General features: G+C 70.4%; 50 protein-coding genes and 3 tRNA genes (2 of these 53 running past the window's edge). 33 read left to right on the top strand and 20 right to left on the bottom strand.

Features of this window, described 5'->3' with window-relative positions:
• Together AB0M18_RS22245 and AB0M18_RS22240 are read left to right on the top strand one after the other, a co-directional pair.
• Nucleotides 1-951, top strand: partial view of an inositol-3-phosphate synthase gene (locus AB0M18_RS22245; protein WP_265861391.1) — the 3' portion only. It extends 132 nt beyond the left edge of the window; 951 of the gene's 1,083 nt are visible here — the last part of the coding sequence; its start codon lies beyond the left edge, outside the window; the stop codon is at nt 949-951.
• Nucleotides 952-1,062: 111 nt separating this feature from the next.
• Nucleotides 1,063-2,322: an MFS transporter gene (locus tag AB0M18_RS22240; RefSeq protein WP_365760563.1), complete on the top strand. Its 1,260-nt coding sequence runs from the start codon at nt 1,063-1,065 to the stop codon at nt 2,320-2,322.
• Nucleotides 2,323-2,408: 86 nt separating this feature from the next.
• On the opposite strand, the gene AB0M18_RS22235 is transcribed toward AB0M18_RS22240, so the two are convergent.
• Complete coding sequence (locus AB0M18_RS22235; protein ID WP_365760561.1) at nt 2,409-3,854, bottom strand: CCA tRNA nucleotidyltransferase; 1,446 nt, start codon at nt 3,852-3,854, stop codon at nt 2,409-2,411.
• 217 nt (nt 3,855-4,071) lie between these two features.
• On the opposite strand from AB0M18_RS22235, the gene AB0M18_RS22230 reads away from it, so the two are divergent.
• From AB0M18_RS22230 to trxA, 7 genes are all read left to right on the top strand, one after another.
• A complete protein-coding gene (locus AB0M18_RS22230) occupies nt 4,072-6,408 on the top strand; it encodes a DUF6049 family protein (RefSeq protein WP_365760559.1) in 2,337 nt (778 codons plus the stop codon).
• A gap of 45 nt (nt 6,409-6,453) precedes the next feature.
• Nucleotides 6,454-8,658, top strand: coding sequence for a murein biosynthesis integral membrane protein MurJ (gene murJ, locus AB0M18_RS22225; protein WP_365760557.1), 2,205 nt, complete (start codon nt 6,454-6,456; stop codon nt 8,656-8,658).
• A gap of 128 nt (nt 8,659-8,786) precedes the next feature.
• Nucleotides 8,787-10,499, top strand: coding sequence for a serine/threonine protein kinase (locus AB0M18_RS22220; RefSeq protein ID WP_365760555.1), 1,713 nt, complete (start codon nt 8,787-8,789; stop codon nt 10,497-10,499).
• Between the two features lie 26 nt (nt 10,500-10,525).
• Complete coding sequence (gene sigM, locus AB0M18_RS22215) at nt 10,526-11,230, top strand: RNA polymerase sigma factor SigM (RefSeq protein ID WP_365760553.1); 705 nt, start codon at nt 10,526-10,528, stop codon at nt 11,228-11,230.
• The gene (locus AB0M18_RS22210; protein ID WP_365760551.1) at nt 11,227-12,105 is read left to right on the top strand and encodes a hypothetical protein; all 879 of its coding nucleotides are present in this window, start codon (nt 11,227-11,229) and stop codon (nt 12,103-12,105) included. Before sigM ends, AB0M18_RS22210 begins: the two co-directional genes overlap by 4 nt.
• 128 nt (nt 12,106-12,233) lie before the next feature.
• Nucleotides 12,234-13,199, top strand: coding sequence for a thioredoxin-disulfide reductase (trxB, locus tag AB0M18_RS22205; RefSeq protein ID WP_365760549.1), 966 nt, complete (start codon nt 12,234-12,236; stop codon nt 13,197-13,199).
• Nucleotides 13,200-13,246: 47 nt separating this feature from the next.
• On the top strand, nt 13,247-13,582 hold the full coding sequence (gene trxA, locus AB0M18_RS22200; protein ID WP_365760612.1) for a thioredoxin: 336 nt from the start codon (nt 13,247-13,249) through the stop codon (nt 13,580-13,582).
• A gap of 108 nt (nt 13,583-13,690) precedes the next feature.
• Here the strand turns inward: trxA and AB0M18_RS22195 are convergent, their stop codons facing one another.
• The 9 genes from AB0M18_RS22195 to rpmH all read right to left on the bottom strand — a co-directional run bounded on the left by AB0M18_RS22195 (nt 13,691) and on the right by rpmH (nt 20,502).
• Nucleotides 13,691-14,308, bottom strand: a complete 618-nt coding sequence (locus tag AB0M18_RS22195; RefSeq protein ID WP_265861403.1) for a GNAT family N-acetyltransferase — start codon at nt 14,306-14,308, stop codon at nt 13,691-13,693.
• 157 nt (nt 14,309-14,465) lie between these two features.
• Nucleotides 14,466-15,581: a ParB/RepB/Spo0J family partition protein gene (locus AB0M18_RS22190; RefSeq protein WP_365760546.1), complete on the bottom strand. Its 1,116-nt coding sequence runs from the start codon at nt 15,579-15,581 to the stop codon at nt 14,466-14,468.
• Entirely contained in the window at nt 15,578-16,666 is a 1,089-nt protein-coding gene (locus AB0M18_RS22185; protein WP_365760544.1) for a ParA family protein, read from the bottom strand. Before AB0M18_RS22185 ends, AB0M18_RS22190 begins: the two co-directional genes overlap by 4 nt.
• Before the next feature lie 268 nt (nt 16,667-16,934).
• Nucleotides 16,935-17,651: a 16S rRNA (guanine(527)-N(7))-methyltransferase RsmG gene (rsmG, locus tag AB0M18_RS22180; RefSeq protein ID WP_365760542.1), complete on the bottom strand. Its 717-nt coding sequence runs from the start codon at nt 17,649-17,651 to the stop codon at nt 16,935-16,937.
• 117 nt (nt 17,652-17,768) lie between these two features.
• Nucleotides 17,769-18,278 carry a R3H domain-containing nucleic acid-binding protein gene (locus AB0M18_RS22175; RefSeq protein ID WP_365760540.1) on the bottom strand — a complete coding sequence of 170 codons (510 nt, stop codon included), beginning with the start codon at nt 18,276-18,278 and terminating at the stop codon, nt 17,769-17,771.
• 29 nt (nt 18,279-18,307) lie between these two features.
• Nucleotides 18,308-19,645, bottom strand: a complete 1,338-nt coding sequence (gene yidC, locus AB0M18_RS22170; protein WP_365760538.1) for a membrane protein insertase YidC — start codon at nt 19,643-19,645, stop codon at nt 18,308-18,310.
• A gap of 3 nt (nt 19,646-19,648) precedes the next feature.
• The gene (gene yidD / locus AB0M18_RS22165; protein WP_265861412.1) at nt 19,649-19,975 is read right to left on the bottom strand and encodes a membrane protein insertion efficiency factor YidD; all 327 of its coding nucleotides are present in this window, start codon (nt 19,973-19,975) and stop codon (nt 19,649-19,651) included.
• On the bottom strand, nt 19,972-20,343 hold the full coding sequence (gene rnpA, locus AB0M18_RS22160) for a ribonuclease P protein component (RefSeq protein ID WP_365760535.1): 372 nt from the start codon (nt 20,341-20,343) through the stop codon (nt 19,972-19,974). The genes yidD and rnpA overlap by 4 nt, the downstream gene beginning before the upstream one ends.
• Before the next feature lie 21 nt (nt 20,344-20,364).
• Nucleotides 20,365-20,502, bottom strand: coding sequence for a 50S ribosomal protein L34 (gene rpmH, locus AB0M18_RS22155; protein ID WP_015659252.1), 138 nt, complete (start codon nt 20,500-20,502; stop codon nt 20,365-20,367).
• A gap of 382 nt (nt 20,503-20,884) precedes the next feature.
• Between rpmH and dnaA the strand changes: the two genes are divergently transcribed.
• The 11 genes from dnaA (at nt 20,885) to AB0M18_RS22100 (ending at nt 35,312) form a co-directional block, all read left to right on the top strand.
• Nucleotides 20,885-22,693: a chromosomal replication initiator protein DnaA gene (gene dnaA / locus AB0M18_RS22150; RefSeq protein WP_365760533.1), complete on the top strand. Its 1,809-nt coding sequence runs from the start codon at nt 20,885-20,887 to the stop codon at nt 22,691-22,693.
• Nucleotides 22,694-23,542: 849 nt separating this feature from the next.
• Nucleotides 23,543-24,673 carry a DNA polymerase III subunit beta gene (gene dnaN / locus AB0M18_RS22145; RefSeq protein ID WP_015034855.1) on the top strand — a complete coding sequence of 377 codons (1,131 nt, stop codon included), beginning with the start codon at nt 23,543-23,545 and terminating at the stop codon, nt 24,671-24,673.
• A gap of 212 nt (nt 24,674-24,885) precedes the next feature.
• Nucleotides 24,886-25,764, top strand: coding sequence for a phosphogluconate dehydrogenase (NAD(+)-dependent, decarboxylating) (gene gnd, locus AB0M18_RS22140; RefSeq protein ID WP_365760530.1), 879 nt, complete (start codon nt 24,886-24,888; stop codon nt 25,762-25,764).
• 56 nt (nt 25,765-25,820) lie between these two features.
• Nucleotides 25,821-26,951 carry a DNA replication/repair protein RecF gene (gene recF, locus AB0M18_RS22135; protein WP_365760528.1) on the top strand — a complete coding sequence of 377 codons (1,131 nt, stop codon included), beginning with the start codon at nt 25,821-25,823 and terminating at the stop codon, nt 26,949-26,951.
• Nucleotides 26,948-27,505, top strand: a complete 558-nt coding sequence (locus AB0M18_RS22130) for a DciA family protein (RefSeq protein ID WP_365760526.1) — start codon at nt 26,948-26,950, stop codon at nt 27,503-27,505. The genes recF and AB0M18_RS22130 overlap by 4 nt, the downstream gene beginning before the upstream one ends.
• 385 nt (nt 27,506-27,890) lie before the next feature.
• Nucleotides 27,891-29,921 (top strand): DNA topoisomerase (ATP-hydrolyzing) subunit B, encoded by a 2,031-nt coding sequence (gene gyrB, locus AB0M18_RS22125; RefSeq protein WP_365760524.1) that lies wholly within the window; start codon nt 27,891-27,893, stop codon nt 29,919-29,921.
• Between the two features lie 41 nt (nt 29,922-29,962).
• A complete protein-coding gene (gene gyrA / locus AB0M18_RS22120; protein WP_365760522.1) occupies nt 29,963-32,572 on the top strand; it encodes a DNA gyrase subunit A in 2,610 nt (869 codons plus the stop codon).
• Nucleotides 32,573-32,695: 123 nt separating this feature from the next.
• Complete coding sequence (locus tag AB0M18_RS22115; protein ID WP_365760520.1) at nt 32,696-33,283, top strand: DUF3566 domain-containing protein; 588 nt, start codon at nt 32,696-32,698, stop codon at nt 33,281-33,283.
• A 110-nt stretch (nt 33,284-33,393) separates the two neighbouring features.
• A tRNA-Ile gene (locus tag AB0M18_RS22110) sits at nt 33,394-33,470 on the top strand.
• A gap of 212 nt (nt 33,471-33,682) precedes the next feature.
• Nucleotides 33,683-33,817: a DLW-39 family protein gene (locus AB0M18_RS22105; protein ID WP_003958712.1), complete on the top strand. Its 135-nt coding sequence runs from the start codon at nt 33,683-33,685 to the stop codon at nt 33,815-33,817.
• Nucleotides 33,818-34,031: 214 nt separating this feature from the next.
• Nucleotides 34,032-35,312, top strand: a complete 1,281-nt coding sequence (locus AB0M18_RS22100) for a hypothetical protein (protein WP_365760518.1) — start codon at nt 34,032-34,034, stop codon at nt 35,310-35,312.
• Here AB0M18_RS22100 and AB0M18_RS22095 read toward each other — a convergent pair.
• Complete coding sequence (locus AB0M18_RS22095) at nt 35,309-36,586, bottom strand: protein kinase (RefSeq protein WP_365760516.1); 1,278 nt, start codon at nt 36,584-36,586, stop codon at nt 35,309-35,311. The two genes, AB0M18_RS22100 and AB0M18_RS22095, sit on opposite strands and share 4 nt — an antisense overlap.
• Nucleotides 36,587-36,635: 49 nt before the next feature.
• A complete protein-coding gene (locus AB0M18_RS22090; RefSeq protein ID WP_365760514.1) occupies nt 36,636-37,184 on the bottom strand; it encodes a DNA-binding protein in 549 nt (182 codons plus the stop codon).
• Between the two features lie 132 nt (nt 37,185-37,316).
• On the opposite strand from AB0M18_RS22090, the gene AB0M18_RS22085 reads away from it, so the two are divergent.
• The 3 genes from AB0M18_RS22085 to AB0M18_RS22075 all read left to right on the top strand — a co-directional run bounded on the left by AB0M18_RS22085 (nt 37,317) and on the right by AB0M18_RS22075 (nt 39,407).
• A tRNA-Ala gene (locus AB0M18_RS22085) sits at nt 37,317-37,389 on the top strand.
• A 140-nt stretch (nt 37,390-37,529) separates the two neighbouring features.
• Nucleotides 37,530-38,774 (top strand): MFS transporter, encoded by a 1,245-nt coding sequence (locus AB0M18_RS22080; RefSeq protein ID WP_365760512.1) that lies wholly within the window; start codon nt 37,530-37,532, stop codon nt 38,772-38,774.
• A gap of 216 nt (nt 38,775-38,990) precedes the next feature.
• Nucleotides 38,991-39,407: a DUF6344 domain-containing protein gene (locus AB0M18_RS22075; RefSeq protein WP_365760510.1), complete on the top strand. Its 417-nt coding sequence runs from the start codon at nt 38,991-38,993 to the stop codon at nt 39,405-39,407.
• A 157-nt stretch (nt 39,408-39,564) separates the two neighbouring features.
• Here the strand turns inward: AB0M18_RS22075 and AB0M18_RS22070 are convergent, their stop codons facing one another.
• Nucleotides 39,565-40,257, bottom strand: a complete 693-nt coding sequence (locus AB0M18_RS22070) for a DUF5324 family protein (RefSeq protein ID WP_365760508.1) — start codon at nt 40,255-40,257, stop codon at nt 39,565-39,567.
• A gap of 176 nt (nt 40,258-40,433) precedes the next feature.
• Here AB0M18_RS22070 and AB0M18_RS22065 point away from each other — a divergent pair, with 176 nt between their 5' ends.
• Both AB0M18_RS22065 and AB0M18_RS22060 read left to right on the top strand, forming a co-directional pair.
• A complete protein-coding gene (locus AB0M18_RS22065; protein WP_365760506.1) occupies nt 40,434-40,961 on the top strand; it encodes a peptidylprolyl isomerase in 528 nt (175 codons plus the stop codon).
• Between the two features lie 97 nt (nt 40,962-41,058).
• On the top strand, nt 41,059-41,904 hold the full coding sequence (locus AB0M18_RS22060; RefSeq protein WP_365760504.1) for a rhomboid family intramembrane serine protease: 846 nt from the start codon (nt 41,059-41,061) through the stop codon (nt 41,902-41,904).
• A 314-nt stretch (nt 41,905-42,218) separates the two neighbouring features.
• Here the strand turns inward: AB0M18_RS22060 and crgA are convergent, their stop codons facing one another.
• Nucleotides 42,219-42,476 (bottom strand): cell division protein CrgA, encoded by a 258-nt coding sequence (gene crgA / locus AB0M18_RS22055; protein ID WP_265861455.1) that lies wholly within the window; start codon nt 42,474-42,476, stop codon nt 42,219-42,221.
• Nucleotides 42,477-42,648: 172 nt separating this feature from the next.
• Between crgA and AB0M18_RS22050 the strand changes: the two genes are divergently transcribed.
• The 6 genes from AB0M18_RS22050 to AB0M18_RS22025 all read left to right on the top strand — a co-directional run bounded on the left by AB0M18_RS22050 (nt 42,649) and on the right by AB0M18_RS22025 (nt 47,085).
• Nucleotides 42,649-43,416 carry a DUF881 domain-containing protein gene (locus AB0M18_RS22050; RefSeq protein ID WP_365760502.1) on the top strand — a complete coding sequence of 256 codons (768 nt, stop codon included), beginning with the start codon at nt 42,649-42,651 and terminating at the stop codon, nt 43,414-43,416.
• A gap of 41 nt (nt 43,417-43,457) precedes the next feature.
• A complete protein-coding gene (locus tag AB0M18_RS22045; RefSeq protein ID WP_365760500.1) occupies nt 43,458-44,168 on the top strand; it encodes a class E sortase in 711 nt (236 codons plus the stop codon).
• 64 nt (nt 44,169-44,232) lie between these two features.
• Entirely contained in the window at nt 44,233-44,394 is a 162-nt protein-coding gene (locus AB0M18_RS22040; RefSeq protein ID WP_169092881.1) for a hypothetical protein, read from the top strand.
• Nucleotides 44,391-45,029 carry an aminodeoxychorismate/anthranilate synthase component II gene (locus tag AB0M18_RS22035; protein ID WP_365760498.1) on the top strand — a complete coding sequence of 213 codons (639 nt, stop codon included), beginning with the start codon at nt 44,391-44,393 and terminating at the stop codon, nt 45,027-45,029. Before AB0M18_RS22040 ends, AB0M18_RS22035 begins: the two co-directional genes overlap by 4 nt.
• Nucleotides 45,026-46,363: a class E sortase gene (locus tag AB0M18_RS22030; RefSeq protein ID WP_365760496.1), complete on the top strand. Its 1,338-nt coding sequence runs from the start codon at nt 45,026-45,028 to the stop codon at nt 46,361-46,363. Before AB0M18_RS22035 ends, AB0M18_RS22030 begins: the two co-directional genes overlap by 4 nt.
• 41 nt (nt 46,364-46,404) lie before the next feature.
• Nucleotides 46,405-47,085, top strand: coding sequence for a class E sortase (locus tag AB0M18_RS22025; protein WP_365760494.1), 681 nt, complete (start codon nt 46,405-46,407; stop codon nt 47,083-47,085).
• A gap of 121 nt (nt 47,086-47,206) precedes the next feature.
• On the opposite strand, the gene pknB is transcribed toward AB0M18_RS22025, so the two are convergent.
• The 6 genes from pknB to AB0M18_RS21995 form a co-directional block, all read right to left on the bottom strand.
• Complete coding sequence (pknB, locus tag AB0M18_RS22020) at nt 47,207-49,186, bottom strand: Stk1 family PASTA domain-containing Ser/Thr kinase (protein WP_365760492.1); 1,980 nt, start codon at nt 49,184-49,186, stop codon at nt 47,207-47,209.
• Nucleotides 49,187-49,377: 191 nt separating this feature from the next.
• Nucleotides 49,378-50,844, bottom strand: a complete 1,467-nt coding sequence (locus AB0M18_RS22015) for a penicillin-binding transpeptidase domain-containing protein (RefSeq protein ID WP_365760490.1) — start codon at nt 50,842-50,844, stop codon at nt 49,378-49,380.
• Nucleotides 50,841-52,283: an FtsW/RodA/SpoVE family cell cycle protein gene (locus AB0M18_RS22010; RefSeq protein WP_265861467.1), complete on the bottom strand. Its 1,443-nt coding sequence runs from the start codon at nt 52,281-52,283 to the stop codon at nt 50,841-50,843. Before AB0M18_RS22010 ends, AB0M18_RS22015 begins: the two co-directional genes overlap by 4 nt.
• Before the next feature lie 28 nt (nt 52,284-52,311).
• Nucleotides 52,312-53,799: a Stp1/IreP family PP2C-type Ser/Thr phosphatase gene (locus AB0M18_RS22005; protein ID WP_365760488.1), complete on the bottom strand. Its 1,488-nt coding sequence runs from the start codon at nt 53,797-53,799 to the stop codon at nt 52,312-52,314.
• A gap of 185 nt (nt 53,800-53,984) precedes the next feature.
• Nucleotides 53,985-54,509, bottom strand: a complete 525-nt coding sequence (locus tag AB0M18_RS22000) for an FHA domain-containing protein (RefSeq protein ID WP_365760486.1) — start codon at nt 54,507-54,509, stop codon at nt 53,985-53,987.
• 10 nt (nt 54,510-54,519) lie between these two features.
• The gene (locus AB0M18_RS21995) at nt 54,520-55,416 is read right to left on the bottom strand and encodes a DUF3662 and FHA domain-containing protein (RefSeq protein WP_365760484.1); all 897 of its coding nucleotides are present in this window, start codon (nt 55,414-55,416) and stop codon (nt 54,520-54,522) included.
• Nucleotides 55,417-55,875: 459 nt separating this feature from the next.
• On the opposite strand from AB0M18_RS21995, the gene AB0M18_RS21990 reads away from it, so the two are divergent.
• Nucleotides 55,876-55,962, top strand: a tRNA-Leu gene (locus AB0M18_RS21990).
• A gap of 388 nt (nt 55,963-56,350) precedes the next feature.
• Nucleotides 56,351-57,671, top strand: partial view of a histidine kinase gene (locus AB0M18_RS21985; RefSeq protein WP_365760610.1) — the 5' portion only. 392 nt of this gene lie beyond the right edge of the window; 1,321 of the gene's 1,713 nt are visible here — the first part of the coding sequence; the start codon lies at nt 56,351-56,353; its stop codon lies beyond the right edge, outside the window.

Genomic DNA, 57,671 nt, shown 5'->3' with positions numbered 1-57,671 from the left:
TACCACGTCGGCGACGTGGAGTTCGTGGCCGCGTTCGACGTCGACGCGAAGAAGGTCGGCCTCGACCTGTCCGACGCCATCGGCGCCAGCGAGAACAACACCATCAAGATCTGCGACGTCCCGAACAAGGGCGTCACGGTCCAGCGCGGCCACACCCTCGACGGTCTCGGCAAGTACTACCGCCTGACCATCGAGGAGTCCGCCGAGGCCCCGGTCGACGTCGTCCAGGTCCTCAAGGACAAGCAGGTCGACGTGCTCGTCTGCTACCTGCCCGTGGGCTCCGAGGACGCGGCGAAGTTCTACGCGCAGTGCGCCATCGACGCCAAGGTCGCCTTCGTCAACGCCCTCCCGGTCTTCATCGCCGGCACCAAGGAGTGGGCCGACAAGTTCACCGAGGCCGGTGTCCCGATCGTCGGTGACGACATCAAGTCCCAGGTCGGCGCCACCATCACGCACCGCGTGATGGCGAAGCTGTTCGAGGACCGCGGTGTCCGTCTTGAGCGCACCATGCAGCTCAACGTCGGCGGCAACATGGACTTCAAGAACATGCTCGAGCGCGAGCGCCTGGAGTCCAAGAAGATCTCCAAGACGCAGGCCGTCACCTCCCAGATCCCCGACCGGGACCTCGGCGAGAAGAACGTCCACATCGGCCCCTCGGACTACGTGGCCTGGCTGGACGACCGCAAGTGGGCGTACGTGCGCCTTGAGGGCCGCGCCTTCGGCGACGTCCCGCTGAACCTGGAGTACAAGCTCGAGGTCTGGGACTCCCCGAACTCCGCGGGTGTCATCATCGACGCCCTGCGCGCCGCGAAGATCGCCAAGGACCGCGGCATCGGCGGCCCGATCCTCTCCGCGTCGAGCTACTTCATGAAGTCCCCGCCGGTCCAGTACTTCGACGACGAGGCCTTCGCCAACGTCGAGAAGTTCATCAAGGGCGAGGTCGAGCGCTGACCTGACGGTCTTCCGACGGCCCGCCGGCCGTCGAGGTCCTGAGAAAGGCTCACCGACGAGGGTCCCCGTGGCACTGCCCGGGGGCCCTCGTCGTATGTGAGTCTTGCTGCCATGTCCGTCGTGCGTGATCTGCGCGTCCTCCTGCGGCTGCGCAACTTCCGCCGCCTGCTGGCCGTCCGCCTGCTCTCCCAGTGCGCCGACGGCGTCTACCAAGTCGCCCTGGCCACGTACGTCGTCTTCTCCCCGGAGAAGGAGACCAGCGCCACCGCCATCGCCTCCGCCATGGCGGTGCTCCTGCTCCCCTACTCCCTCGTCGGCCCCTTCGCCGGTGTCCTGCTCGACCGCTGGCAGCGGCGCCAGGTCTTCCTCTACGGAAACCTGCTGCGGGCCCTGCTGGCCGGCGGCACCGCGGTGCTCATGCTGGCCTCCGTGCCGGACTGGCTGTTCTACGCCTCCGCCCTCTCCGTCACGGCCGTCAACCGCTTCGTCCTGGCCGGCCTCTCCGCCGCGCTCCCGCGCGTGGTCGACGCCGAGCGGCTGGTCGTCGCCAACTCGCTCTCACCGACCGCCGGCACCCTTGCCGCGACTCTGGGCGGCGGGCTGGCCTTCGGCGTACGACTCGTGGCGGACGACTCCGACGCCGCCGTGGTCCTCCTGGGCGCCGTCCTCTATCTCGGCTCCGCGCTCTCCTCGCTGCGGATGTCCCGCGAGCTCCTCGGCCCGGACCCGGAGCTGCTCCAGCCCCGGCTCTCCGCCGCGCTGGCCTCCACCGCCCGGGGACTGGCGAGCGGGCTACGCCATCTGTCCGAGCGACGCGCCGCCGCCCGGGCGCTCTCCGCCGTGACCGTGATGCGCTTCTGCTACGGCGCCCTGTTCGTGACCGTGCTCATGCTCTCCCGGTACACCTGGAGCACCACGGAGTCCCAGGGGCTGGCCATCCTCGGGCTGGCCGTCGCAGCCTCCGGAGCCGGATTCTTCACGGCGGCCGTGCTCTCGCCCTGGGCGGTGGGGCGCTTCGGCGCCTTCGGCTGGATGACCCTGTGCACGGGAGCCGCCGCCCTGCTCACTCCCGCACTGGGGCTCACCTTCGCCCGGACGCCGTTCCTCGTGGCCGCCTTCGTCCTCGGCCTCGTCACCCAGGGCGCGAAGATCGCCACCGACACCGTCGTACAGACCTCCGTGGACGACGCCTATCGCGGCCGGGTCTTCTCCCTCTACGACGTGCTCTTCAACGTCGCCTTCGTCGGCGCCGCCGGGGTCGCGGCCGCGATGCTGCCGCCGGACGGGCGGTCCCCCGCGATCGTGCTGCTCGTGACCCTGCTCTACGCGCTGCTCACGCTCGCCCTGGCCCGCGCCGACAGAAAGGGGTGATGTTTCACGTGAAACATCACCCCTGCCCGAGACCGCCGCGTCGATGTTTCACGTGAAACATCGACCGTGAAACGGCGGCATCCGCATCAGCCCTCCTGGCTCGCCCACCACTCCTTGAGGGCGGCGACGGCGGCCTCCTGCCCCATCGGGCCGTTCTCCAGCCGCAGCTCAAGCAGGAACTTGTAGGCCTGGCCCACCGCGGGCCCGGGGCGGATGCCCAGGATCTCCTGGATCTGGTTGCCGTCCAGGTCCGGACGGATCGAGTCCAGCTCCTCCTGCTCCTGGAGCTGCGCGATGCGCTCCTCCAGGCCGTCGTACGTACGGGAGAGCGCGGCGGCCTTGCGCTTGTTCCGGGTGGTGCAGTCGGAGCGCGTCAGCTTGTGCAGCCGGGAGAGCAGCGGGCCCGCGTCCCGGACGTAACGGCGGACGGCGGAGTCGGTCCACTCGCCCGAGCCGTAGCCGTGGAAGCGCAGATGCAGCTCCACCAGACGAGAGACGTCCTTGATCATCTCGTTGGAGTACTTCAGCGCCGTCATGCGCTTCTTGGTCATCTTCGCGCCGACCACCTCGTGGTGGTGGAAGGAGACCCGGCCGTCCTTCTCGAAGCGGCGAGTGCGCGGCTTGCCGATGTCGTGGAGCAGAGCGGAGAGGCGCAGCACCAGGTCGGGGCCGTCCTCCTCCAGGTCGATGGCCTGCTCGAGCACGGTCAGCGAGTGCTCGTAGACGTCCTTGTGCCGGTGGTGTTCATCGCTCTCCAGACGAAGGGCCGGCAGCTCGGGGATCACATGGGCGGCCAGGCCCGTGTCCACGAGGAGGCCGAGGCCCTTGCGGGGGTGGGAGGAGAGCAGGAGTTTGTTGAACTCCTCACGGACGCGCTCGGCGGAGACGATCTCCAGTCGCTCGGCCATCTCCGTCATCGCGGTGACGACCTCGGGGGCCACCTCGAAGTCCAGCTGCGCGGCGAAGCGGGCCGCCCGCATCATGCGCAGCGGGTCGTCGGAGAAGGACTCCTCGGGGGTGCCCGGGGTGCGCAGCACCTGCTCGGCGAGGTCCTCCAGACCGCCGTGCGGGTCGATGAACTCCTTCTCGGGGAGTGCCACGGCCATGGCGTTGACGGTGAAGTCGCGCCGGACCAGGTCCTCCTCGATGGAGTCGCCGTAGGAGACCTCGGGCTTGCGCGAGGTGCGGTCGTACGCCTCGGAGCGGTAGGTGGTGATCTCCACCAGGTAGCCGTCCTTCTGGCAGCCGACGGTGCCGAAGGCGATTCCGACCTCCCAGACGGCGTCGGCCCAGGGGCGCACGATCTTCAGCACGGCCTCGGGGCGGGCGTCGGTGGTGAAGTCCAGGTCGTTGCCGAGACGGCCGAGGAGGGCGTCGCGCACCGAGCCGCCGACCAGCGCGAGGCTGAACCCGGCATCCTTGAAGCGGCGGGCGAGGTCGTCGGCGACAGGGGACACACGCAGTAGTTCACTGACCGCGCGGCGTTGCACCTGGCTCAGGGCAGTCGGGGTGTCTTCGTTGGCGTTCGGCACAACAGAAAAGGGTACGTGCACCGGCCTGCCGCGACGTCCCCGTTTTCTCCCGCCGTCCGCCCCGGTCCCGGCCCGGCCCCGGCCCGCTCCGGGACATCGGCCGGAGCAGTCCCCGGCACTTGGCCCCCGCGTGCATCGTTACCATGCCTGGACACAGCAACCGGGAACCACCAGCGACACCACTGACACCACAGACAACGACGAGGACGGGCGACGCGTGGCCGAGGCGGCAGCTATCCAGGGGACCCTTCCCTCACCTGCCCGCCGCTGGCTGCGGCGCACGGCCTCACTCGCCGTCGCCGCTCCGCTACTGGCCGGGTTCCTCCCGGGCACTCCCGCTCCCGAGGCGACGGCCGCCGAGAGCACGAAGGGCTCCGGGACCGTCGATGTGTCCCTCGACACGCTGAGCCCGAGCGCCCCGGTGGAGGGCGACACGGTCACGATCACGGGCACGGTCACCAACGAGGGCAAGCAGGCCGTGACGGACGCCACGGTCGACCTGCGCGTCGGTCCCCGGTTGAGCAGTCGCAGCGAGATCGACGAGGTCTCGGGCCGCCGGGCGTACCGGGAGGGCCGTGACCCGGCTCCGCTGGGCGGCCCCTACACGGTGCGGATCCCCAGGCTGGGTGCCGGGCTGAGCAAGGAGTTCACCCTCTCCGTGCCGGTCTCCAAGCTCGACCTGGACGAGGCCGGGGTCTATCAGCTCGGGGTCTCCCTGACCGGTCAGACGGCGAGCCAGTCCTACGGGCGGGTGCTCGGCATCGAGCGGACGCTGCTGCCCTTCCAGCCCGAGGCCACCGAGAAGAAGACCCAGCTCAGCTATCTCTGGCCGCTGATCTCCACCGCCCATGTCTCCGCGGAGACGGGCGCCGACCAGCAGCAGACCCCGGTCTTCGAGAACGACGACCTGGCGGCCGAGCTGTCGCCCGGCGGCCGGCTCCACGAGATGGTCTCGCTCGGCAAGGACCTCCCGGTCACCTGGGTGATCGACCCGGACCTGCTGGCCAGCGTCACGGCCATGACCGAGCCGTACATGATCAAGAACGGCACGACGGAGGTCCAGGGCAGGAACCAGGCGGTCGCCGAGCGCTGGCTGAACGACCTGGAGAAGGCCGTCAAGGGCCGCAAGGTCGTGGCGCTGCCCTTCGCCGACCCGGACCTGGCCTCCCTCGCCCACCACGGCAAGGACGTGCCGGGTTCGCTCAGCCACCTCCAGCAGGCGACGGCGCTGGCCTCCACCACGGTGGAGACCATCCTGCACGTGAAGCCGTCCACCGACTTCGCCTGGCCCGTCGACGGCGCCGTGGACCCGTCGATCATGGCGGTCGCCACCTCCGCCGGCGCACGGAACGTGATCGCCCGCAGCGACAGCTTCCGCGACGACCTCTCGTACACGCCGACCTCGGCCCGCCCCATCGGCGGCGGCACCACCGCGATCGTCAGCGACGCGGACCTGTCCACCGCCTTCCAGGGCGAGATGATCAGGGCGGAGAACTCGACGCTGGCCGTGCAGGAGTTCCTCGCCCAGTCGCTCGCGATCACCCTGGAGCTGCCCGAGGACCAGCGCAGCATCGTGGTAGCGCCGCAGCGCATGCCCAGCACCGCACAGGCACAGGCCATGGCAAAGGGGCTGCAGAGCCTCGCCGCCAAGCGCTGGACGGAGCCGGTCGACCTGCAGGCCGCCGCCACGCAGTCCGATCCCGACGCGTCGAAGCGGGTCCCCGGCGGCTCCGCCTACCCGAAGAAGCTGCGGGCCCAGGAGCTGAACTCCGCCGCCTTCCGCGAGATGAAGGCGACCCGCGACCAGCTGGACGACTTCCAGGTGATCCTGACCTTCCCCGACCGCGTGGTGCCGCCCTTCACCAACGCGATCAGCCGCGAGATGTCGACATCGTGGCGCGGAGAGGCGCCCTCGGCGGCCCTCTACCGCAAGGAGGTCCAGGACTACCTGCACAGCCTCACGCAGGAAGTGCAGCTGATCGAGAAGTCCGACCTCACGCTGTCCGGCCGCAGCGCCACCATCCCGGTGACCGTGCAGAACCGGCTGCTCCAGGGCGTGGACCACCTGGTCCTCAAGCTGAAGTCCAGCAACAAGACCCGTCTGAAGCTGGACGACGACTCCGGCGAGGCGGCTCGGCCGGTGAAGATCGACGGCGGGCACAGCCAGTCGGTGAAGTTCGACGCCTCGGCCAACGCCAACGGCCCGGTCACGATGACGGCCCAGCTCTACACCGAGGACGGCACGCCCTACGGCGAACCGATGACCTTCACCGTGAAGGTCTCCGAGATCACCCCCACGGTGATGCTCGTCATCGCCGGCGGTGTACTGCTGCTCGTCCTCGCCGGTGTCCGGATGTACAGCGCGCGCAAGCGCGCCGCCGCCCGGAACGCCGAGGCGGAGGCCACCGAGGAGGATGCGGAGGCCGAGGGCGAGGAGCCCGGGGCCGCCGCCCCGTCGGAGGACACGGATCCCGAGCAGCCGAGTGACCCGACACCGGACACCGGGTCCGAAAGCGGCGACCCGTCGGGCCCGGGTGAGAAAGTGGACCGTTGAGCGATGTCGTGGCCGGTCGGCCGGAGACGATGAGGTGGGGTAACCATGAACGCGCCGTACGACGGTGACCGCGGTCAGGGCGCGGGTGGCACCACGCCGTCCGGTGGCACGCCCGCGGCACCCGGCCCTGCGCCGGTGCCTCCGCCGCAGCAGGCCGCCCCTGCCCCGCAGGCACCGGAGCAGCAGCCCTACGCCCAGGACCCGTACGTCCAGGACGCCTACGCCCACGACCCCTACCAGGCGCGGGACCTGGCCGCCCAGGACCCGGTGACCGAGGCGCTCTACGACCGCGCGGCGCACCCGCCGCCCCCGCCCGGCACCTACGCGGAGCCGCAGCCGCTCTACCAGCAGCCCGCCGTGCCCCAGCACGCCCCGGACCCCCGGGTGTGGGCCCAGACGCCCGCGCCCGAACCGGACGGTCCCTCGCGCCATCTGCCGTACGGCGACGACGCCCGCACGGTGCAGTTCACCGGCGTCGACGACCTGGTCACCCACGCGGGGGAGGAGCAGCCGGAGCCCGACGCGTTCGCCCACCTGTACCGGGACCAGCAGGCCCCCGGGCAGGTGCCGCCGCCCGCCCCGGAGCCGAACCCCATGCCCGCGCCCGCCCCGAAGAAGGCCGGCCGTGCCTCCGGGCTGCTCAAGTCGAGCGCCGTGATGGCCGCCGGCACCCTCGTCTCCCGGCTCACCGGCTTCGTCCGCAGCCTGGTCATCACCGGCGCCCTCGGCGCCGCGCTCCTCGGTGACACCTTCACCGTCGCGTACACCCTGCCGACGATGATCTACATCCTCACCGTCGGCGGCGGCCTCAACTCGGTCTTCGTGCCGCAGCTGGTCCGCTCCATGAAGAACGACGAGGACGGCGGCGAGGCCTACGCCAACCGCCTCCTCACCCTCGTCATGGTCGCGCTCGGCGCGATCGTGGCCATCGCCGTGTTCGCCGCGCCGCTGCTCATCCGGCTGATGTCCAACACCATCGCGGACGACGCGGCGGCCAACAGCGTCGCCGTCACCTTCGCCCGCTACTGCCTGCCCACCATCTTCTTCATGGGTGTGCACGTGGTGATGGGTCAGATCCTCAACGCCCGCGGCAAGTTCGGCGCGATGATGTGGACCCCGGTCCTCAACAACATCGTGATGATCGTGACGTTCGGCCTGTTCATCTGGGTGTACGGCACCTCCGCCGAGTCCCACATGGGCGTCCAGACGATCCCCGACGAGGGCATCCGGCTGCTCGGCATCGGCACCATGCTCGGCCTGGCCGTCCAGGCCCTGGCGATGATGCCGTACCTGCGCGAGACCGGCTTCCGCTTCCGCCCCCGCTTCGACTGGAAGGGCCACGGCCTCGGCAAGACGGTCAAACTGGCCAAGTGGACCGTGCTGTTCGTCCTCGCCAACCAGGCCGGTGTCCTGGTCGTCACCCAGCTCGCCACCGCCGCCGGCGAGGAGTCCGGCAAGAACGGCGCCGGCTTCCTCGCCTACTCCAACGCCCAGCTGATCTGGGGCATGCCGCAGGCCATCATCACCGTCTCGGTCATGGCCGCGCTGCTGCCGCGGATCTCCCGCGCCGCCTCCGACAACGACCCGGGCGCCGTCCGTGACGACATCTCACAGGGCCTGCGCAACTCGGCCGTCGCGATCGTCCCGGTCTCCTTCGCGTTCCTCGCGCTCGGCGTCCCGATGTGCACCCTGCTCTACGCCTCCAGCGGCGTCGAGGCCGCCCAGGGCATGGGCTTCATCCTGATGGCCTTCGGCCTCGGCCTGATCCCCTACTCGGTGCAGTACGTCGTGCTCCGCGGCTTCTACGCCTACGAGGACACCCGGACGCCCTTCTACAACACCGTCATCGTGGCCGCCGTCAACGCGGCCGCCTCGGCCGTCTGTTACGTCCTGCTGCCCGCCCAGTGGGCGGTCGTCGGCATGGCCGCCTCCTACGGCCTGGCCTACGCGGTCGGCGTCGGCGTCGCCTGGCGCCGGCTGCGCAACCGGCTCGGCGGCGACCTGGACGGCGCGCACGTCCTGCGCACCTACGCCCGCCTCTGCCTGGCCTCGCTGCCCGCCGCGGTCGTCGCCGGCGCGGTCGGCTTCGGCCTGTTGAAGGTGCTCGGCGAGGGCGCGTTCGGCTCGCTCGTCGCGCTTCTCGTCGGTGGCGCGGTGCTGCTCGGAGTGTTCTTCGTGGCCGCCAAGCGCATGCGGATCGCGGAGCTCAACTCCATGGTCGGTATGGTCCGCGGACGTCTCGGACGCTGACCGGAGGCGGGCGCGCGGGGTTCGCGCAACCATCGACCGCCGACGCGTGTCGTGCATAGCGCCGGACTGTGGGCACAATTGGCATGGCTGTTGGATGTGGCGCAACGGATGGGGAGGCAGGAACGACGGTGGCGGAACGTAGCACGGCTGCCGTCGACGTGGCCGACAACAGCGGTGACGACCCGCTGACCGCCAAGGCGGACAAGGCCGCGACCGACGGGGTGGCGAAAGCGCAGAAGAAGGCGGATACGACCGCCGAGGCCACGGAGAGCAAGGCGGGCGAACGAAAGAACGGCGAACAGCCTTCCATCACGGCACCGGAGCTGCACAGCGGCCACAAACTGGCGAGGCGGTACCGGCTGGAGGAGTGCGTCACCCGTCTGGACGGATTCAGCAGCTGGCGGGCCGTCGACGAGAAACTGCGCCGCGCCGTCGGCGTGCACATCCTGCCCGCCGACCACTCCCGGGCCCGCTCCGTGCTCGCCGCCGCGCGCTCCGCCGCGCTCCTCGGCGACCCGCGCTTCGTGCAGGTCCTCGACGCCGTCGAGGAGAACGACCTCGTCTACGTCGTACACGAGTGGCTGCCCGACTCCACCGAGCTGACCGCGCTGCTCGCGGCCGGCCCCATGGAGCCGCACGACGCCTACCAGCTCGTCAGCCAGGTCTCCCAGGCGATGGCCGCCGCCCACCGCGAGGGCCTCTCCCATCTCCGGCTCACCCCGAGCGCCGTCCTGCGCAGCTCGACCGGCCAGTACCGCATCCGCGGCCTCGCCGTGAACGCCGCGCTGCGCGGCATCAGCGCCGAGCGCCCCCAGCGCACGGACACCGAGGCGATCGGCGCCCTGCTGTACGCCGCGCTCACCCAGCGCTGGCCGTACGAGAACGACGCCTACGGCCTCTCCGGGCTGCCCAAGGGCGTCGGGCTGCTCCCGCCGGACCAGGTCCGCGCGGGCGTCCACCGCGGCCTCTCCGAGATCGCCATGCGCGCCCTCGCGAACGACGGGGCCACCGCCTCGCGCCAGGAGCCGCCCTGCACCACCCCGGACGAGCTCGCCAAGGCCGTCGCGGCGATGCCCCGCATCCGCCCTCCGGAGCCCGAGTTCCCGCTTCCGGCCCCGCCGGAGTACCAGCGGACCACCTACCAGCAGGGCACCTACGGACGCCCCCAGCCGCGTCCCGTGGCCGCCCAGCCGGTCGTGATCCCGCCGCCCCCGCTGCAGAGCCGCACGGGCCGGGCCCTCAAGTGGGCCGTCTCGGCCCTCCTGATCGCCGCCCTGGGCCTCGGCAGCTGGCAGATCGCGGACCGGCTCCTGGACCAGGACAAGGGCACGGAGACTCCGCAGACCAACCAGCCGCAGTCAGGCCAGGACGAGAAGGAACCGGCCGCGGACGGGAAGCCGGTCACGATCGTCGACGCACGGGACTTCGACCCCGAGAGCGACGACGGCCGGGAGAACCCGGAGAAGATAAAGAACACCTACGACGGTGACCCGAGTACCGCGTGGACGACCATGCGGTACGAGCGGAACTCGAAGTTCGGCAACCTGAAGACCGGGGTCGGCATCATCCTCGACCTCGGCAAGGTCCAGCAGGTCGCCAAGGTCGAGGTGGCGTTCCACGGCGTCACGTCCGTCGAGCTCCGGACGACGCCCGAGGACTTCTCCTCGCAGCCCGACCGGATCGGAGACTTCGCCAAGCAGGCCTCCCAGTCGGGCACCCAGGTGAATCTCACTCCGGCCAAGCCGGTGAAGACGCGCTATGTGCTCGTCTGGCTGACCGACCTGCCGAGCGCCGACGGCGGTTTCCGGGGCGAGATCTCGGACATCAAGATCACCAGCTGACACACACCGGGGGGAGGGGCTCACCGTTGGACGACGCCACACGCGACGAGCGCAGCGACCAGGAACTGCTGGCCTGCCACGTGGCCGGCGATCCCGAGGCCTTCGGTGAGCTCGTACGGCGACACCGGGACCGTCTGTGGGCGGTGGCCCTGCGCACGCTCGGCGACCGCGAGGAGGCCGCTGACGCCGTCCAGGACGCCCTGGTGTCGGCGTTCCGGGCCGCCCATACCTTCCGGGGCCAGTCGGCCGTCACGACCTGGCTGCACCGGATCACCGTGAACGCCTGTCTCGACCGGGCCCGCAAGGCGGCCTCGCGGCGCACCTCGCCCGTGGACGACACGGACCGGTTCGAGCAGCTCCTCGAACCGGTCGAATCGGCCGAGGCGCCCGCCGAGCGCCAGGACCTCCACCGCCAGCTCCTGGCCGCGCTGGCCACCCTGCCCGCGGAGCAGCGCGCCGTGCTCGTCCTCGTCGACATGCAGGGATACCCGGTGGCCGAGGCCGCTCGTATCCTCGATGTCCCCACCGGGACCGTGAAGAGCCGCTGTGCACGCGGACGGGCCAGACTCCTGCCGATGCTCACTCATCTGCGCGAGGACACGGTGGGTAACGAGGGCTCGGACCGGGGAAGGAACCGGACGCCGGGGGCATCCGTCCCACCGGTGCCGGGACCGACGGATACCGGACCGAGCAATCCAGCGGCTGTGAAGGGCGGAGGTGGACGCGCGTGACTTCCGCGGCCGACACGACTCAGCACCCGGACGTCTCGGAGATCTCCGACCTGACCGAGGGGCTGCTCCCGCCCTCCCGCAGCGCCGCCGTACGACAGCACCTCGGCGCCTGTCCCCTCTGCGCGGACGTACGGGACTCCCTGGAGGAGATCCGTGGGCTTCTGGGCACCCTCCCCGGGCCGCCCCGGATGCCGGCCGAGATCGCCGGACGGATCGACGCCGCCCTCGCGGCCGAAGCCCTTCTGAACGCGACCGCGCCCGACGCCGACACGCATGTTTCACGTGAAACATCGCCCGTCCGCACCACGCCCTCCGGTCCCGCCGTCGGCCGGCCCGCCGGGCGCCCCTCCGCCGCCACCGGTCCCGGCCGTCCCCGTACGGGCCGGCGTCGCCGGGTCGCGGTCCTCGGAGCCGTCTTCGGCGTCGCGGCCCTGGGCCTGGGTGTGTTCTTCGTCCAGTCGAGCCCCGACAGCGCCTCGGACGGGGCCGTCAGCGCGGCGAGCGCCCAGCAGTTCGACGGTCAGCCGGTGGCGACGACCGTACGGACGCTCCTCACCCCGGACGGCACCTTCAAGGCCCCCCAGGACCAGAACGCCGCCCCCAAGTCAATGTCGGCCGAGAGCGGCGGCGACACGCAGAAGCGAGCGCTGCCCGAGACGCTGCCCGAGTGCGTCAAGGCCGGCACCGGCCGCACGGAGCCCGTCCTCGCCTTCCGCCAGGGCGCCTACCAGGGGACGCCCGCCTATCTCGTGGTCCTGCCGGACGCCGCCGACAGCACCCGGGTGCAGGCCTATGTCGTCGACGCCGCCTGCGCCTCCGGCAACGGGAACGCCCCAGGCGAAATCCTGCTCAAGGAATCCGTCCCGCGCTCCTGAAATCTGCGCCGTGCCAAGCGTCGGCCCCGGGAATGCTTGCCCCTTAGGATCGGTTGGGTGGGGTGAGAGTGACCGATCCGACCGCCCCCGTAGGCAGTAGGCAGTCTGCAGAGACGAGGAAGAAACCCGTGAGCGACGTCCGTAACGTGATCATCATCGGCTCCGGGCCCGCGGGTTACACCGCTGCGCTCTACACGGCTCGCGCCTCGCTGCAGCCGCTCGTGTTCGAGGGAGCCGTCACCGCCGGTGGCGCCCTGATGAACACGACCGAGGTCGAGAACTTCCCCGGCTACCGTGACGGCATCATGGGCCCGGACCTGATGGACAACATGCGGGCCCAGGCCGAGCGCTTCGGCGCCGAGCTCGTGCCGGACGACGTCGTCGCCGTGGACCTCACCGGCGAGATCAAGACCGTCACGGACACCGCCGGCAACGTGTACCGCGCCAAGGCCGTCATCGTCACCACCGGCTCCCAGCACCGCAAGCTCGGCCTGCCGAACGAGGACACCCTCTCCGGTCGCGGTGTCTCGTGGTGCGCCACCTGCGACGGCTTCTTCTTCCGGGAGCATGACATCGCCGTGGTCGGCGGCGGCGACACCGCGATGGAGGAGGCCACCTTCCTCTCGCGCTTCGCCAAGTCGGTCACCATCGTCCACCGCCGGGACAGCCTGCGCGCCTCCAAGGCGATGCAGGAGCGCGCCTTCGCCGACCCGAAGATCAAGTTCGCCTGGGACAGCGAGGTCGCCGAGATCCACGGTGACCAGAAGCTCAGCGGTCTGACCCTGCGCAACACCAAGACGGGCGAGACCAGCGAGCTCCCGGTGACGGGCCTCTTCATCGCCGTGGGCCACGACCCGCGCACCGAGCTCTTCAAGGGCCAGCTGGACCTGGACGCGGAGGGCTACCTGAAGGTCGAGGCGCCGTCCACGCGCACCAACCTCTCGGGTGTCTTCGGTGCCGGCGACGTCGTCGACCACACCTACCGTCAGGCCATCACCGCCGCCGGTACCGGTTGCTCTGCCGCTCTCGACGCCGAGCGCTTCCTCGCGGCTCTCTCCGACAGCGAGAAGCTGGCCGAGACCCCCGCGGTCTGACCCCTACGCTCCCCTCACCCCACACCCCGCTGATGAAGGAGGTCGCCGTGGCCGGCGCCCTGAAGAACGTGACCGACGCTACCTGGGACGAGGACGTCCTCAAGAGCGACAAGCCCGTCCTGGTGGACTTCTGGGCCGCCTGGTGCGGCCCGTGCCGCCAGATCGCCCCGTCGCTGGAGGCCATCGCCGCCGAGCACGGTGAGATCGAGGTCGTGAAGCTCAACATCGACGAGAACCCGGCCACCGCCGCCAAGTACGGCGTCATGTCCATCCCGACGCTGAACGTCTACCAGAACGGCGAGGTCGTGAAGACCATCGTCGGCGCCAAGCCGAAGGCCGCGATCCTGCGCGACCTCGAGGGCTTCGTCGAGCCGAAGGCCTGACGCCCGTCCCTCGGCACACGCTGTTTCACGTGAAACAGCAACGGCCCGCCCCCTTCCGAGGGGGCGGGCCGTTGTCGTCGGCAGCCGTCGTCGACAGCGGAAGCTCCGTCAGAGGGGCCGCAGGGCGGGCTCCTTCTGGACGGCGCCGAGAAGGCGGTCGAGTGCCATCTCCACGTCCTCCTTCCAGGAGAGCGTCGTCCTCAGCTCCAGGCGCAGCCGGGGAAAGCTCGGATGGGGCCGCACCGTCTTGAAACCCACGGAGAGCAGATGGTCGGCGGGAAGCACACAGGCCGGCTCCTTCCAGCGGGCGTCGCCGAAGGCCTCGATCGCCTTGAAGCCCCGTCGCAGCAGATCCTTCGCGACCGTCTGCACCATCACCCGCCCGAGGCCCTGCCCCTGATACCCCGGCATGATCCACGCGGTCATCAACTGCACGGCGTCCGCGGCGACCGGGCTCGTGGGGAAGGCGGTGGAGCGGGGTACATAGGCCGGGGGCGCGTAGAGCACATAGCCGACGGGGATGTCGTCGACATAGACCACCCGGCCGCAGGAGCCCCATTCGAGGAGCACGGCGGAGATCCAGGCTTCCTTCTCCAGCTCGGGGCGGCCGGCCTTCACGGCAGCCTCGCCACTCACCGGATCGAGCTCCCAGAAGACACAGGAACGACATCGCTTGGGGAGATCCGGAAGGTTGTCCAGCGTGAGCGGTACGAGCCGACGCCCCACGGCTGTTCCTCGCTTCCCTCGGCCATCGCTGTACGAATATGCCTCTCAGAATCGTAACGAGGGGCCGATCGGGGCGATACCGCGGACAGGCAAAGGGCGGAGCGCGTTCCGGTGAATGCCGGATCGCGCCCCGCCCCGGGGACGAAGATGAGGGAACTCAGCCCTCGGAGTCCTGCCCGTCCTCGTCGTCCTGAGCCGCGGCGCCGTGGTCCATGACCCGGCCCTCGCCGGGAGCCAGCGTCGACAGGATGCGCTCCAGATCCTCCATCGAGGCGAACTCGACGACGATCTTGCCCTTCTTCTGGCCCAGGTCGACCTTCACCCGGGTCTCGAAGCGGTCGGACAGCCGGGTCGCCAGATCGCGCAGTGCCGGGGAGACCCGGGCACCGGCCCGCGGGCCCTTGGGCTTGACCGGAGACTCGGGCTCCGATCCCATCAGGGTGACGATCTCCTCGACGGCCCGTACCGAGAGGCCCTCGGCGACGATCCGGTACGCCAGCTTGTCCTGCGCCTCCGCGTCGTCCACCGAGAGCAGGGCACGGGCGTGACCGGCCGACAGAACACCGGCGGCCACCCGGCGCTGCACCGGCGGGGACAGACGCAGCAGACGCAGCGTGTTCGAGACCTGGGGACGCGAGCGTCCGATGCGGTCGGCCAGCTGGTCGTGGGTGCAGTTGAAGTCCTTGAGGAGCTGGTCGTAGGCGGCAGCCTCCTCCAGCGGGTTCAGCTGGGCCCGGTGCAGGTTCTCCAGGAGGGCGTCCAGGAGCAGCTTCTCGTCCTCGGTGGCCCGCACGATCGCCGGGATCCGCTCCAGGCCGGCCTCGCGGCAGGCCCGCCAGCGGCGCTCGCCCATGATGAGCTCATAGCGCTCGGTACCCAGCTGCCGGACGACGACGGGCTGGAGCAGACCGACCTCCTTGATGGAGGTGATCAGTTCGGCCAGGGCGTCCTCGTCGAAGACCTCACGCGGCTGGCGCGGGTTCGGCGTGATCGAGTCGAGCGGCAGCTCGGCGAAGTGCGCCCCGGCGGGGGACTCCGGCAGCGGCTCCGGCTCGGCGGCCGGCACCACGGAGTCCGGGGACTGCGGGCTCGCCGGCAGGGTCGCCAGCTTGGCGGCGGCCACTCCACGATCGGAGCCGAGCGCCGGAATGGCACCGGGGGAGGCCGCGGCGGGGACGGCGCCCACGCCGACGGCCGAGGCCGACCGCTCCTGGGGAGCAGCGGGGATCAGCGCGCCGAGACCCCGTCCCAGCCCCCTACGTCGCTCGCTCACTGGATCCCCTCCGACATTCGCTGGTTGTTCTGGTGACCCGGGTGGGGCTGTCCCCCATGGGTCTGGGTGGCGTCGTAGTGCAGATCGACCCCGCGCAGGGCGATCTCACGCGCCGCTTCGAGATACGACAGGGCACCACTGGAGCCCGGGTCATAGGTGAGCACGGTCTGGCCGTAGCTCGGCGCCTCCGAGATGCGCACGGAGCGCGGAATGCTGGTCCGCAGGACCTCTTCGCCGAAGTGGGTGCGCACCTCCTCGGCGACCTGCGAGGCGAGCCGAGTCCGGCCGTCGTACATGGTGAGGAGGATCGTCGAGACGTGCAGGGTCGGGTTGAGGTGGCCCCGCACCAGCTCGACGTTCCGCAGCAGCTGGCCCAGGCCCTCCAGCGCGTAGTACTCGCACTGGATCGGGATCAGCACCTCGGCTCCCGCCACCAGGGCGTTGACCGTGAGCAGACCGAGGGAGGGCGGGCAGTCGATCAGGATGTAGTCGAGCGGCTGCTCGTAGGCCTGGATCGCGCGCTGCAGCCGGCTCTCGCGCGCCACCAGCGACACCAGCTCGATCTCGGCACCGGCCAGATCGATCGTGGCGGGGGCGCAGAAGAGACCCTCGACATCACGGACGGGCTGGACGACCTCGGCGAGCGGCTTGCTGTCCACCAGCACGTCGTAGATCGAGGGGACCTCGGCGTGATGGTCGATGCCCAGTGCCGTGGAGGCATTGCCCTGCGGGTCGAGGTCGACGACCAGGACCCGGGCCCCGTGCAGGGCGAGAGAGGCGGCCAGATTGACGGTCGTGGTCGTCTTGCCCACGCCGCCCTTCTGGTTGGCGACCACCATCACGCGGGTCTGGGCAGGCCGGGGAAGCCCCTCGCCCGCACGGCCCAGGGCCTCTACGGCCAGCTGGGCTGCACGACCGATGGGGGTGTCGTCCATCGGGGGCGGTGTTTCACGTGAAACATCCATCCCCACCGATTCGGTTCGGGGACCGGGGACCGGATCGGTCATCGGTCCCGCGATGTTGGCGTCGGACCGCAAGGATTCACTCTCCTCGGCTTCAGGCTCGCGATGAGCAGAGCCTGCCATGCTTTCGGGGTCGTGAACCAGCGAGCCCGGTGGTTCTGTGGATGAATCCACACCTGTGGACAACCCGGTAACCCTCACGGGGGGTTTCGCCGGAGGCTTGCGGTCCCGGGGCGTGGCAGCCGCGCGGCCGCGGCTGATGATCCCCTGCAGCAGTGAGCGACGTTTCACGTGAAACACGATGCACGCGCCGCAGGGCCGGGACCGCCCGACACTCCGAAATCTGTACGTATCGCAGCTTGTACGGATCAGTGGGCGGTGACGAACCCGCTCAGCGGCGCCTGCGCGGGCGGCTGGAGCGGGCGGCCTTGGCGCGCTTCGCGGCGAAGCGCACACCGCCGGGGCTCTCACCCACCTCGACCCGGACGACCGTGGTCATCGGGTCGACGACGCCCTCGCCCACGTGCAGTACGGAGGCCTCCACCACACCCAGCTTCGCGAGCGCGGAGCGGGCACCGATGATCTCCTCCTCAGCCGTGTCGCCCTTCAGCGCGAGCATCTCGCCGTAGGGACGCAGCAGCGGCACGCCCCAGCCGGCCAGCCGGTCGAGCGGTGCCACGGCACGAGCGGTCACCACATGCACGGGCGGCAGCTGGCCGAGCATCTCCTCGGCACGGCCGCGGACCACGGTCACATGGTCGAGGCCGAGCAGCTCGACGGCCTCCTGGAGGAAGTTGGTGCGCCGGAGCAGCGGCTCCAGGAGCGTGATCTTCAGATCGCGGCGCACCAGGGCCAGCGGGATGCCGGGCAGGCCGGCGCCCGAGCCGACATCGCACACCGTGACGCCCTCGGGGACGACCTCGGAGAGCACGGCACAGTTCAGCAGATGGCGCTCCCACAGCCGGGGCACCTCACGGGGGCCGATCAGGCCCCGCTTGACCCCGGCGTCCGCCAGGAGCTCCGCATACCGGACCGCCTCCGGGAAGTACTCGCCGAAGACCGTCCGCGCCTGCTCCGGCGCCTGGGGAAGCTCCGCTGCCTCCGTCACGGGGAACCGTCCTTCCGTACCGCGCGCATACCGCGCGAGCGCACTGTGTGGCTGACTATCAGGCTGACAAAGTTCGGCCCCGCCTGCGAACAGACGGGGCCGATCCTACGAGGGGGTTCAGGCAGGGAGCACGACGACGAAGCGCTGCGGCTCCTCGCCCTCGGACTCGCTGCGGAGACCGGCGGCGGCGACCGCGTCGTGCACGACCTTGCGCTCGAACGGAGTCATCGGGTCCAGCTTCACCGGCTCACCGGAGGCCTTGACCTCCTGCGCCGTCTTGGCGCCCAGCTCGGCGAGCTCGGCCCGCTTCTTGGCGCGGAAGCCCGCGATGTCGAGCATCAGGCGGCTGCGGTCACCGGTCTCCCGGTGCACGGCGAGCCGGGTGAGCTCCTGAAGAGCCTCCAGCACCTCTCCGTCACGGCCGACCAGCTTCTGCAGGTCACGGCCGCCGGAATCGCTGATGATCGAGACCGAGGCCCGGTCCGCCTCGACGTCCATGTCGATGTCGCCGTCGAGATCGGCGATGTCGAGCAGGCCCTCGAGGTAGTCGGCCGCGATCTCACCCTCCTGCTCCAGGCGGGTCAGGGTGTCGCCACCCTCGGCGGCGGAGGTGGTGCCTTCCGTCACGGATGGACTCCTTCTTGCTTCGTGGAGGCTTACTTCTTGGAGGAGGGGTGCTTGGGCCGCTGCTGGCCCTTGCGCTGACCGGACTTGCCCTGGCCCTGGCGGGAGCCGCCGGAGTTGGCGCGGCTCGGCCGGGCCGGCTTGTCGCCGGTGGCCTGGTCACCGGCGGAACCCGCCTTGGTGCCCTCGGCCGGGGCCTGCGGCTTCTTCTCCAGCGAGGGAGTCGTGTCGCCGGGCACCGCGTCCTGGGGCTCGTCCGCCGTGTCGGCGTCCTTCGCCTGGGACTGGTGGCCACCGCCGGACTGGCGCTGCGCCTTGGTCTGCCGCTTCGGCTGCTGGCGCCGGGTGGCGGCACCGCCCTCCGCCTCGGCGACCGTGGTGTCGCTCTTGAGCACGGTGCCGTCGACCTGGGCGGCGAAGCCGGCCTTGGCCAGGCCCGCGAAGAAGCGGCGCTCGTTGTCGTTGCGGTCGCTGCCCTTGGCGACGATGGCCTTCACGATGTTCTTGCGGCGCCGGCCGCGGACCTCACCGTGGTGGGAGACGCTCTTGAGCAGACGCTGCAGATAGGCGTCCTGGGCCTTGCTGCCCGGAGTCGGGTTCTGGTTGATCACGTACATCTGCTGGCCCATGGTCCACACGTTGGTGGTCAGCCAGTAGACGAGGACACCGACGGGGAAGTTGATGCCCATGACCGCGAAGATCACCGGGAAGATGTACATGAGCATCTTCTGCTGCTGCATGTACGGGGTCTTCACGGAGAGGTCGACGTTCTTCATCATCAGCTGGCGCTGGGTGAAGAACTGCGAGGCCGACATCAGGACGATCATGACCGCGGTGACGATGCGCACGTCGGCGATCGAGGCACCGAGGGCCTCGACCTTCTCGGCGCTGTCCGTGAACTTGGCGGCCAGCGGCGCGCCGAAGATGTGGGCCTGACGCGCGCTGTCGAGCAGCGACTGGTTGATGACACCGATCGTCTTGCCCTCGGCGATGTGCGACAGCACCGAGTACAGGGCGAAGAAGAACGGCGACTGCGCCAGGATGGGAAGGCACGAGGAGAGCGGGTTGGTGCCCGTCTCCTTGTACAGCTTCATCATCTCTTCGGACTGACGCTGCTTGTCGCTCTTGTAGCGCTCCTGGATCGCCTTCATCTTCGGCTGGAGCGCCTGCATGTTCCGCGTCGACTTGATCTGCTTCACGAAGAGCGGGATCAGACAGATACGGATCAGCACCACGAGGGACACGATCGACAGGCCCCAGGCCCAGCCCGTGTCAGGGCCGAAGATCGCCCCGTACAGCTTGTGGAACTGGACGATCACCCATGAGACAGGTGTGGTGATGAAGCTGAAAAAATTGGCAATCGTGTCCACTAATCAGGCTCCTTGAGCATTGGGCGAGGTCTCTGCGGCCGGGCTCGTCTCGGCGGAGGACCCGCCCTTGTCTCCACGCAGGGCGGTACGCAGCATCTCGTGCCAACGCGGCCGCTTACGCGGGGGAACATGGTCCACGCCGCCGGGCGACCACGGGTTGCACCGCAGGATGCGCCAGGCGGTCAGGGCAGTGCCCTTGATCGCGCCATGCCGGTCGATGGCCGTGAATCCGTAGTGGGAACACGACGGGTAGTACCGGCAGACGGGGCCCAGAAGCGGGCTGATCGTCCACTGGTACAGCTTGATGAGAGCCAGCAGCGGGTACTTCATCGCGTGCCCCCTCCCAGCAACCGCTGAAGAGCGGCGTCCAGGTCTCGGGCCAGCTGATCGTGGTCGGCGTCACCGGCTCCGGGCAACGCCCGTACGACCACCAGGCTACCGGGGGGAAGCAAAGTGAGTCGCTCGCGCACGAGGTGGCGGAGGCGACGCTTCACCTTGTTGCGGACGACCGCGCCGCCTACGGCCTTGCTCACGACGAAACCCGCACGCGTCGGGGGAGCGCTCTCCCCAGGCGCGTGCGGGTCCGTTGCACCGCTGCGTAGGTGGACGACGAGGAGCGGGCGTCCAGCCCGGCGTCCTCTGCGTACCGCGGTCGCGAAGTCCTCGCGCCGCCTCAGCCGATTCTCGGTAGGCAGCACGTCATGACCTGCTGAGACAGATCAGGCGGACAGGCTCGCGCGACCCTTGGCACGGCGGTTCGCCAGGATGGCGCGGCCGGCACGGGTGCGCATGCGCAGGCGGAAGCCGTGGGTCTTGGCGCGACGACGGTTGTTCGGCTGGAAGGTGCGCTTGCTCACTCGGGGGCTCCAGAAATGATTCGGTGGTGGCGGGACATCGCCTGGCTGTCACCGTGCGCCCACGAGTAGCTCTCGCATTCGCCCGAGTGCACCGCTTCGCGATCACCTATGGTGATCTTCGCCCATCGGAGGCAGGCGGCAGCAGCCATCGACAACTCGACCTGGTTACGGTACGCGCGGCTACGCCATCCGGTCAAACCGACTGGTCGACGGGGCCCTCTGTGCACAGGCTGTGGACAACAACTTGAACCACGTCAGCCGCCGCGACTACCGTGGCTGGACTCCACAATCTTTTCCGTTCTGTCCTTACCTGTCCTTCCGGACTTCGACCCACCGTCCCGCAGAACCACACCTTCGTGGGACCAATGAGGAAGCGTGCCCCGTGGCTGACGTACCTGCCGATCTTGCCGCAGTGTGGCCGCGCGTCCTTGAACAGCTCCTCGGCGAAGGCCAGCAGGGCATCGAGTCCAAGGACAAGCAGTGGATCGAGCGCTGCCAGCCGCTCGCACTGGTGGCCGACACCGCCCTGCTCGCCGTGCCCAACGAGTACGGCAAGCAGGTCCTCGAAGGCCGGCTCGCCCCGCTGATCAGCGAGGCCCTCAGCCGCGCCTGCGGCCGCCCGATCCGGATCGCGATCACCGTCGACGACTCCGCCGGCGAGCCGCCCGCGCCCGCGCCGCCCGCCCGGCCGGCCCCCCAGCCGTACGGCGGCGGATACGACTCCTACGAGAAGTACGACGACTACGGGCGCCCGATGCCCGACGACGGGCTGCCGACCGCCCGCCCCGCGTACCCGGACTACCAGCAGCAGCGCCCCGACCCGGGTGTCTGGCCGCGCGCCCAGGAGGACATCTCCTGGCAGCAGCAGCGGCTCGGCGGCTTCCCGGAGCGCGACCCCTACGCCTCGCCCCGCCCGCAGCAGCCCCAGCAGCCGCGGTACGACGAGCGCCCCCCGTACGAGCAGACCCCGCAGCGCCCCGAGCGCGCCGAACTGCCGGACGCCGACGGTCCGTCCGGCCCCGGCGGCCCCGGCGGACGCGGCGGTCCGGGGGCGCACGGTCCGCGGCCGGGCGCCGGCTCGACGGGCATGGGCGGCGGCTCCGGTCTGGGCGGCTCCTCCTCCGGCCAGGGCGCCGGAGCGGGCGCGCCGGGCGAGCAGCACGCGCGCCTCAACCCCAAGTACCTGTTCGACACCTTCGTCATCGGTTCCTCGAACCGCTTCGCGCACGCGGCCGCGGTCGCCGTGGCCGAGGCGCCGGCGAAGGCGTACAACCCCCTCTTCATCTACGGCGAGTCGGGCCTCGGCAAGACTCACCTGCTGCACGCGATCGGGCACTACGCGCGGAGCCTCTACCCGGGCACCCGGGTGCGGTACGTGAGCTCCGAGGAGTTCACCAACGAGTTCATCAACTCGATCCGCGACGGCAAGGGCGACGCGTTCCGCAAGCGCTACCGCGACGTGGACATCCTCCTTGTCGACGACATCCAGTTCCTCGCGAGCAAGGAGTCGACGCAGGAGGAGTTCTTCCACACCTTCAACACGCTCCACAACGCCAACAAGCAGATCGTGCTGTCCTCGGACCGGCCGCCGAAGCAGCTGGTGACGCTGGAGGACCGGCTCCGCAACCGCTTCGAGTGGGGTCTGACCACCGACGTGCAGCCGCCGGAGCTGGAGACGCGCATCGCGATCCTGCGCAAGAAGGCGGTCCAGGAGCAGCTGAACGCCCCGCCGGAGGTCCTGGAGTTCATCGCCTCGCGGATCTCACGGAACATCCGCGAGCTGGAGGGCGCGCTGATCCGCGTCACCGCGTTCGCGAGCCTCAACCGGCAGCCGGTGGACCTCGGGCTGACCGAGATCGTCCTCAAGGACCTGATCCCGGGCGGCGAGGACACGGCGCCGGAGATCACGGCCGGCGCGATCATGGCGGCCACGGCGGACTACTTCGGGCTGACCGTCGAGGACCTGTGCGGCTCCTCGCGCAGCCGGGTGCTCGTCACCGCGCGCCAGATCGCCATGTACCTGTGCCGCGAGCTCACGGACCTGTCGCTGCCGAAGATCGGCGCGCAGTTCGGCGGCCGCGACCACACCACCGTCATGCACGCGGACCGCAAGATCCGCGCGCTGATGGCGGAGCGGCGCTCGATCTACAACCAGGTCACCGAGCTGACCAACCGCATCAAGAACGGCTGACGCGCCAGACTGACGCAGGCTGACGCCGGCCGACGCTGTCGGCGACGACGCCGCTTCACCGAAGGGCGCCCCGGGTAGACATCCCCGGGGCGCCCTTCGGCGTTCCCGGAGCCGCCTCGGCGCGGCAGCGCTGTTCGATTAGTGAGGTGCGGTGGCGGGTTCTCCACAGATTGGGGGATGATCTCCCGTCCACAGGGTGGGGACTGCCGAGTTATCCGGATTGCATCCACAGGCCCCCTCGGTGACAGACCATCACTCCAGGTCAGACGCCTGTGGAATTGTTGGCAACCGATCTCCACAGCCTGTGGATGAAACTTTCGTCCACAGGGGCCCCGCTCGGTTGTCCACCGGCAACCCACAGGCAGGGCTCGGTTGCCCACAGCTTCTCCACACGCCTGTCCACTGTTCGGCAACGAAACGCCCGGGCTCACCGGGGCGAGTGAAAGCCGTCACACCAAGGGAGACGTTTGGGCTGTGGGGAACCTGGGGAAAGCTGGGGACAGCACTGGGGAGAACTCCCCGTCGCCTGTGAATCGGGTGTGCAGAACTTTCGTGTGTCCACAGCAGACGCTGGTTTTCCACGGGCTGCACCCACAGGGTCGGTGGACAAAAAACTGGGCCTGACCTGCGCAGACGGCGTTATCCACGGTTTCCACAGGCCCTACTACTACGACCACTCATAGTTAGCTCGGAATCCGCTTTGAAGCGGGGCCTGTGCACAACTCGAGCCCGGAGCCTCGGCGAGCTGTTGTCGCGACTTGACCCCGAGCCGCACCGAGTGTCGGTGGCGTACGTCAGACTGGTTCCCGCAGTCGACGAAGAGCCAGCAACAAGCAGGAGGCGGTTCCGGTGAAGATCCGGGTGGAGCGCGATGTACTCGCGGAGGCGGTGGCGTGGGTGGCCCGCAGCCTTCCGGCCCGTCCGCCGGCGCCCGTACTCGCGGGCCTTCTGCTGAAGGCCGAGGACGGCGCGCTGAGCTTCTCCAGCTTCGACTACGAGGTCTCGGCGCGGGTCTCCGTCGAGGCCGAGGTCGAGGAGGACGGCACCGTCCTGGTCTCCGGCCGCCTGCTCGCCGACATCTGCCGCGCCCTCCCCAACCGTCCCGTGGAGATCTCCACAGACGGTGTACGGGCGACCGTGGTCTGCGGCTCCTCCCGCTTCACCCTCCACACCCTGCCTGTGGAGGAGTACCCGGCACTGCCCGAGATGCCCACCGCGACCGGCACCGTCCCCGGTGAGGTCTTCGCCTCCGCCGCCGCGCAGGTGGCCATCGCCGCCGGCCGTGACGACACGCTGCCAGTCCTCACCGGTGTGCGCATCGAGATCGAGGGCGACACGGTCACCCTGGCCTCCACCGACCGCTACCGCTTCGCGGTCCGCGAGTTCCTGTGGAAGCCGGAGTCCCCGGACGCCTCCGCCGTCGCCCTGGTGCCGGCGAAGACCCTCCTGGACACCGCCAAGGCGCTCACCAGCGGCGACACGGTCACCCTGGCGCTCTCCGGCTCGGGCAAGGGCGAGGGCCTGATCGGCTTCGAGGGCGCCGGCCGCCGCACCACCACCCGACTGCTCGAGGGCGACCTGCCGAAGTACCGGACGCTCTTCCCCACCGAGTTCAACTCGGTCGCGGTGATCGAGACGGCGCCCTTCGTCGAGGCCGTCAAGCGCGTCGCCCTGGTGGCCGAGCGCAACACCCCGGTCCGGCTGAGCTTCGAGCAGGGCGTGCTCATCCTGGAGGCCGGCTCCAGCGACGACGCACAGGCTGTGGAGCGGGTGGACGCGCAGCTGGAGGGCGACGACATCTCGATCGCCTTCAACCCGACCTTCCTGCTCGACGGACTGAGCGCGATCGACTCCCCGGTCGCCCAGCTCTCCTTCACGACCTCGACCAAGCCCGCGCTGCTGAGCGGCAAGCCGGCGCTCGACGCGGAGGCGGACGAGGCCTACAAGTACCTGATCATGCCGGTGCGGCTGAGCGGCTGAGCCCTCTGCCGGGGGTCCGGGGGTTGGCCCCCGGGGGACGCGGTATGCCGGTGCGGCTGAGCGGCTGAGCCCTCTGAGACCCGTCTCTGCCGGGCGTTCGAGGGTGTTCCACAGGTGGCCGAGTGAGCGGCTGACCCCACAGGTGTGCACGCGGGTCCGGGCGTAGGCTCGGACCCGGGTACGAACCGCACACGACGCTTAAGGAATCTCTGATGGAGCTCGGTCTCGTCGGTCTCGGCAAGATGGGCGGCAACATGCGCGAGCGCATTCGCCGCGCAGGCCACACTGTCGTCGGATACGACCGCAACCCGGACCTCGCCGATGTCCACAGCCTCGAAGAGCTTGTGGGCAAGCTCAAGGGTCCGCGCGTCGTGTGGGTCATGGTCCCCGCCGGTGCCGCGACCCAGTCCACGATCGACGAGCTGGCGCAGCTGCTCTCCCCCGGCGACGTCGTCGTGGACGGCGGAAACTCCCGTTGGACGGACGACGAGAGGCACGCCGAGGAGCTGGCGGCCAAGGGCATCGGCTTCGTCGACTGCGGCGTCTCCGGTGGCGTCTGGGGCCTGGAGAACGGCTACGCGCTGATGTACGGCGGCGACGCCGAGCACGTGGCGAAGGTCCAGCCGATCTTCGACGCACTCAAGCCCGAGGGCGAGTTCGGCAACGTGCACGCGGGCAAGGTCGGCGCCGGCCACTTCGCGAAGATGGTCCACAACGGTATCGAGTACGCGATGATGCAGGCCTACGCCGAGGGCTGGGAGCTCCTGGAGAAGGTCGACTCCGTGACCGACGTCCGCGAGGTCTTCCGCTCCTGGCAGGAAGGCACCGTCATCCGCTCCTGGCTGCTCGACCTCGCGGTCAACGCCCTCGACGAGGACGAGCACCTGGACAAGCTGCGCGGCTACGCGTCGGACTCCGGCGAGGGCCGGTGGACCGTCGAGGCCGCCATCGACAACGCCGTACCGCTCCCGGCGATCACCGCGTCGCTGTTCGCGCGGTTCGCGTCGCGTCAGGACGACTCGCCGCAGATGAAGATGATCGCCGCGCTGCGCAACCAGTTCGGCGGCCACGCGGTCGAGACGAAGAAGTAATCCACAGGCTGTGCACCCCGCGGTGCACAGCAGCCGGGGGAAGGTCGGCGCCCACCATGCACGTCACGCATCTGTCGCTGGCCGACTTCCGCTCGTACGCCCGGGTCGAGGTTCCGCTCGATCCGGGCGTCACCGCGTTCGTGGGGGCGAACGGCCAGGGCAAGACCAATCTCGTCGAGGCGGTCGGCTATCTCGCCACCCTCGGCAGCCACCGTGTCTCCTCCGACGCCCCGCTGGTGCGGATGGGCGCGGAGCGGGCGGTCATCCGGGCCGCCGTCACCCAGGGCGAGCGCTCCCAGCTGGTCGAGCTGGAGCTCAACCCGGGGCGCGCGAACCGGGCCCGTATCAACAGGTCCTCGCAGGTCAGGCCGCGGGACGTGCTCGGCATCGTACGGACCGTGCTGTTCGCGCCGGAGGACCTGGCGCTGATCAAGGGCGATCCCGGTGAGCGCCGGCGCTTCCTCGACGAGCTGATCACGGCGCGCGCGCCGCGCATGGCGGGCGTGCGCTCCGACTACGAGCGGGTGCTCAAGCAGCGCAACACGCTCCTGAAGTCCGCCGCCATGGCGCGGCGGCACGGCGGCCGCTCCATGGACATGTCCACGCTCGACGTGTGGGACCAGCACCTGGCCCGGGCCGGCGCCGAGCTGCTCGCCCAGCGGCTCGACCTCATCGGCATGCTCCGCCCGCTCGCCGACAAGGCGTACGAGCAGCTGGCGCCGGGCGGCGGGCCGGTCCAGCTGGAGTACAAGCCCTCCGCGCCCGGTTCCGGGCACACCCGTGAGGAGCTGTACGGGCAGCTGATCGCCGCGCTCGCCGACGTGCGCAAGCAGGAGATCGAGCGCGGCGTCACGCTGGTCGGACCGCACCGCGACGACCTGCTCCTGAAGCTCGGCGACCTGCCGGCCAAGGGGTACGCGAGCCACGGCGAGTCCTGGTCGTACGCGCTGGCGCTGCGCCTCGCCTCGTACGACCTGCTGCGGGCCGAGGGCAACGAGCCGGTGCTCGTCCTCGACGACGTCTTCGCCGAGCTGGACGCGCGCCGGCGCGAACGGCTCGCGGAGCTGGTGGCGCCGGGCGAGCAGGTGCTCGTGACGGCGGCGGTCGACGACGACGTGCCGGGAGTCCTCACGGGGACGCGGTACGCGGTGGCCGGCGGCGCGGTGGAGAAGGTGGCGGCGCGGTGACGAACGGCGAGACTTCCCCACAGCCTGTGGACAAGCCTTCGGCTCCGGAGCCGTCCGGGGTCGACCTCGCCCGCGTCGCGCTGCGCGCCGCCAAGGAGCAGGCGAAGGCGCGGGGCGCGGCGGCGGCGCAGAAGAAGCAGGCCAGGCGCGGTGGCGGACTGCGCTCCGGCGCGCGCGCCGACGGGCGTGACCCGATGGCGCTCGGCGCCGCGATCAACCGGCTGATCACCGAGCGCGGCTGGGAGACGCCGGCGGCGGTGGGCGGGGTCATGGGGCGCTGGCCGCAGATCGTCGGCGAGGACCTGGCCAAGCACTGCGTGCCGCTGAAGTACGACGAGGAGCCGGAGGAGCGGGTGCTCACCGTGCAGTGCGACTCCACGGTGTGGGCGACGCAGCTGAGGCTCCTCGCGCCGAGGCTGGTGGCCCGGCTGAACGAGGACCTCGGGCACGGGACGGTGCGGATGATCAAGGTGCTCGGGCCGGGCGGGCCGCGGCGGGGGTACGGGCCGCTGCGGGCGCCCGGGTCGACGGGGCCCGGGGACACGTACGGCTGAGCCGGACCGGGGCGGGGCCGTCGGGGCGCAGGTCCAAGCAGAAGGGCGCCGTGCGCGGGGGCGTTGTGCCCACCCTCCCCCTGCCTTCGGCGGGGGGACCCCCAGCCCCTGCGGAACGTATGCCCACAACGCGGTGACGGAAGCCGGCGCCGCCCCGCCCACTCGGCGTCACCGCCCGAAGCGCTAGGTGGCCGCCAGGGGCCTCTGGAGCCCCTCTCCGGATATGGGGAGTCGTCTCGGGGCCGTCGAGGGCGGCACATGAGCATTCAGGTACCGGCAAACCCCCATGAGTGTCAGTGGTACCGGTAGACTGGAAGACAATCCCGCCACCCTGCGGAACAAGTCGAACGACGCAGCCGGCTCCCGTATGCCCGGAGAACGGCCTGTGCTGTGCCAGAAAGGGCGCTTCGTGGCCGATTCCGGCAACCCCAACGAGAACAACCAGTACACCGCCAGCAACATCCAGGTCCTCGAAGGCCTGGATGCCGTGCGCAAGCGCCCTGGCATGTACATCGGCTCGACCGGCGAGCGCGGCCTGCACCACATGGTGCAGGAGGTCGTCGACAACTCGGTCGACGAGGCCCTGGCCGGGCACGCGGACACCATCGACGTGACGATCCTGGCCGACGGCGGCGTCCGTGTCGTCGACAACGGCCGCGGCATCCCGGTGGGCATCGTGGCCTCCGAGGGCAAGCCGGCCGTCGAGGTCGTCCTGACCGTGCTGCACGCGGGCGGCAAGTTCGGCGGCGGCGGCTACGCCGTCTCCGGCGGTCTGCACGGCGTCGGCGTCTCCGTCGTGAACGCGCTGTCCACGAAGGTCTCCGTCGAGATCAAGACCGACGGCCACCGCTGGACGCAGGACTACAAGATGGGCGTCCCGACCGCGCCCCTCGCGCAGCACGAGGAGACCGACGAGACCGGCACCTCGGTCACCTTCTGGTCCGACCCGGACATCTTCGAGACGACCGAGTACTCCTTCGAGACGCTCTCGCGCCGCTTCCAGGAGATGGCCTTCCTCAACAAGGGCCTCACCATCGCGCTCACCGACGAGCGCGAGTCCGCGAAGGCGACCGTGGGCGCCGACGACCCGGACGCCGAGGCGGCCGCCGAGCCCGCCGCCCGCACGGTGAAGTACCACTACGAGGGCGGCATCGTCGACTTCGTGACGTACCTCAACTCGCGCAAGGGCGACCTGATCCACCCCACCGTCATCGACGTCGAGGCCGAGGACAAGGAGCGCACGCTCTCGGTCGAGATCGCGATGCAGTGGAACTCCTCGTACAGCGAGGGCGTGTACTCGTTCGCGAACACGATCCACACCCACGAGGGCGGTACGCACGAGGAGGGCTTCCGCGCCGCGCTGACGACCCTCGTCAACAAGTACGCGCGCGACAAGAAGCTGCTCCGGGAGAAGGACGACAACCTCACCGGTGACGACATCCGCGAGGGTCTGACCGCGATCATCTCGGTCAAGCTCGGCGAGCCGCAGTTCGAGGGCCAGACCAAGACGAAGCTCGGCAACACCGAGGCGAAGACCTTCGTCCAGAAGGTCGTTCACGAGCACCTCACGGACTGGTTCGACCGCAACCCCATCGAGGCCGCGGACATCATCCGCAAGGGCATCAACGCCGCCACCGCGCGCGTGGCCGCCCGCAAGGCCCGCGACCTGACCCGCCGCAAGGGTCTGCTGGAGTCGGCGTCCCTGCCGGGCAAGCTCTCGGACTGCCAGTCGAACGACCCGACCAAGTGCGAGATCTTCATCGTCGAGGGTGACTCCGCCGGCGGCTCGGCCAAGTCCGGCCGGAACCCGATGTACCAGGCCATCCTGCCGATCCGCGGCAAGATCCTGAACGTCGAGAAGGCGCGGATCGACAAGATCCTGCAGAACACCGAGGTCCAGGCGCTGATCTCCGCCTTCGGCACCGGTGTCCACGAGGACTTCGACATCGAGAAGCTCCGCTATCACAAGATCATCCTGATGGCGGACGCCGACGTCGACGGCCAGCACATCAACACCCTGCTGCTGACCTTCCTCTTCCGCTTCATGCGCCCGCTGGTCGAGGCCGGTCACGTCTACCTGTCCCGCCCCCCGCTGTACAAGATCAAGTGGGGTCGGGACGACTTCGAGTACGCCTACTCGGACCGCGAGCGCGACGCGCTGGTCGAGCTGGGCAAGCAGAACGGCAAGCGGATCCGCGAGGACTCGATCCAGCGCTTCAAGGGTCTCGGCGAGATGAACGCCGAGGAGCTGCGCGTCACCACCATGGACGTCGAGCACCGGGTGCTCGGTCAGGTCACCCTGGACGACGCCGCCCAGGCCGACGACCTGTTCTCGGTGCTGATGGGCGAGGACGTCGAGGCACGGCGCTCGTTCATCCAGCGCAACGCCAAGGACGTTCGCTTCCTCGACATCTGAGTCGGTCTCAGCTGACCGTACGAAAGGACTGACGACCAGCAATGGCCGACGAAAACACTCCTGTGAACACCGAGACCACGGAAGAGGAGGAGCCGCAGCTGCGGATCGAGCCCGTCGGGCTCGAGACCGAGATGCAGCGCTCGTACCTCGACTACGCGATGTCCGTCATCGTGTCCCGCGCGCTGCCCGACGTCCGCGACGGCCTCAAGCCGGTGCACCGCCGCGTGCTGTACGCGATGTACGACGGCGGCTACCGGCCCGAGAAGGGCTTCTACAAGTGCGCCCGCGTCGTCGGCGACGTCATGGGTACGTACCACCCGCACGGCGACACCTCGATCTACGACGCGCTCGTCCGCCTCGCCCAGCCCTGGTCGATGCGGATGCCGCTCGTCGACTCCAACGGCAACTTCGGCTCCCCGGGCAACGACCCGGCCGCCGCCATGCGCTACACCGAGTGCAAGATGGCGCCGCTGTCGATGGAGATGGTCCGGGACATCGACGAGGAGACCGTCGACTTCCAGGACAACTACGACGGCCGCAACCAGGAGCCGACGGTCCTCCCGGCCCGGTTCCCGAACCTGCTGGTCAACGGCTCCGCCGGCATCGCGGTCGGCATGGCGACCAACATCCCGCCGCACAACCTGCGCGAGGTCGCCGACGGCGCCCAGTGGTACCTGGCCAACCCCGACGCCAGCCACGAGGAGCTGCTCGACGCGCTCATCGAGCGCATCAAGGGCCCCGACTTCCCCACCGGCGCGCTCGTCGTCGGCCGCAAGGGCATCGAGGAGGCGTACCGCACCGGCCGCGGCTCCATCACCATGCGCGCGGTCGTCGAGGTCGAGGAGATCCAGAACCGCCAGTGCCTGGTGGTCACCGAGCTGCCCTACCAGGTCAACCCGGACAACCTCGCGCAGAAGATCGCCGACCTGGTGAAGGACGGCAAGATCGGCGGCATCGCCGACGTCCGCGACGAGACCTCCTCGCGCACCGGCCAGCGCCTGGTCATCGTGCTCAAGCGGGACGCCGTCGCCAAGGTCGTCCTCAACAACCTCTACAAGCACACCGACCTGCAGACGAACTTCGGCGCCAACATGCTGGCGCTCGTCGACGGCGTGCCCCGCACCCTCTCCCTGGACGCGTTCATCCGCCACTGGGTGACGCACCAGATCGAGGTCATCGTGCGCCGGACGCGGTTCCGGCTGCGCAAGGCCGAGGAGCGCGCCCACATCCTGCGCGGTCTGCTCAAGGCCCTCGACGCGATCGACGAGGTCATCGCGCTCATCCGGCGCAGCGAGACCGTCGAGGTCGCCCGCGCGGGCCTGATGGACCTGCTCACGATCGACGAGATCCAGGCCAACGCCATCCTCGAGATGCAGCTGCGCCGGCTCGCCGCCCTGGAGCGCCAGAAGATCGTCGCCGAGCACGACGAGCTCCAGGCGAAGATCAACGAGTACAACGCGATCCTGGCCTCGCCCGAGAAGCAGCGGGCGATCGTCAGCGAGGAGCTCGCCGCGATCGTCGAGAAGTTCGGCGACGACCGCCGCTCGCAGCTGGTGCCCTTCGACGGCGACATGTCCATCGAGGACCTGATCGCCGAGGAGGACATCGTCGTCACCATCACGCGTGGCGGCTATGTGAAGCGGACGAAGACCGAGGACTACCGCTCGCAGAAGCGCGGCGGCAAGGGCGTGCGCGGCACGAAGCTGAAGCAGGACGACATCGTCGACCACTTCTTCGTCTCCACCACGCACCACTGGCTGCTGTTCTTCACCAACAAGGGCCGGGTCTACCGGGCCAAGGCGTACGAGCTGCCGGACGCCGGACGGGACGCCCGCGGCCAGCACGTGGCCAACCTGCTGGCCTTCCAGCCGGACGAGCAGATCGCCCAGATCCTCGCGATCCGCGACTACGAGGCCGCGCCGTACCTGGTGCTCGCCACCAAGGCCGGTCTGGTGAAGAAGACCGCGCTGAAGGACTACGACTCGCCGCGCTCCGGCGGCGTCATCGCGATCAACCTGCGAGAGCGGGACACCGGCGCCGAAGGCGTCGCCGACGAGCTGATCGGCGCCGAGCTGGTGTCCGCCGAGGACGACCTGCTGCTGATCTCCAAGAAGGCGCAGTCGATCCGCTTCACCGCCACGGACGAGGCGCTGCGCCCGATGGGACGCGCCACGTCCGGCGTCAAGGGGATGAGTTTCCGCGAGGACGACGAGCTGCTCTCGATGAATGTCGTCCGGCCCGGTACGTTCGTCTTCACCGCGACCGACGGTGGCTACGCGAAGCGCACCGCCGTCGACGAGTACCGCGTCCAGGGTCGTGGCGGCCTCGGCATCAAGGCCGCCAAGATCGTGGAGGACCGCGGCTCGCTCGTGGGCGCGCTGGTGGTCGAGGAGACCGACGAGATCCTCGCCATCACGCTGTCCGGCGGTGTGATTCGTACGCGAGTCAACGAAGTCAGGGAGACCGGCCGTGACACCATGGGCGTCCAGCTGATCAACCTGGGCAAGCGCGATGCCGTCGTCGGAATCGCCCGCAACGCCGAGGGCGGCGAGGACGAGGATGCCGACGAGGCTGTCGAGACGGCCGAGACGGGCACGACAGTCGAGGCGGTCGAGGGCACGGAGCCCGCGACCGGGGAGCACGAGGAGTAGAGCGTGAGTGGAGCCACGGGCGCCGGTTCGGCCGACGGCCGGTCCGCAGGATCGAGCGGTGCCCGTGGCTCCGCCATGGACTCCCAGGGTGGGGGCACCCCCGCCGAGGGTAGGGGGATTACGGTGACGGACACCCGGGGGCAGCAGCCCTCGTACGAGACGTACAACGGGCCACTGCCCGGCGAGCGGGCGGGGGCGCAGCAGAGCGGCCCGTACCACCCGCCGCAGGCCTATGGCGCCGGACAGCAGCCGCAGGGCGGCGGGGGCGCCGGCGGCACCCTGGGCGGCCAGAGCGCGGCCGCCCAGCGCAAGGCCCGGACGGGGGCGCGCACCACGCCGCGCACCCGCAAGGCACGGCTGCGGGTCGCCAAGGCGGACCCGTGGTCGGTGATGAAGGTGAGCTTCCTGCTCTCCATCGCGCTCGGCATCTGCACGGTGGTGGCCGCGGCGGTGCTGTGGATGGTCATGGACGCCATGGGCGTCTTCTCGACCGTCGGCGGCACGATCAGCGAGGCGACCGGCTCCAACGAGTCGAACGGCTTCGATCTGCAGTCCTTCCTGTCGCTGCCGCGCGTCCTGATGTTCACCTCGGTGATCGCGGTGATCGACGTCGTCCTGATGACGGCGCTCGCCACCCTGGGCGCCTTCATCTACAACCTCTCGGCCGGCTTCGTGGGCGGCGTCGAGCTCACGCTCGCCGAGGACGAGTGACCTGCGGATGACTCACGCGGGGCCGGTCTCGGGAACCGATTTTGGGACTGGCCCCCACGTGCGCTAATCTTCAGGAGTCAGCGCGCGGGACACACACCGCAAAGCGCGGCGGGGCTATAGCTCAGTTGGTTAGAGCGCATCCCTGATAAGGATGAGGCCACAGGTTCAAATCCTGTTAGCCCCACCAGTAGGAAGACCCCCGGTCCGGATGGACCGGGGGTCTTCTTCATCTCTCCGCCGGACGTGCCCGGCCTGCGGGTCAAGGCATGCGGCCGGTTCACCCGTCCGGGCCGATTGCTTTTGCCGGACGCGTGTCCGCCTAGGTCACCGATCGATATCGACCGGTGTGTAGAGTGGGCGTCAGAAGTCTCCTACGTCAACGAAAGACGAGGTCGCGCGGTGAAGAAGCTTCTCCTGGTCGCACTGGCCGCCATCGGCGGGCTCCTCGTGTACCGCCAGATCCAGGCGGATCGCGCCGAGCAGGATCTGTGGACGGAGGCGACCGACTCCGTGCCCGCAGGTTCGGGTGTGTGAGACGCACAGATCGTCCAAGGGTGAGGCCCCGGCCGCTTCGAGCGGCCGGGGCCTCGCTCTGTTCGCCCGGCTGTTCGCCGGCGGTTCGCCCGGTCCGCCGGCGGTTCGCCGAAGTGAATGAATGCGAACGAAATGCTTGCTCTCGCGAATTTGTAGGGTGTGGGCCGTACGGGCGGGCAGGATGGGCCGGCACGGACACGACGAGGGGAAGCGCGTGAAGAGGCAACGGGGTACCGGACGGGCGGCCGGGGCACTGGCCACGGCACTGTGCGCGGGCCTCGCCCTGCCGGGCGGGGCGTGGGCGGCGGCCGGGAGCGACGGCGGATACGCCTTCGACGGCGGCGCACAGCAGGTGAAGGGCGCCGTCTCCAATCTGGACGCCGCACAGCTGAAGGCCGGCCAGACCTACCGCTCCAGCATCAAGAAGGACGGCAAGCTCTACTACCGCGTCGACCTCGACACGAAGCAGAACGCGTACGTCTCCGTCGTCGCCGTCCCCGGGAACGGCGCCAAGGCCGCCTACGGCGACGGCATCAAGGTGAGCATGCAGGACGGCTCCAACAACCGGTGCGGCTACCAGAGCACGTCCTTCCCCGGTGCGTTCACCCGGCCGATCGCCGCGTACGCCCACCGCACCATCGAGCCGGAGTCGACGAGCTGTACGCAGGCCGGCGCCTACTACGTCCTCGTCGAGCGCGAGGCCAAGGACGGCTCGGACGGCGGCGACTGGGACCTGGAGATCCGCTATCTGACCGAGCCGGGCCTCTCCAAGGCGCCCGGTCCGACCGCGCTGCCCTCGGACTGGGCCTCCGGCACGCCCCAGCCGCCCGCCGGCGGCCCGCAGCGGCGCGACGGCGGCGCCGGCTTCGGCGACGCCACCTCACTGACGCAGGGCGAGTGGCGCACCGACCTCGCGCCGGGCCGGACGGTCTACTACCGGGTGCCGGTCGACTGGGGCCAGCAGCTCTTCGCCACCGCCGAACTGGGCAGCAGCCCGGCCGGTGACGCCTATGTCTCCAACGCCCTGGTGCTCTCCCTGGAGAACCCGGCGCGCGGCCATGTCGACCAGGACTCCATGACGTACTCGGGCGACCCGGCGACCCTCGCGCTGGACCCGGAGCGCCCGGTGGCCTACGAGAACCGCTTCGCCTCCACCGACTCCACCAGCGCCATGCGCTTCGCCGGCTGGTACTACCTGTCGGCGACGCTCAGCCCGGAGCTGGCCAAGGCGTACGGGGACAAGCCGCTGCCGCTGACCCTGCGGGTGAACGTCACCGGGCAGGCCAAGCCGGCGCCGCCGTACGCCGGGCCCGCCGGGGTCTTCTCGGTGACCGCGGACGACCGGGACGCGGCCGCCAGCGGTCAGAACGCCGGCGAGGTCGAGCGCAGCGGCACCCTGAAGGTCGTCGGCGTGGCCGGCATCGGCGCGGGCAGCGTGCTGCTGCTCGGCCTGGGCGCCTGGTGGTTCCTGGCCCGCCGCACAGGTTCGAGCTAGGCCTGGAGCAGGGCCCAGATCCCCACGGCGAAGCAGACCAGGGCGGTGATCAGGACCGGCACCGCCACCTTGGCGGGCGGACCCGGCCGGCGCGCGGGCACGACGGCGGCCTGCGAGGCGGTGTACGGGTGGGCGGCGGCCGGCTGCTCGTACGGCTGCGGTGGCTGCTGCTCGTACGGCACGGCGGCCGTGGGCGCCTGGGCGAAGGCGGCGGGGGCCGCGACCACCCGCTGGGTCGGCGTCTGCGGCACGGGCGCCTGCACGGGTGCCTGTACGGGCGCGTGCCGCGGTGGCGGCGGCAGGTGGAAGCTGCCGGTCTCGGAGGGCCCCGGCGGCTGCGGTCCGGCATCCTGCTGCGGTACGGGCGCGGGCGCGGGGGCGGCCGGGGCCGCGGGCAGCGGGCCGTCCGGGCCGAAGCCGGCCGGCAGCGGGCCGATCTGGTCGAAGACCTCGACCGGCTCCTCACCGGCCTCGGGCTCCGGCAGCAGCTCGATCGCCGCCGTGAGCGCCTTGCGCGCCCCCGTGGCCGTCTTGAAGCGGGCCTGCGGGTCGGGCTGAAGCAGCCCGGCGAGGACCTGCCAGAGCGGCTCCGGGATGTCCTGCGGGGCGCCGGGGGTGCCGTACGTCCGGAAGTGGTCCACGAGGGCCTGTGAGTCGGGCTTGCGGCCCTGGAGCAGATAGAGCGCGACCAGGCCGACCGCGAACAGATCGGCCGTGAAGTCGGGCTCGGCGCCCATCAGTTGCTCGGGCGCGAAGTAACCGGGCGTCCCCACCACGTAGTTGGTCTCGGTGAGGCGGGGCTCGCCCTTGCGCATCGAGATGCCGAAGTCGGAGAGCCGCAGGTGCGGCCGTCCGGTGCCGGTGACCTCCATGAGGATGTTCGCCGGCTTGATGTCGCGGTGCACGACCCCCTCCGCGTGCACCGCGGCCAGACCGGACAGCAGCTGGTCGAGCAGGACGCACACGAACCGGGGCGGCAGCGCGCCGTAGTCCCCGATCACGTGCGCCAGCGAGCCGCCCGCCACCAGGTCCATCGTGAAGAGGACCTTGTCGTCGTCCGCGGCCCAGCTGGCCGGGGCGAGGACGTGCGGATGGTCGATGCGCAGCGCCTGCTCGCGCACGAAGCGGAGCAGCGCGTGGGCGTCGCTCTGCTGGAGCACCTTCGCCGCCACGTAACGGCGGCGCCGGTGGTCCCAGGCACGCCAGACCGCGCCGATCCCGCCGCGGCCGATCGGATCGATCAGCTCGTACCGACCCGCGAAGACCTCACCCATCGCGCTGCGCCCGCTCCCCGTACCGTCTGTCGGCCCGTCTCGTCCGGCCTCAGTTCTGATGCGACTCGTAGTGGGCGACCGCGTCGGAGGTGCGCCCCGCGCCGTACACCCGGAGGAACTCTGCCAGCTCGGGGTGGGCCGGCGCGAGCGAGTCGGCCGCCTCGATGATGTCGCCGGCCGCGGCCACGGAGCGCAGCAGGGACTGGATCTCGCGCACCACGCGGCGCACGGTGGGCGCGCCGCTGCTGGAGGTGGTCTGGCTGCCGGCGGTGAGCACGGAGCCGCCCTGGGACTTCTTGATCTCGTCCATCCGGTCGGTGGCCTCGGCGGCGCTGACGCTGCCGTCGGCGACCTGGCCGGCCAGATCCTGCAGGGCCTGGACACGCTGGACGACGGCGGGATTGCCGATCTTGGCCCGCTGGCCGCTCATCAGCTGGGAGAGCATGGGCGCCGAGAGCCCGAGCACGGCGGCGAGCCTGGCCTGGTTCAGCCCGAGATCGTCGATCAGCCGACGGAAGAGCGCCCCCAACGGCTCCCCGTACCAACTGCGCTGAAGCTCCCGGGCTCTGGCCGTGGCTTCCTGCTGCGCTGTATCCATTACTACTTCTCCCCATCCCTTGGGTTCGCCACTGCGAACCCCGGTCAGCATCTTACGGAGAGTGGTCGCTCACGGGGAGTCCCAATCCTTTTGCGGGATACGGGGGGTCACCCGGTACTCTGGTCTCGTTCCGGGGCCTTAGCTCAGTTGGTAGAGCGCTGTCTTTGCATGGCAGATGTCAGGGGTTCGACTCCCCTAGGCTCCACCGGAAGAAAGCCCCTCCGACCTGCGGAAACCCGCCGTCGGAGGGGCTTTTTCGGATCCCGGGAGCCGAGGAAGTGGCCCACTCCTTCCACCGCTGAATGGACCGGGATCCCTGGGCCACCGAGCCCTAGATTCAGCGGTATGACGACGACGAAGAGCACGGAGCGCGCCGCCCGCCCCGAGGGCCCGGCCGGCGCGCGGACCCGACGGGCGCTGCTCGTCGCCCAGTTCGGCAACTCCGTGGGCGACGGCGCCTTCTACGTGACCTCGGCGCTCTACTTCTCCCGGATCGTCGGCCTGTCCGCCGCGCAGATCGGCGCCGGGCTCGCCCTCGCCTGGGGCATCGGCTCGCTCGCCGGGGTGCCGCTCGGGCACCTCGCCGACCGGCGCGGGGCGCGCGGCAGCGCCGTACTGCTCGCCCTGGCGACCTCCGCGGCCGTCGCCTCCTTGCTCCTCATCCGCGACTTCGTGCCCTTCCTGCTCGCCGCGACCCTGTACGCCACGGCGCAGAGCGGTCTCGCCGCCGCCCGGCAGGCGCTGCTCGCCGGGCTCGTCGGGCCGGAGGCCCGGGTCGGCATGCTGGCCCGGCTGCAGGCCACGCTCAACGCCGGGCTCGCCGTCGGCGCCGCGCTCGGCGGCCTCGCCATCGCCGACGGCTCCCGCACCGCCTACCTCGCGGTCTTCGCCCTCGACGCGCTCGGCTTCCTCTTCTGCGCCCTGGTGCTCCGCAGCCTGCCGACGGTCCCCGCGAGCCCGGCCGGCGCCGCCGGCGAGCCCCGGCTCGTGGTGCTGCGGGACCGTCCGTACGCGCTGCTCACCCTGCTCAACGCGATACTTCTGCTCCGCATGCCGCTGCTGAGCCTGGCGCTGCCGCTGTGGATCGTGGAGCGCACCACGGCCCCCGGCTGGACGGTCTCGGCGCTCTTCGTCCTCAACACCGGTGCGGTGATGCTCTTTCAGGTGCGGGCCGCGCGCTCGGTGACCGGACTGCCGGAGGGCGTCCGCGCGGTGGGCCGGTCCAGTCTCGTGATGTTCGGCTCCTGCGCGGTGTTCGCGGTGACCGCCGCCGGATTCGGTGCCTGGCCGACGGTCGCGGTCCTGGTGCTCGGCGCGGTCCTGCAGGTGATCGCCGAGATGCGGCACTCCGCGGGGTCGTGGCAGATCGGCTTCGCGCTCGCCCCGGCCGACCGGATCGGCCAGTACCAGGGCTTCTACGGCACCGGCGTGCCGGTCGCACGGACCCTCGGGCCGCTGCTCGTCACCACGCTGCTGATCGGCTGGGGCGTGGCGGGCTGGCTGCTCCTGGGGGCGGTCTTCGTGGCCGCGGGCCTGGCCACGGGCCCGGCGGTGCGCTGGGCGGAGCGGGCCCGGCTCGGCACGCGGTGACGCGCCCTTGACCCGTACGAGTGGTGTTCATCGGAAGAACTGCGCGGCGGCTGCGTGCCTCCGGACATCCCGGAGTCGCGTCCCCATCATGAGCAATGTACGAAAAGCGCGCAATCCGAAATGAACCATCCGAGAACGGCCCATCATTCCGCGAGGCACGCGAACCGCGCGGAACCCCCGGGCCCTCGGGACTCGACACCACGAAAGTGAGGGGTCATGGCCACCGCCAAGGTCAAGCAGTTCTGGACCGCCTTCGTCTCCGTCCTCGTCGCCCTGTTCGCCTCCCTCGGCCTGGCGACGCCCGCCACCGCCGCGACCGCTCATCCCGCCCTCGCCCAGGGCGACGAGCCCGCCCCGGCCGGCGCCGCCGAGGCCCGCGCGGAGCGCGCGGCCGTACCGCTGCCCGCCCAGCGAACGGCAGCCCACTGGCACCTCGCGCAGGGCCGCGCCCTGCCGCCCACCATCAAGCAGCGCATCGGCGCCGAGGCGCACGGTTCCTCCCCGGCCGTCCGTCACCTGCCGGTCGACGGCGACGCGGCCGACGGCCACGGTGCCGGGTACGGAGCCGCGTACGGCGCGGGGTCCGGCTCGGCCGAGCTGTCCGGCCTGGCGCTGACCGGCCGGACCGCGTAGGGCGCGGCGGGAACCTCCGCCGCGCCCCGCTCGCTCGTACGTCCTGCCGTACGTCGTCCGTACCGCAGCCCGAACGACCGCAGCCCGAACGACCGCAGTCCGCGAATCCGCGGTCCGCACCGCGGTCCGAACCGCCGCAGTCCGTACCGGCCGGCGATCAGCGACGCTCCTCGTCGCGCTTCGCCGCCTCCTCCTCGGCCTCCTTGGCCGCCACCCCGGGATCGAGTGACGCACCGCCGTCGTCGACGGACGACAGCCCGGTCTCCTCGTCCACCTCGGTGGGAGCGGGAGGTTCGACCAGCCAGTCGGGGTTGGCCTGCCTGTCCCACCACTTCCAGGCGGCGATCGCGCCGCCGACCAGAAGCCCGAGGACCACGAGGCCCTTGGCGAGACGTCCGCACCTGGCGCGACGCTCATGCTTCTTCATGATCTTCTCGATGTCCCTCGGCGTCACCTGACCGCGCAGCGCGGCCCAGGCGGCAGTCGAACGCGACCCGGCCTCCTCGAGGACGGGACCGGTCGCGGCGACCGCGTGCTCGACACGCGGAACGGTGTAGTCGGCCGCCTGACGGGCGGCCTTGCGGGTCACGGCCGCGGCACGCTGCGCGGCCTCGTCGACCCGCGGCGGCACGTGCGGTGCGACCAACGAGTCGTACTGCGTACGGGCCTGGACACGGGCCTGCGACGCGGCCTTCGAGACCTTCGGCGCGAGCCAGTCGCGCGTCTCCAGCGCGTAGTGCGCGGCCTGATCCCGGGCCGTTTCGGCGTACGGCGCCACCACTTCCGCGGCGTGCAGCACGCTCTCCTTCGCCGAACCTGTCGCGGCGCGCACGCTCTCCATGCGGGTCACGGGATTCCTCCTCCTCGGGTGGCGATGTCGGTTTTTCACCTTTCCATCCTTTTCGGAATCATGCCTGCCGTGCCGCGCTCCGGCATGCGGGGCGGGCATCCGGGGCATGCGGCCGTGCGAGGATGCCCACGGACGTGAAGCGCGCACGGGCGCGCAGTGGTGGAGGAAGGCGGATCGTGGCCGAGCAGCTGTACGCGACTCTGAGGACCAGCGCGGGGGACATCGAGATCCGCCTGCTGCCGTTCCACGCCCCGAAGACGGTGCGGAACTTCGTCGAGCTGGCCCGCGGCGAGCGCGAGTGGACCCACCCGGCGACCGGTGCGGTCTCCACGGATCCGCTCTACGACGGCACGGTCTTCCACCGGGTGATCAAGGGCTTCATGATCCAGGGCGGCGACCCGCTGGGCAACGGCACGGGCGGCCCCGGCTACGAGTTCGCCGACGAGTTCCACCCGGAGCTGTTCTTCGACAAGCCGTACCTGCTCGCGATGGCCAACGCCGGCCCCGGCACCAACGGCTCGCAGTTCTTCATCACGGTCGGCGCGACGACCTGGCTCAACCGCAAGCACACGATCTTCGGCGAGGTCGTCGGCAAGGACAGCAAGGCGGTCGTGGACGCGATCGCCGCCGCGGACACCAACCCGCGCACCGAGCGCCCGGTCGAGGACGTCGTGATCGAGACCGTCGTCATCGAGAGCCGCTGAATCGGATACCGCTGACCCGGAACCTTTGCGCCCCGCCCGTCCGTATGGAGGGCGGGGCGATGTGCTTGCCCCGCCGACCCGTCCTCGGAGGACCTTCATGCACTGCTACCGCCATCCGGACGTCGAGACCGGCATCCGCTGCACGCGCTGCGAGAAGCCGATCTGTCCGCAGTGCATGGTGTCCGCGTCCGTCGGCTTCCAGTGCCCGGAGTGTGTACGGGGCGGCTCCGGCACCGGTCACGCGCCGGGTGCCAACACGCCGCGGACGATCGCGGGCGGGCGGGTGGCGGCGGACGGCCGCTTCGTCACCAAGATCCTGATCGCGATCAACCTGGCCCTCTTCATCGCGGTCCGGGCGGCCGGCACCCACCTGGTGGACCAGCTGGACATGATCGGGCTCGCCTACAACCCGGTGCTCGGCGAGGTCGTCGGCGTCGCGGACGGCGAGTGGTACCGGCTGATCAGCTCGGCGTTCCTGCACCAGGAGGCCGCGCACTTCGTCTTCAACATGCTCGGCCTGTGGGTGATCGGCGGGATCGTCGAACCGGAGCTGGGCCGGATCCGCTACACCGCGCTGTGTCTGCTGTCCGGGCTCTCCGGCTCGGCCGTGGTCTATCTCTTCGCCCCGGAGAACCAGGGCGCGCTCGGCGCCTCCGGCATCGTCTTCGGTCTGATCGGCGCCTGGGTGGTGCTGGCCCGGCGGCACCGTTACGACATGCGCCCGGTGCTGATCTTCGTGGCGATCTCGCTGGTCTTCACCTTCGCCCGCCCCGGGGTCTCCTGGGAGGCGCACGTGGGCGGTCTGGTCGCGGGCGCGCTGCTCACGTACGCGTTCGTGCACGCGCCGAAGGCCCGCCGGGCCGTGGTGCAGTACGGGGCCTGCGGGCTGATGCTGCTGGTCGACCTGGGGATCGTGCTCGCCCGGACCGCCGCGCTCACCTGAGCGGGGAGTGCTGTGGACGAGCTCTTCGGGAAGCTTTCCCCAGAGTTATCCACAGTGGGTGGCCGGTTGGCCGCGCAGGCCGGGGTACGACCGCGCCCCCTGCCTCTGACCTGGTCTTACGTGGCAGAGGTAGGGGGCGGAGTGTTTCCGCACAGGCGTTCTCGCGGTCGTACCGGCGTCAACACCGTGAGGGTTATCCACAGATCTTCGTAAGTTATCCAGTGCTGTGCACAACACTGTGGATAACTCAGGGCAGAGCTTGACGGGATGCGCCGCGGGCTGCTCTGTGGGCCGCTCCGTGGACTACCGAGCGACTACTTCCACTGCGTGGACACACCGAAGCCGGCGGCGATGAAACCGAAGCCGACGACGATGTTCCAGTTGCTGATGGACTCCAGCGGCAGCCTGCCGTCGGTGACGTAGAAGACCACGATCCACACCAGACCGATCGCGAACAGCGCGAGCATCACCGGCGCGACCCAGCTGCGGTTGGTCAGCTTGATCGACGCGGCCTGCTTCGACGCGGGCGGCGGCGTGTAGTCGGCCTTCTTGCGGATCCGTGACTTCGGCACGAGGGACTCTCCTGTCGATGCGCTGCGTGACCGCGCAGTGATCTGTGGCGGGGCGGGGTGCCGGGACCGGACGGAGCGGACCGTGACCACGGATGTGTCACAGCGCACCGCAGCCGCCGCCGGGCGTCCGTTAGCGTAGTGGTTCCGCGGCACCGAAGGGGATCAGGGTACGTTGAGCAATTCCGCCGACACTCCCACCGGACCGGGCCGAAGCATCAGGTGGCGGCCGGTCCGGGTGCTCACCGCTGCCGTCTTCGCCCTCGCCGGGCTGATCTTCGTGACCAGCTTCAACACCGCCAAGGGCACCAATCTGCGCACCGACGCCTCCCTCCTCAGACTCTCCGACCTGATCGAGGAGCGCAGCCACAAGAACGCCGGCCTCGACGAGTCCGCCGCCGCGCTGCGCCGCCAGGTCGACGCCCTCGCCGCCCGCGACGACGGCTCCACCGAGGCCCAGGACGCGAAGCTCAAGGCTCTGGCGGCCGCCGCCGGCACCACCGAGACCTCCGGCCCCGGCCTCACCGTCACCCTCAACGACGCCCCGCCGAACGCCCAGGCGGCCCCCGGCTACCCCGAGCCGCAGGCCAACGACCTGGTCATCCACCAGCAGGACCTCCAGGCCGTCGTCAACGCCCTGTGGCAGGGCGGCGCCAAGGGCATCAAGGTCATGGACCAGCGGCTGATCTCCACCAGCGCCGTGCGCTGCGTCGGCAACACCCTGATTCTCCAGGGCCGCGTCTACTCGCCGCCCTACAAGATCACCGCCGTCGGTGACCGCGACAAGCTGAACAAGGCCCTCGCCGACTCCCCGGCCCTGCAGAACTACCAGCTCTACGTGAAGGCCTACGGCCTCGGCTGGAAAGTCGACGAGCACCGGGCGGTGACTCTTCCCGGCTACTCGGGCACAGTGGACCTCCACTACGCGAAGCCTGTGAGCTGACGCGTGCGCTGACGTGCGCTGACCGGGGGGAGCCGGGTGCGGTGACGGTGCGACTGGTCGTACGGACCCTCAGCGAGCTGTGCGTCACCGCAGGCGCCCTGATCGTGCTCTTCGTCGGCTACCTCCTGTACTGGACCGGCGTCCGGGCCGACAGCGCCACCGCGGGCCAGCTCGACACCCTGCAGCAGGCGTGGGTGGACCGCCCGGTCGAGCCGCCCGGCGCGCCCGGCACGCCCGGTGTGCCCGGCGCTCCCGGAGCGACGCCCGCCCCCGCCCCGTACACCGCCGGCAAGGGCTTCGCCGTCATGTACGTGCCCCGGCTCGGCGAGGACTGGGAGTGGCCGGTCCTGGAAGGCACCGCCGCCGGCACCCTCAAGAAGGGCCTCGGCCACTACGCCGGCACCGCCCGGCTCGGCGAGACCGGCAACTTCTCCGTGGCCGGCCACCGCCGCACGTACGGAGATCCGTTCAAGGACTTCCCCCGGCTGCGCCGTGGCGACGCCGTGGTCCTCACCGACGGGACGACCTGGTTCACGTACCGGATCGACCGCGAGCCCTACCGGACCGTGCCCACCGACATCGGCGTCATCGACCCCGTGCCGCGCAAGTCCGGGTTCGACGGGCCCGGCCGCTACCTCACCCTGACCACCTGCGATCCCGAGTGGGGCAGCAGCCACCGGCTGATCGCCTGGGCCCACCTGGACGCCACCCAGCCGGTCACGGCCGGTCGTCCACAGGCTTTGGGCAGCTGACCCGCGAGCGCCCCTCCGACCCGTACTCTGGTCCCCGTAACGAACGGAAGGGGCGGCGGACGTCATGTACGGATGGATCTGGCGGCATCTGCCGGGCAACGCCTGGGTGAAGGCGCTGATCTCGGTCGTGCTGGTGCTCGCGGTCGTCTACGCCCTCTTCCAGTACGTGTTCCCCTGGGCGGAGCCGCTGCTTCCGTTCAACGATGTGACGGTGGACGGCCAGTGAGCGCGCGAATTCTCGTCGTCGACAACTACGACAGCTTCGTCTTCAACCTCGTGCAGTACCTCTACCAGCTCGGCGCCGAGTGCGAAGTGCTCCGCAACGACGAGGTGGAGCTCGCCCACGCGCAGGACGGCTTCGACGGAGTGCTCCTGTCGCCCGGGCCGGGCGCGCCCGAGCAGGCCGGGGTGTGCATCGACATGGTGCGCCACTGCGCCGCCACCGGGGTGCCCGTCTTCGGCGTCTGCCTCGGCATGCAGTCCATGGCCGTGGCCTACGGCGGAGTGGTCGACCGGGCGCCCGAGCTGCTGCACGGCAAGACCTCCCCGGTCGTGCACGGGGGCAAGGGCGTCTTCGCCGGTCTGCCCTCGCCGTTCACCGCGACCCGCTACCACTCGCTGGCCGCCGAGCCCGCCGCCCTGCCGGCCGAGCTCGAGGTCACCGCGCAGACCGAGGACGGCATCATCATGGGGCTGCGCCACCGTGAACTGCCCGTCGAGGGCGTGCAGTTCCACCCCGAGTCGGTGCTCACCGAGCACGGGCACCTGATGCTCGCCAACTGGCTGGAGCAGTGCGGCGACACGGGCGCGGTCGCGCGGTCGGCAGGACTCGCGCCGGTGGTGGGCAAGGCCGTCGCGTGACGGCCGGGTCGCCGTGGTTCCGGGCGACGAACCTGCCGGAGGAACCGGAGCACGGACCCGGACATCAGCCCGGAGATCAGCCGGGGCAGCTGCCCGGGCCCGGGCCGGGGCAGACGTCCGACGGTTCGATACCCGCCGCCGGGCCCGCCCCGCAGCAGCCGTACGCGCCGGAGACGCCCGTCCACGAGCCGTACGAGCAGCCCTACGAGCGCCCCTACGAGCCGATACCGGGCCCGGAGGCCTACGGGGACCACGGAGCCGCCTACGGGGCTCAGCGGCCGCTTCAGGAGCCTCAGCGGCCCCAGCAGCCCCAGACGCCTCAGGAGGCGTACTACGCGGACCAGGGGGCGTACGCCGCCACGCCCGCGTACGAGCCCGCCGGGTACGCGGCGCCGGTCGCCGGTGACCCCGTCGCCGTCGACGTGCCGGACGACGACCCGGCCGGCCGTGCGGACGACTCCGGGACGATGGCGCTGCGCACCGTCGACGAGACCCCCGAGCCCGCCGCCCCCGGGCCGGGCCGCGCCGAGCGCCGCAAGGCCGCCCGGCGCAAGGGCGGCCGAGGCGCCGCCGTTGCCGGGCCGGAGCCGGCCGCCGCGGGCGAGCCCGACCGTCCGCTGTCCCGGGTCGAGGCCCGCCGTGCCGCCCGCGCCGCCAAGGACAGCCTCGGCGTCGTCCTCAGCCGGGTGGTCGGCGAACTCTTCATCACGTTCGGCGTGGTGATGCTGCTCTTCGTCACCTACCAGCTATGGTGGACCAACGTCCGCGCCGGTCAGGAGACCGACCAGGCGAAGCACGACATCGAGAACTCCTTCAACCAGGGCGGCGACAAGGACCCGGGCGCCTTCGAGCCCGGCAAGGGCTTCGCCATCATGTACATCCCGAAGCTCGACGTCGTCGTCCCGGTCGCCGAGGGCATCAGCAAGACCAAGGTCCTCGACAAGGGCATGGTCGGCCACTACGGCGAGGGCAAGCTGAAGACCGCGATGCCCGCCGACAAGCAGGGGAACTTCGCCGTCGCCGGCCACCGCAACACCCATGGCGAGCCGTTCCGTTACATCAACCAGCTGGAGCCCGGCGACCCGATCGTCGTGGAGACCCGCGACGCCTACTACACGTACGAGATGGCGAGCATCCTCCCGCAGACCTCGCCGTCCAACGTCTCGGTCATCGACCCGGTGCCGCAGGGCTCCGGCTTCAAGGGACCCGGCCGCTACATCACGCTCACCACCTGCACGCCGGAGTTCACCAGCACGTACCGCATGATCGTGTGGGGCAAGCTCGTCGAGGAACGCCCGCGCGACAAGGGGAAGCCGGACGCGCTCGTAGGCTGAACCCCACCATCGACACCACCACTTCGGAACGGGACGACCCTGTGGCACGAGCGCGCAACCGGATCGCCGGGATCATCAGCGTCTTCGGCGAACTCCTCATCACCGCGGGCGTCGTCCTCGGTCTCTTCGTCGTCTACTCGCTGTGGTGGACCAACGTGCTCGCCGACCGGGCGGCCGGCCGGGAGGGCGACCAGGTCCGCGACCACTGGGCCGCCGACCCCGGCCCCGGCGCGCTCGACACCAAGGACGGCATCGGCTTCCTGCACGTCCCGGCCATGGACGACGGCGAGGTCCTCGTGAAGAAGGGCACCGACAGCGACATCCTCAACGGCGGTGTCGCCGGCTACTACACCGAGCCGGTCAAGTCCGCGCTGCCGCAGGACAAGCAGGGCAACTTCACGCTCGCCGCGCACCGCGACGGACACGGCGCGAAGTTCCACAACATCCACAAGCTGAAGACCGGCGACGCCATCGTCTTCGAGTCCAGGGACACCTGGTACGTCTACAAGGTCTACAAGACGCTCCCGGAGACCACGAAGTACAACGTGGACGTCCTCCAGCCCGTCCCCAAGGAGTCCGGCAAGGCCAAGCCGGGCCGCTACATCACGCTCACGACGTGCACCCCGATGTACACCTCGGACTACCGCTACATCGTGTGGGGCGAACTGACGCGCACGGAGAAGGTCGACGCGCAGCGCACGCCGCCCGCCGAACTGCGCTGACGCGACTCCTCCCCTCCTCTCCCCCCTCCTCCCCTACGCGCGCATACGGCAGTGGACCCGCCCTTCCGGGCGGGTCCACTGCCGTATGCGTCTGCGGACTGCTGTCCCGCGGCTTCTTCGGCTAGCCGAAGAAGCCGCCCTCACCGTCGTTGTTGCCGCCGACGGTGAACACGGTGACCGGGTCACCCACGTTCACCATGGAGCCGGCCGGCGGGTTGGTGCCCATGACGGTCGCGCCGCCCTTGTCCGAGCCCGACTGGGTCACGACGAGACCGAGGGCCTCCAGCTGCGCCTTCACCTCGCTGAACTTCTTGCCGCCGATGTCGGCCGGGATCTGGACCTGGGCCGGCTGCTGCGGGCCCTTGGAGACCTTCAGCGTGATCTGGACGTCCTTCGGCTGGTTCGAGCCGCCGTTGGGGGTCTGGCCGACGACCGTGTCCTTCGGCTGGTCGGAGTCCACGTCCTGGCGGGCGACGTTGGTGAAGCCGAGCCCGGCGAGCTGCTGCACGGCCTGGTCGTAGCTGCGGTTGGTGACGTCCGGCAGCTGCGTCTGCTGCTTCTTGGAGACGGTGATGGTGACCGTGGAGTTCTTCTCCGCCTTCGAGTTGCCCGCCGGGTCCTGGCTCAGGACCTGTCCCGGCTCCTCGTCGGACTCCTTCTGCTCGACGACGACCTTGAAGCCCTTCGCGCGCAGGGTCTCCTCGGCGCGTGACTGGGACTGCTCGACGACGTCCGGGACGTCGACCTGCGGCGCGCCCTCGGAGACGATCACGTTGATCGTGGCGCCGGTGTCCATCTTCGCCACACCGTCGGCCACCGGGTTCTGCGAGCAGATCAGGCCCTTCGGCTGGTCGCAGCGCTCGGTGCCGGACTGGGCGACCTTCACCTGAGAGTTCGTGGCGAGGCCCTCGGCGTCCTTCAGGGACTTCCCGACGAAGGACGGGACGATCACCTGCTGGGGCTTGTCGTTGCCCTTCATCAGCGAGTTCCCGATGAGGATCGCGCCGATCAGGACCAGGACGCCGGCGACGACCAGCAGGATGGTCGAGGTGTTCGACTTCTTCGGGCGGTTCTGGCGTCGGCCGCCGGGGCGGTCGTCGTAGCCGTAGCCGCCGTCGTCCGGGTTCATCGGCGGCAGCATCGTGGTCTGCCCGCCCGGGTCGGCCTGGCGCAGCGCCGTCGTCGGCTGGTCCTCCGGGGCGTAGCCGCCGTAGCCCCCGCCGTACGCGGCGACGCCCATCGCGGCGGTCGCGGCGACCGGCTGGCCGTCCAGGCACGCCTCGATGTCCGCGCGCATCTCGTCGGCGGACTGGTAGCGGTAGTCGGGGTCCTTGACCAGCGCCTTCAGGACGATGGCGTCCATCTCGGGCGTGATCTCGGGGTCGAAGACGCTCGGCGGCTGCGGCTCCTCGCGCACGTGCTGGTACGCGACGGCGACCGGCGAGTCGCCGATGAACGGCGGCCGCACGGTCAGCAGCTCGTAGAGCAGACATCCGGTGGAGTACAGGTCGGAGCGGGCGTCGACCTGCTCGCCCTTGGCCTGCTCGGGGGAGAGGTACTGCGCCGTGCCGATCACCGCGGCGGTCTGCGTCATGGTCATGCCCGCGTCGCCCATGGCGCGCGCGATGCCGAAGTCCATGACCTTGACCTGGCCGGTGCGCGTCAGCATGACGTTCGCCGGCTTGATGTCACGGTGCACGATGCCGGCGCGGTGCGAGTACTCCAGCGCCTGGAGGATGCCGACGGTCATCTCCAGCGTGCGCTCGGGCAGCAGCTTGCGCCCGGAGTGCAGCAGCTCACGCAGGGTCGACCCGTCGACGTACTCCATCACGATGTACGGGATGGACACGCCGTCGACGTAGTCCTCGCCGGTGTCGTAGACCGCGACGATCGCTGGATGGTTCAGCGAGGCGGCAGACTGGGCTTCGCGGCGGAACCGGGCCTGGAAGGACGGATCACGGGCGAGATCGGCCCGCAGCGTCTTCACGGCCACGGTGCGGCCGAGCCGGGTGTCGTGCGCGAGGTACACCTCGGCCATGCCACCACGGCCGAGCACCGAGCCCAGCTCGTACCGGCCGCCGAGGCGACGCGGCTCTTCCATAGCTTCTCCAGCCCTCTCCGTCTGTCCCGACCGCACCCGTGTGTGGTCCGGCGGTGTGTGCTGTTCGCGCATACGCTACCGGCCGCGGGGAACCCCTTCGTCCGCCGACCGCCACCTGATACCCGACCGGTACACGGCGGGGGCCCCAGCGTGGCGCCGGTCACCGAAACCGGTGCCGTACGTCCGGAAGATCAGCTCCTGCTCTTCAGCACCGCCTTCATGACGGCCTTGGCGATCGGGGCCGCCAGGCCGCCACCGCTGATGTCCTGGCGGTCCGTGCCCGCCGAGTCCTCGACGATCACGGCCACCGCGACCGGCGAGCCCTCCGCGGTCTTCGCGTAGGAGATGAACCAGGCGAAGGGCCGCTTGGCGTTCTTCTCGCCGTGCTGCGCCGTACCCGTCTTGCCGCCGACCTTCACGCCGTCCATCTTCACGTCGGCGTTGCCGCCGGTGCCGTTGGAGACGACGTTCTCCATCATCTGCTGGAGCTTCTGGGCGGTCTCCGGCGAGACCGGGCGGCTGAGCTCCTCCGGCTCGTTCTGCGTGAGGACGTCCAGGTTCGGCGCCACCAGCTTGTCGATCATGTACGGCTTCATCAGCTTGCCGTCGTTGGCGATCGCGGCCGTGACCATCGCCATCTGCAGCGGGGTGGTCGCGGTGTTGAACTGGCCGATCGACGACAGGGCGTTTCCAGGGCGGTCGGCGTTCTTGTCGTAGACGGAGGCGACCGCTCGGACCGGGACGAACTGCTCGGCGTTGAAACCGAACTTCTCGGCCGTCTCGACCATCTTGTCCCGGCCGACGTCGTCACCGAGCTTCGCGAACACCGAGTTGCAGGAGACCTCCAGGGCCTTGTTCAGGCTCGCGTTCGCGCAGCCGCCGGCGTGGTTCACCATCTCCTTGGTGGAGAGGGGGAGCTTCCAGCCCTCGGGGGTGTCGGTCGGCGCGTTGATGTCGGTGACCTTGCCGCTCTCCAGCGCCGCGGCGGCGGTGACCACCTTGAACACGGAGCCGGGCGGGTAGATCTCGCGCAGCGCGCGGTTCAGCTTCGGCTTGTTCTTGTCCTTCTCCAGGGCGTTCCACGCCGCGGAGTCCTTGTTGTGGTAGCCGGCGAAGGACGCGGGGTCGTACGACGGAGTGGACGCCAGCGCGAGGATCTTGCCGGTCGACGGCTCGATCGCCACGACCGCGCCCGTCTTGGAGCCGAGCCCCTTGAACGCGGCCTCCTGCGCGGCCCCGCTCAGGGTGGTGACGACGTCGCCGCCCTTCTTCTTCTCCCCGGTGAACATGGACAGCGTGCGGTCGAAGAACAGCCGGTCGTCGTTGCCGGTGAGGATGCCGTCCTCGATCTTCTCGATCTGGCTGGCGTCGAAGGCCTGCGAGGCGTACCCCGTCACCGGCGCCCACATGGGGCCGTTCACGTAGGTCCGCTTGAACGCGTAGAACTCGTCGCCCGAGTCGACGGAGCCGGTGATCGGCTTGCCGTCGACGATGATGTTGCCGCGCTCGCTGGCGTAACGCTCGATCGTCACGCGCCGGTTCTTCGGGTGGGCGTTGAGCTCGTCGGCGCGCACGTACTGGAGCCAGTTGTCGCGCACCAGCAGGGCGAGGATCAGCAGACCGCAGAAGATCGCGACCCGGCGCAGCGGCTTGTTCACGGACGGACCACCTGCGTCATCTCGGCGTCGGGGTTCGGGGCGGGGGAGGGCGCGGGGCGGCGCGCCGTGTCGCTGATCCGGATCAGCACGCCGATCAGCGCCCAGTTGGCGATCACGGACGAACCACCGTAGGCGAGGAACGGCATCGTCATACCGGTCAGCGGGATGAGGCCCATCACACCGCCGGCGACGACGAAGACCTGGAGCGCGAAGGCGCCGGACAGGCCCATCGCGAGGAGCTTGCCGAACGGGTCGCGGGCCGCGAGGGCGGTGCGCACACCGCGCTCCACGATCAGGCCGTAGAACAGCAGGAAGACCATGACGCCGGCCAGGCCGAGCTCCTCGCCGACGGTGGCGAAGATGAAGTCGGAGTTGGCGGCGAAGCCGATCAGGTCCGAGTTGCCCTGGCCCATGCCGGTGCCGAGGATGCCACCGGAACCGAACGACATCAGCACCTGCGTCATCTGGTCGCAGGCCGCGGCCATGTTGGACCCCTCGGGGGCCGTCTTCAGGCACTCGAAGGGGTCGATCCAGGCGGCCACCCGGGACTTCACGTGGGAGGCGGTCGAGCCGACCACCACGGCGCCCGCAGTCGACATCAGCAGACCCATGACGACCCAGCTGGTCCGCTCCGTCGCCACGTACAGCATGATCACGAACATGCCGAAGAACAGCAGCGAGGTTCCGAGGTCGTTCTCGAAGACCAGGATGAGCAGGCTGATCGCCCAGATCGTCAGGATCGGGCCCAGGTCACGGCCACGCGGCAGATAGAGCCCCATGAAACGGCGGCTGGCCAGCGCCAGCGCGTCCCGCTTCACCATCAGATAGCCGGAGAAGAACACGGCCAGGACCAGCTTGGCGAACTCACCGGGCTGGATGGAGAAACCACCGACGTTGATCCAGATCTTGGCGCCGAACACGTCGGAACCCAGACCGGGCACGAGCGGAAGCAGCAGCAGGACGAGCGCGGCGGCCATCGAGATGTACGTGTAGCGCTGCAGGACCCGGTGGTCCTTCAGGATCAGCAGCACGCCCACGAACATCGCGATGCCGATCGCCGAGTACATCATCTGCTTCGGCGCGTCCGGGCTGAAGCTGTCGAACTGCGCCATCGACCGGGCGATCAGCCGCGGCGACTGGTCCAGGCGCCAGATCAGCACCAGACCCATGCCGTTGAGCAGCGTCGCCAGCGGCAGCAGCAGCGGGTCCGCGTACGGCGCCCACTTGCGCACCACGAGGTGCGCGACGCCCGCGAGGAGGGTGAGCCCCGCCCCGTACCCGAGCATGCCCGCCGGCACCTTCCCGTCGATCGCCAGACCGACGTTGAGGTACGCGAACACCGGGATGGCGACGGCGATCGCGAGCAGCACCAGCTCGGTGTTGCGGCGGCTCGGCGCCTCGATGGCGCCGATGGTGGTCGTGTTGGTGACAACGCTCATGGTGGTGAAAGGCCCCCTACGGGTCTGCTTACTGCTTGCCGCAGTTCGAGGCCAGCTTCTGCTCCTCAGCGGACAGGGTCGGTCCGGGGGACGGCGCGGGCGCGGTCGGCTTGGTGTTCGGCGCGGTGGTGCCCTCGGCCGTCGGCGGCTTGGCGCTCGACTTGTCCGCGGCGTCCGCGGCGGCCTTCTTGCGCTCCTCGGTCTTCTTGCACGCCGAGGCCTGCAGCGCCAGCTCGGAGATCTTCGTCTGCGCCTTGCCGAGACTGCCGCCCGCGATCGTGTCCTCCACCTGCTTGCGCTGGTACGCCGGCAGGTACTTGAGTTCGATCTCGGGGTGGTCCTTCTCGACCTCCGACAGCTTCACCCAGGCCAGGTCCTGGCTGATGCCCCGGTACAGCGCCACATGCTCCTCGTTCGAGCCCACGTAGTACTGGGTCTGCGTCCAGCGCCATCCGCCGTACAGACCGCCGCCGATCACGGCCAGCGCCAGGATCAGGAAGAAGGAGCGCTTCAGCCACTTGCGGCCGGTGCGCGGCTTCACGAAGTCGTCCTCGGCGTACGAGCCGAAGGAGCCCTGCGGGGGCATCCCGCCGTAGCCGTGGTCGTCGCCGCTGCCGGGCGGGCCGAAACCGCCGGCCGGCGGCTGCTGGTGCGGGGCGGGCCGGCCGAGACCGGAGGCGCGGCCGGCCGGCGTGTGCATGGCACCGCCGTCGTGCAGCTGCGCCTGGTTCTCGGCGACCGCACCGACGATCACCGGGGTGTCGCTGAGGTGACCGGCGAGGGTGTCACCGCCGTCGACGTCCAGGACGTCGGCGATGATCACCGTGATGTTGTCGGGGCCGCCGCCGCGCAGCGCGAGCTGGATCAGCTCCTGCACGGTCTCCTGGGGGCCTTGGTAGCTGGCGAGGGTCTCCTCCAGGGTCTGGTGCGAGACCACGCCGGACAGTCCGTCGGAGCAGACCAGATAGCGGTCGCCGGCCCGGACCTCGCGGATCGACAGGTCGGGCTCGACGTGGTCACCGCTGCCAAGCGCCCGCATCAGCAGCGAACGCTGCGGATGGGTGGTCGCCTCCTCCTCGGTGATCCGGCCCTCGTCGACGAGCCGCTGCACCCAGGTGTGGTCCTGCGTGATCTGCGTCAGGACGCCGTCGCGCAGCAGATACGCGCGGGAGTCGCCGACGTGCACCAGGCCGAGGCGCTGGCCCGTCCACAGCAGGGCGGTGAGCGTGGTGCCCATGCCCTCCAGCTGCGGGTCCTCCTCGACCATCATCCGGAGCTGGTCGTTGGCGCGCTGCACCGCCGTACCGAGCGAGGTGAGGATGTCGGAACCGGGGACGTCGTCGTCGAGCGTCACCAGGGTCGAGATCACCTCGGACGAGGCGACCTCACCGGCGGCCTGGCCGCCCATGCCGTCGGCGATCGCGAGCAGCCGCGGACCGGCGTAGCCCGAGTCCTCGTTGCCCTCGCGGATCATGCCCTTGTGCGAGCCCGCGGCGAAACGCAGTGACAAGCTCATGCCCACCTGCCCTGTCGGCGCCGTGTCGGGGTGCCGCCGGTCTCGAGCCACACTGCCCACCCTCCGGTCGGGAGCCCGTACCCGCCCTGGCCCGCTGCCCGGGCCGCAGCGCGGTCCTCGGGGCGGCCCGTCGTGGGGACCGTCCCGGCGCGCTCGCTCCACTCGCGCTCATTCATGATGTAGCACTACTTCCGCAGCTCGATGACGGTCTTGCCGATGCGGATCGGCGCGCCCAGCGGAATCGGTGTGGCGGTGGTGAGGCGGGTCCGGTCGAGATACGTGCCGTTGGTGGACCCGAGGTCCTCGACGATCCACTGACCGTCCCGGTCCGGGTAGATCCTGGCGTGCCGGCTGGAGGCGTAGTCGTCGTCCAGCACGATCGTCGAGTCGTGGGCCCGGCCGAGCGTGATGGTCTGCCCCTGCAGGGCGACCGTCGTGCCGGTGAGAGTGCCCTCGGAGACGACGAGCTTGGTCGGCGCGCCGCGGCGCTGCCGGCCCGCGGGCGCGGCCTGCTGCCCGCCCCGCTGCTGCGGGGGCGCGGCGGCCTGCCGCCCGGCCTGCTGCGGCCGCGCGTCCTGGCGGCGCGAGCCGCGCTGGGTGACCCGCGTGCCGAAGAGGTCACTGCGGATGACCTGCACGGCCACGATGACGAACAGCCACAGAACGGCCAGGAAACCCAACCGCATGACCGTCAGGGTCAGCTCTGACATTGCCCCCGCTTCACCCTTCGGCTTGCCGGTAAACGATGGTGGTGCTGCCCACGACGATCCGCGAGCCGTCGCGGAGCGTAGCGCGGGTGGTGTGCTGCCCGTCCACCACGATGCCGTTGGTGGACCCGAGATCCGTGATCGTCGAGGGCGTTCCGGTCCGGATCTCGCAGTGCCGGCGCGAGACGCCGGGATCGTCGATCCTCACGTCCGCTTCGGTGCTGCGGCCGAGAACCAGGGTCGGGCGGGAAATCTGGTGCCGGGTGCCGTTGATCTCGATCCAGCGGCGCGTCTGACCGCCGGACGCCGGCGCGGCCGCGGGCCCGCCGGGCCGTCCCGCGGCGGGCGCCGTCGGACGGTGTCCGGGCATCGCGGGGGCGCCCGGCGGCGGGGCCGCGGGCATCGGCGGGGCGCCGGCCGGCGGGTACCCGTAACCACCGCGGGGCGGCTGCTGGCCGCCCTGCGGACCGGCCGGGGGGTACCCGTATCCGCCGGGGGCGGCGGGCGGCTGCGACGGCGCCGCGGACTGTGACGAACTCGACGCGAGCGTGCGGCTGCGCACCCGGTACAGACCGGTGTCGAGGTCCTGCGCCTTCTCCAGGTGGACCTTGATCGGCCCCATGAAGGTGTAGCGCTGCTGCTTGGCGTAGTCCCTGACCAGGCCGGCGAGCTCGTCGCCGAGCTGGCCCGAGTAGGGGCTGAGGCGCTCGTAGTCCGGCGCGCTCAGCTCCACGATGAAGTCGTTCGGGACGACGGTCCGCTCCCGGTTCCAGATCGTCGCGTTGTTGTCGCACTCGCGCTGGAGCGCGCCGGCGATCTCGACGGGCTGGACCTCGGACTTGAAGACCTTGGCGAAGGTGCCGTTGACGAGACCTTCGAGTCGCTGCTCGAACCGCTTCAGGACTCCCATGGGGCACCTCCTTCTTCGTTGTCGTCCTCGTACTGCTTACTGATCGTATCCACGCGTCGGGAAATCGGCTGGTTCCCCTTCTCTGCCCTGTGGACGAGTGTCACCTCTCACAGACCTTCCGCGCGTCTTCCCCCACGGATCGTAGAGGCGGCCTGTGGACAGTGTCCCGCACCCGGCGGCGGAGCAGGAGGGCCCCGTGCGTCACGTCCGTCCTTCTCTCCCCGTCCGGCCCCTCATCGGTCCCCACTCTCCACCCCGTCTTCCCCTCTACTCTCCACCCCGTCTTCCCCTCTCTCCCTTCACCGCGCTCACCGCGCCCCCTCTCTCCTCGTCCGCGGGCGGAGGGTCGAAACCGGGGCCGCGAGAACGGATGTGAATCCACGGCCTGCGGCGTGCTAATCTTCAGATGTCGCCAGGCGAACGAACCGAAAAGGTGAGGGAGCCGGGAGACCACCCAATGCGCGGGTGGCGGAATAGGCAGACGCGCTGGATTCAGGTTCCAGTGCCCGCAAGGGCGTGGGGGTTCAACTCCCCCCTCGCGCACCAGTCGAATCGGCCGGCATCGTAGTCACGATGCCGGCCGATTCGCGTTTGCCGCGCCTGCGGCGTCTGTGGGCAGCGGGGGTCTTTCGGGTGGGCGCGTGGATGTGAGGTAGCCCACGGGGTGCGGGCGCGGGGCGCGGGTGTGGCTCAGGTGCGGGGGGCGGCTCGGGCTTCGGGTACGGCTCGGGCTTCGGGTACGACCTTCGTCGGTGCGGGGAGCGACGAAAGAGGGCGGTGGGCGGAGCGGGTGCGCGCCTATCGTGCGGGCGTGGACGTTCCTACGAAGATCCGGACCGTCGGGGCGTGGCTCGGTGCCGGCCGGCGATGGTTCGTGGTGCCGGGGCAGTGGTCGCGGCGCAGGACCGCGGGCGAGCTGGTGCTCGCCGTCGTCATGGCGCTGCTCGCCGCGGGCACCGAGGAGATGATGGGCAGCGGTCCCTGGCGCCTGGCCGGGGTCGCCGCGGCCTCGGCCGTGCTGGCGTTGCTGCGCCGCCGGCTGCCCGCGGCCGTGCTGGTCGGCACCTCGCTGTGCATGCCGTTCGTGCCGGGCTTCCTGGCGCTGCTGATACTCGTCGGCTGGTCCGCGGGCCGCTACATCGCGGGCGCCGGGCAGGCGCTGGCCGCCTTCACCGCCGCGTACGCGCTGAACGTCGTGGGGACGGTCCTGGACGCGTGGGACCTGCACCGGATCCTGACGCTCGCGTTCCTGTCCACGCTGTACTTCCTCGGTACGACGCTGGCGCCGGGTCTCGCCCACCGGTACTGGACACAGCGCCGGACCCTGCTGCACGCCTTGCAGGAGCGGAACGTGCAGCTGCTGCGGGAGCGGGCGATGCTCGTCGGGCAGGCCAGGATGCGGGAGCGGCAGCGGATCGCGCAGGACATGCACGACAGCCTCGGCCACCAGCTGGCGCTGATCTCCGTGCACACCGGAGCCCTTGAGGTCGACCCGCATCTGACCGACCGGCAGCGGGAGGTCGTCGGGGTGCTGCGCGGCGCGTCCATGGACGCCATGCACGAGCTGCGCGAGGTCGTCGGCATCCTCCGCGACGGGGTGGAGGCGCCCGCCGGCGGCGATCCGGGTGTCCAGGTGGTGCGGCCCGGCGACGAGACGGGGCGGGCGGCACGGGGGACCGCCGGCATCGAGGGGCTCGTCACCGCCGCCCGCGCCGCCGGGACGGCGATCGGCCTGATCCGGCACGGCGAGGCCCGGACGCTCGCGCCGGCCGTCGACCACGCCGCGTACCGGATCGTCCAGGAAGGCCTGACGAACGCCTACAAGCACGCCCCGGGCGCGCCGATCAGCGTCGAAGTGCGGTACGAGCCGGACGCGTTCGTCGTCGAGGTCCTCAACGAGCGGACCGAAGAGGCGCCTTCGCACGTCGTCAGCGGCGGACAGGGCCTCACCGGGCTGCACGAGCGGGCCCGGCTGGTCGGCGGCATCGTCCACGCCGGTCCGGCGGACGGCGGCGGCTTCCGGGTCGCCGGGGTGCTGCCGTACGGGGCGGTGGAGGCCACGCCGTACGTCGACCCCTTCGCGCCCCCGGCCGCCGATGCCCTGCCCGCTCCGTACGAGGCCCCGTACGTCGCGCCTTTCGTCGATGCGGCCGACGACTTCCGGCAGCAGTCGAAGCGGGCCTCGTCCGGCCACCGTGGTCCTGTCGCAGTCGGACCGTCCGGCTGGACGGTGGCCGAACGGGAGCTGGCGATGG

Origin of the sequence: Streptomyces sp. NPDC051909, assembly GCF_040681095.1 — a bacterium.
In the GTDB taxonomy this organism is placed as follows: domain Bacteria; phylum Actinomycetota; class Actinomycetes; order Streptomycetales; family Streptomycetaceae; genus Streptomyces.
Note: the sequence above shows the minus strand (reverse complement) of the source record. Positions and strands in the feature narration are given on the sequence as shown.

What these genes read in the sequence shown, in the direction of transcription:
- AB0M18_RS22240 (WP_365760563.1), top strand. Translation starts at nt 1,063, where the DNA reads ATGTCCGTCGTGCGTGATCTGCGCGTCCTCCTGCGGCTGCGCAACTTC.
- murJ (WP_365760557.1), top strand. Translation starts at nt 6,454, where the DNA reads ATGAACGCGCCGTACGACGGTGACCGCGGTCAGGGCGCGGGTGGCACC.
- AB0M18_RS22185 (WP_365760544.1), bottom strand. Translation starts at nt 16,666, where the DNA reads ATGGCAGGCTCTGCTCATCGCGAGCCTGAAGCCGAGGAGAGTGAATCC.
- yidD (WP_265861412.1), bottom strand. Translation starts at nt 19,975, where the DNA reads ATGAAGTACCCGCTGCTGGCTCTCATCAAGCTGTACCAGTGGACGATC.
- gnd (WP_365760530.1), top strand. Translation starts at nt 24,886, where the DNA reads ATGGAGCTCGGTCTCGTCGGTCTCGGCAAGATGGGCGGCAACATGCGC.
- recF (WP_365760528.1), top strand. Translation starts at nt 25,821, where the DNA reads ATGCACGTCACGCATCTGTCGCTGGCCGACTTCCGCTCGTACGCCCGG.
- gyrA (WP_365760522.1), top strand. Translation starts at nt 29,963, where the DNA reads ATGGCCGACGAAAACACTCCTGTGAACACCGAGACCACGGAAGAGGAG.
- AB0M18_RS22095 (WP_365760516.1), bottom strand. Translation starts at nt 36,586, where the DNA reads ATGGGTGAGGTCTTCGCGGGTCGGTACGAGCTGATCGATCCGATCGGC.
- AB0M18_RS22090 (WP_365760514.1), bottom strand. Translation starts at nt 37,184, where the DNA reads ATGGATACAGCGCAGCAGGAAGCCACGGCCAGAGCCCGGGAGCTTCAG.
- AB0M18_RS22080 (WP_365760512.1), top strand. Translation starts at nt 37,530, where the DNA reads ATGACGACGACGAAGAGCACGGAGCGCGCCGCCCGCCCCGAGGGCCCG.
- AB0M18_RS22075 (WP_365760510.1), top strand. Translation starts at nt 38,991, where the DNA reads ATGGCCACCGCCAAGGTCAAGCAGTTCTGGACCGCCTTCGTCTCCGTC.
- AB0M18_RS22060 (WP_365760504.1), top strand. Translation starts at nt 41,059, where the DNA reads ATGCACTGCTACCGCCATCCGGACGTCGAGACCGGCATCCGCTGCACG.
- AB0M18_RS22040 (WP_169092881.1), top strand. Translation starts at nt 44,233, where the DNA reads ATGTACGGATGGATCTGGCGGCATCTGCCGGGCAACGCCTGGGTGAAG.
- pknB (WP_365760492.1), bottom strand. Translation starts at nt 49,186, where the DNA reads ATGGAAGAGCCGCGTCGCCTCGGCGGCCGGTACGAGCTGGGCTCGGTG.
- AB0M18_RS22010 (WP_265861467.1), bottom strand. Translation starts at nt 52,283, where the DNA reads ATGAGCGTTGTCACCAACACGACCACCATCGGCGCCATCGAGGCGCCG.
- AB0M18_RS22005 (WP_365760488.1), bottom strand. Translation starts at nt 53,799, where the DNA reads ATGAGCTTGTCACTGCGTTTCGCCGCGGGCTCGCACAAGGGCATGATC.
- AB0M18_RS22000 (WP_365760486.1), bottom strand. Translation starts at nt 54,509, where the DNA reads ATGTCAGAGCTGACCCTGACGGTCATGCGGTTGGGTTTCCTGGCCGTT.
- AB0M18_RS21995 (WP_365760484.1), bottom strand. Translation starts at nt 55,416, where the DNA reads ATGGGAGTCCTGAAGCGGTTCGAGCAGCGACTCGAAGGTCTCGTCAAC.